Genomic DNA, 54,040 nt, shown 5'->3' with positions numbered 1-54,040 from the left:
ACCCGGTTAATGTCCGGCAGTCAGAGAAATGTAACGGAAGTTTCAGGAAAAGCGCACGACGTCGGCCCTCACCGCCTGCGCAAGGCCGCCAGGCCGGCCCTTAGCTCCGGGAGGCCGGAACACCGATCCAGTAGCGGCGAAAGAGGCGTCCCTTCTCGTCCGTTCGTTTATCTTCGAGCACACCGCCCGCACGCTCGATGGTCCGGGCCGAGGCCACGTTCGCGTCGTCGCACGTCAGCAGGACACGGTCCGGTTCTTCCCGGCCCTCCAATTGTGAACACAGTTCCTGCAGAGCCCACGATGCAGCGCCGCGGCCACGATCCGAGGGCCGTACTCCGTAACCGATGTGGCCTCCCGAATTCAGCAGCGCCGGGGTGAGGTGGTGACGAAATGCGATTGCACCCACGTAGCGCGGCCCCTCAGCGATCCAAAGGTAGGTGCAAGGCACGATGCCCTGGTCCTCTTCCACATGCTCCGCATCCCTCAGCTGCCTGACCCACGCCGCGAACCCTTCAGCGGTGGTGACGTTCTCGGCCACGAAAACTCCTGCGCCATCCTGGTGGGCTCCTTCCCACTCAGCGTGGGACTCAAGGAACGACTCGTGGAAGGAGACATCGGGAGCAACGAGGGTAAACATGCACCGAGCCTAGCCGGACTTACACCACCGGTGAGTTCATCAGGGCTACCGTGATGAGCAGGGCAATACCGAACATCGGCAGGCAGAGGACAACATTGGTCCGACGGTTGTCCCGCATCACGGCGACGAATTCGCGAAGGAATGCGCTGGGGACAAAGTACCTTGCCGTTGGAGCACCGACCACTTCAGCACTGATCTTCTGCCTGCGCGACAGGAGCGCGGCGCGGAGGACGTGGTAGTTGTTGGTGCACACCAGCAACGGACCCTGGATTCCTCTCTCTGCCAGCAGCGCCACGGAATAGACCAGGTTCTCGCGGGTGGTGGTGGCTTTGTTCTCCTCCAAGATGTCAGCGGCCGCTGCTCCCTTCGCCACCAAGTACTCCTTCATCGCAGTGGACTCGGGCCTGGGTTCGTCCGGGCCTTGACCCCCGGAAGGTACCAAAACGGGCCTGACCGGGGCGACGCCGTCGTAAATTTCCAAGGCCTTGTTCAGGCGCGCGGCGAGCAACGGCGGCACGTTGCCGTCGATCAGGCCCGACCCCAAGACGACGACGGCGGCAGGGTTCGGGCTGTGTCGCATCCTGGAATACACCAGCGCGTAGCCGAGGAAGACGACGAAAGCGCACCCCAAGTAGGCGCAGAGGAAGAAGGCCAAGGCAGCGATTCCGGCCAGGACGGGCTGCCCACTCAGCACGAAAAGGAAAGCGACCACAGGGGCCAGGAACACGGTCAACCCCACGGCGAACGGCAGGAAGCTGGTGATCCCGGGGCCTTCGCGTCGGACCATCGTGACGCCGTTCGCGATGAGGAAGGCGGCGAAGACGAAGATGCTCACCACTGGAACAACGACGATAACCAGGTTCAGCCACTCGAACCACGGATTCAGGTCAATCAGGAAGTCCAGGAGCGCCTGCAGCAGGAACCAGGCCGCTACCAAGAGGAAGACGCCGTTGCGGAGCCGTCGCCGGTCCGACTGGTAGGAGGCCAGGAAAAACCCCGCAAAGATAAGGCCAAGGACCAGGTTCAGCATGGTCCAAGCCTATTCGGTGTGGCCGGGCGGCGAGGGCAGAGCTGTGGCCCCTGGCACGCTCGATTCTGGCCGGGACCGGCAAAAGCAGCCGTTACGCTGGTTCCATCAGGCAAGAGCCTGCTGTGCCGTTAAGAACAATGGACCCGACTGCAATCGGGTCCTTGTTCAGCGCGGTGCGCTCATTTGGTGCGGTAAGAGGGACATAGCCTCCAACTTCACACTTTGAGTCTATGGCCCCGTTGGACCCTGAGGAACTACCAGCCCTCTGCAACCTGCCGGGCGAAGTCATTCAGGGCTCCGGCAACAGCCTTCGGGTGGCTCAACGGAGCATAGTGACCGCCCGGGATCTCAACCGGTTCGGCTCCCAGCCGGTCGCGGATTTGGCGCCTCATGAACGACGGCGGGAAGAACAGATCGTCGCGGCACAGAATCCCCGAAGTTGGCACGCCCGGACGCTTTCCCGGCCATGGCGCTGCCATCCAGGCACCCTGCTGGTCGCGCTCCTTTTCCATAGCGTGGCGGGCCAAATCATCAGGGACCAAGTTGAAGTATGGCTCTTCGGGAATGGTTTCACGGTCATGCCCCGTGTTGGCCCACCAGTCACCGAAGGTCTCGCCGGGCATGGGGATCATCGCGGAGAGATACACCAAACCATCCGAGTGGAGTGCCTCGCAAACCAAGGGCGCGGTGAAGCCGCCCAGCGAGTGCCCCACCACGATGGTGTGCCTGGCATCGCCAACTGCTTCCGTTACTGTCCGGGTGTAGTCCCCAAGCCCGGCATCAACCTCTTCGATGGGCAAGTCGACGGCCACCACCTGATGCCCGGAGGCTTCAAGGAGCGGGCTGACCAGATGCCAGTCCCAGGCGGTGGAACCGCCTCCGTGAATCAGTACGAAAACCGCCATGACGCTCCCCTCACATCAGGCCTTGTGCGCCGTCACCAACGCATCCGGCTCATGCTGGACCACACCAGCGGAAGTTTCCACCGGCAACCCGTTCCTGATCCAATACTCGATGCCGCCGATCATTTCCTTAACGGAATATCCCAGTATCGCGAAGGCAAGCGCAGCGAACGTACTGCCATTGCAGCCCGGACCCCAGGAGTACACCACCACCTGCGACCCAGCCGGGACCAGCCCGGGAGCGAGCTCCGGTATCTGCGCCGTCGGGATATGTACCGCGCCAGGAATATGTCCGTGCTCCCACGACGATCGCCGTCGGGTATCCACGACCACCAGGGAACCCGGTTCCGACTCAGCTACTTCCATCACGTCGATCTCACATTGGAGCTTGGCGCGGAAGAACTCTGCAGCGCCCATGCTCATGCGAGTTTCGCCAGCTTCGCAGACGCCCGGCGCGAACCGAGCTTGGCGGAAATCCGGAGGCTGGTCTCCGCCGCCATCGGCCCCACTTCCCGAACCCGTTTGGCGGTCATCCGGGAAGACAGCGAAGATACCGACAGCGCAGCCACCACGTGATCGTCATGCCCGAAGATGGGCGCCGCAACGCAGCGCACTTCCGGCTCGTTCTCCCGATCGTCGATGGAGTAGCCCCGCCGTCGTATGGCTTCGAAGTCGGCGCGCAACAGTGCCGGGTCAGTGATGGTCTTGTCAGTGAGCGGCACCAAGTTGCCCGCGAGGATCGGTCCCACCACTTCTTCCGGGCTGAACGCCAACATGGCCTTGCCGACCGCCGTGCAGTAAGCGGGCATGGTGGCGCCAACCCGCGACGCCATGCGCACCGTGGCCTCGTCTTCCACCTTGTCCAGATAGACGACGTCCTGCCCGGAAAGCACCACCAGGTGGCAGGTACTCTCTGTAGCTCGCATGAGGCTCCGGAGCTCTCCGTTGGCCACGCTGCGCAGATCCACACGGTCCAGGTAGGACTGCCCCAATCTCAGGCAGCCATGTCCAAGGCGGAACTTGCCGGTCTCGTGATCACGCTCCAGCAGATTCTCTTCGAGCAATGGCGCAGCCAACCGCAACAAGGTGCTCTTGTTCAATCCGGAGAGCCGGCTGAGCTCCACGAGCGCCAGCCCATCTCCGTTGCCCGGTTCCTCGGCCACCACCGTCAATAGAGCCAGTGCTTTGCGAAGTGACGCCGAGGAATTGCGGGCGTCCTTGCCTTCAGTAGTCACTCAGTTCCTCACGAGCTGCTCGGCGTCGTAATCACGTTTCCAACCCTCGACGCCCGGCCGCTGCTGCCACGGAGCGGGACCGGACAACGGCCGGTACTCCACGCCCATGGCCTCGAGCCGTGCCAGATGTGCACCTGTGAGCCGGGTCAGGAACCCATCGTAGTCCCGGCCCTCGGGGTTGGACCAGAACACTTCCGAGATGGCGCTGAGGCGCGGGAAGGCCGCGAACTGCACCCGGCGGGGCGAGTCGAGGTGCTCGGTCCAGATATTCGCCTGGGCACCCAGCAACCGTCCCGGCAACCCGTCAGCAGAAACGCCTGGCAGGGGATCGAATTCGTAGACGGCCTGCAGGGTGGTCACGAACCCGACGGGTACCGGCTCGTCGTCGCCATCGGCTTGCCGGTGGTCGAGGTAGAGCTTGTGTTCGGGGCACATGACCACGTCATAGCCCTTGCGGAGGGCATCAATGCCTCCTTCGTACCCACGCCACGAGGCCACGAGCGCTCCGTCCGGAAGTCCGCCGTCGCCGATTTCGTCCCATACGGAGGTGGCGCGGCCGTGCCGCTGGAGGTGCGCCGCCAGTTGCCCGACGAACCAGCTGTGCAGGCCCGAGACATCGTCCAGGCCAAGCGACTCCGCCTTCCCACGAGCGGCAGCACTGGACTGCCACTGGGTGAGCGGAACTTCGTCGCCGCCCAGGCTTATCCATGGGGAGGGGAAGATCTCCACGACTTCGTCCAGGACGTTTCGATAGAAGTCCAGGGAGGTTTCCGAGACCGCAAGGACCGTGTCATTGATACCCCAGCGCGTCCACACCTCCACAGGTTCCGCACCCTCGGCTTGTGCCTCGCCCAGCTCCGGGTACGCCGCGATGGCGGCCTGGCTGTGGCCGGGAACGTCAATCTCCGGGATGACGGTGATGTGCCGCTCAGCGGCGAACGCCACGATCTCCCGGAGGTCGTCCTGCGTGTAGAAGCCACCGTGCGGACGACCGTCGAAGACGCCGGCACGCCAGGAACCAAGCGATGATTCGCGGCGCCAGGCACCGATTTCAGTCAGCTTGGGATAGCGGTTGATCTGGATTCTCCACCCCTGATCGTCCGTCAGGTGCAGGTGGAGGACATTGAGCTTGTGCATCGCCATGACTTCGATGAAGCGGAGCAGGTTGTCCTTCGGCATGAAGTGGCGCGCGACGTCCAACATCGTCCCGCGATAGCCGAACCGTGGCTTGTCCTCCACAGAAACCCGCGGAACCGACCATGCCGAAGCAACCGCTGACTGCCGGAAAGCCCTCGGTCCCAGCAACTGCAACAGCGTCTGCGCAGCGTAGAACGCGCCGGCGGGACCACCAGCAGAGATGACGACGGCGTCACTCACCTTCAGGCGGTACGCCTCGGAGTCGAGGTCCGGGTCCAGCAGGAAGCGGATGTGCGCGTCGTCGCTGGCTGCGGCAGTCAGATCCCAGCCCGTTGCCGCACCCAAAGAACGGGCCAACCAACGGCGGGGACCGCTCAGTTCAGGGTCGGCACCCAAAGTAGTACCGGCGTCGAGCGTCAACTCGCCGTTCCCGGCCGAAAGGGTCCACGGCGCGGGGACCAACTGGTGAAGCGGGCTCATCCCTTCACCGCCCCGGCGAGTCCGGATACGAGCTTGCGCTGTACTGAGACGAAGAAGATCAGCACAGGAATGGTCATGATGACCGAGCCGGCCATGATGGCTCCCCAATCGTTTTGGTCGGGCTTGAAGAACGTCAGCAATGCCATGGGCAGCGTCTGGTTCTCCTGGGCGGAAATGATAAAGGTCTTGGCAAACAGGAAGTCGTTCCACGTGGAGATGAACGAGAAAACCGAACATGCCACCACACCGGGTGCCACCAACGGAAACAAGATGGAACGGACAAAGCGGAAGCTGCCGGCACCATCAAGGCGTGCCGCTTCCTCCACCTCAACCGGCACGGCCGCCACGAAGCCGCGCAACATCCAGATGGCGAACGGAATGCTGAAGCCCACATGGACCAAAACCAATGAGCCCAGTTGGTTCAGGCCGACCAGCGGGATGGCTTCGCCCGCGTTGCGGAGCAGGAAGAACAGCGGGATCGTCAGGGCTTCAACAGGCACCATCTGCGAGACCAGGATGATGATCAGCAGCTTGGTCCGCATCTTGAAGTTGTACCGGGTCAGCGCCACAGCCGCGAGGAACGCCAGGATCGTGGACAGCACCACAACCACCAGTGCCACAATCACGCTGTTGAGGAAGTATTGACCAAAATTGTTGACCCCCAGAACGCGCCCGAACGAGTCCAGCGACGGTTCCAGCGTGAACGGGGTCGCGTCACCGGCGTCGAGCGCTGTTTTGGGCTTCAGTGCGGACAGCACCATCCAGAACAGCGGGAAGGCAACAATCAGCGCGATGACGATCCCGGCGGCGTCGGCCCCGAAGCGCCGCTTGCCGTTCTTGCGGAACTTCTGCGGGTCTTCTGCCGCTGCTTGCGGCGCAAGCGGTGAAACGTCGACGGCGGTCACAGGGCTTCTCCTGTTCGCTTGAGGATACGGAGGTAGACGAGAGTAATGACCATCAGCAGAGCAGTCATGATGACGCCAAGGGCCGAACCCAGCCCGTACAGGCTCGCGGCGAAGGCCTGCTGGTAGCCGTACACGTTCAGGACCAGGTTCTGGCCCGCGATGCCGCCTCCGTTGGTCATGATGTAGATCTGCGAGAAGATCTTGAAGTTCCAGATGATCGACTGGATGGTCACTACGATCACGATTGGGCGGAGCATCGGCAACATGATGCTGCGGGCGATGCGGGGCATGGACGCGCCGTCGATCCTTGCGGCTTCGATGACCTCCGTCGGGATCGCCTGGATGCCCGCGTAGACCGTGACCAGGACGAACGGGAACGAGCACCACACCACTTCGCTGGCTACCAGCCCGAAGGCCGACCATTTGTCGTAGGTCCAGGAGTAGCCTTGGAACTGCGTCAATCCGATGGCGACCAACGTCTTGTTGACCAGTCCCAAGGTGGGTTCGAACAGGAACAACCACACCGCACTGCCCGTGACCGCAGGCGTAGCCCAGGCGCCCAGCGACACCACAAACAACACCGATCGGACCCAGGGTCGAAGCCTGGTGGCCAGCACTGCAAGTGAACTGCCCACCAGCAACGTGAAGACCACACAGGCGGTGGCGAAGACCACGGTGTTGCCCAGGACGGTCCAGAACTGCGGATCGGCGAAGAGCTTCTGGTAGTTCTCCAATCCCACGAATTTCAGGGGCGCTTTCCCACTGACCTGGGCCTGGCGGTAGTCGTACAGGGAGACGTTGATCAGCTGGAAGATCGGGTAGCCGAGCAAGGCAATCAGGACAATGAAGGCCGGTGCCAGATAGAGCCAAGGCTCCAGACGCCCCCGACGGCGGGAGGCGCGTGCCGCCGTCGTCGTGCCTTTGCGTGGGGTGCCGTCTTGGGGTGCTTCAGGCAGAACCGGGGTGAGGGCTGTCATGATGCGCCTTCGGTGGGTGATGGGGTGCAGCGCATTACTTGGCCCCGAACGCAGCGTTCATGGCGGCAGCGGCTTCGCTGGTTGCTGCGTTCACATCGGCCTTGCCCGTGACCACCTTCTGGTACATGCCCGTGAAGACGCCCTGGGCATCGATGGTGGACCAGTTTTCGGTGACCGGGACGAACTTGGTGCCGGCGCCCAAAGTGTTGATGAAGGGCTCAACCTGCTTGTTGTTTTCGGCCACCGACTTCTGGACATCGCTGAACGTGGGGAGGTTGCCCATGGAGTCGAACATCTTCTGCTGGTACTTCTTGCTGGCCAGCAGCTTCACGAAGTCCGCGGCGAGGGTACGGCGTTCGCTGCTGTTGAAGACGCCCAGGTTGTTGCCTCCGGCGAACGCGGGCGCAATGGAACCTGCAGTCTTGCCCGGGACCGGAACCACAGCGAACTTGTCCTTGATGGCACTGGCAGCAACGGCCTTGTAGTTGAAGTCGCCGCCGATGGTCATGGCCGACTTGCCTGCAATGAACTGCTGAACACTGGCGTTTCCGCCGAATTCCGCGCAGGTCTGGGCGGGGCAGATATCGTCCTTGAGGAGGCGGGAGTAGGCTGCCACGCCTTCACGGGACTGGGTGGAGTCGAGGCCGGCAACGAACTTGTCGCCTTCCTTTGTGGCGATTTCCCCGCCGTTGGCCCACAGGTACGGCATGGCGGAGAACTGTGCAGCACCGCCCACGGAGATGCCCAGCATGTCCGGGGTGGCTGCGCGTACAGCGCGGGCAACCGTCTCCACCTCGTCCAGGGTCTTGGGGACCTCAAGCCCGAGCTGCTGCAGGAGATCAGTGCGGTAGTAGAGGGCGCGAACGCCGACGAACCACGGCACACCGTAGTTCTTGCCGTCGATCTCCGTGGTGGCCAGGATCTTCTGGTCAAGGTCCTTGGCTTCATCCCAGGACTTGATGTCACCGGTAACGTCGGCCAGGCCACCGGACGCCACATAGCTGGCCAGGTCCGTGTTGCCGAACTCGGCTACATCCGGGGCGCTTGAAGGATCGTTGAACGCTGCCTTGAATCGTTCTGCCCGGCTGTCTACGGGGATGTACTGGACGTCGATCTTGGCACCACTGTGTGCCGCTTCGAATTCAGTAACAGCTTCCTTTACCACTGCGGACTTGGGGTCTTGGTTGACCTCGGAGAAGAGCCACACGCGGACAGTGCCCGTCTGCTCGTCCGAGCTGGAGGCTGCGTTGTTCGAGGTAGGTGGAGCGCAGGCGGTCAAGGCGAGCGCTGCGATGGCGATTGCCGCGGCGGAGCGTGCGAGTTTCAAGTGTCCTCCATGGAGAAAAGTTGGATTCCGCGGGATTCCCCCTCCGCGGCTATGTGACCAAACACTATGAACGCCGGAGTGTGGGCGGAAGCACATTCGGCCAAAGGTTTGCAATGCAAAACAAGAATCCGGTTTTTTGCTGTTTTGGTCTATACCAAGTTGTGCCGTGGATACCCCCAGGGGGTACTTGACGCCATACCCCCTTGGGGTATAGCTTGAGGCCATGAACACGCCAGACCTGAGCATGAGCCGTCAGGATGCACCTGTCATCGAGGTGGACCTGGAGCCCTCTGCATCCCATGGGTACACCAGCAACAAGGACGCGTACCTCAAACGGCTGAAACGCATTGAAGGGCAGGTTCGCGGTATTGCCCGCATGGTGGAGGAAGACAAATACTGCATCGACATCCTCACGCAGGTCGCGGCAGCAACGAAGGCCCTCCACGCTGTCAGCCTGGGACTCGTTGAGGAGCACATTGGCCATTGCGTCGTGGGTGCTGCCTCCGAGCCCGATCCCGAAACACGCGCCGAACACATCGACGCCAAAGTCAAGGAGGCCACCGATGCCATCGGGCGCCTGCTGCGGTAGCGGTAACTCCGCCACCACTCGCCACACCATCCAACGCACCACCAAGGAGCACTCCATGAGCCAGACCATCCAGACCAACGTCAACGTATCCGGCATGACCTGCGGCCACTGTGTTTCCAGCGTGAGCGAAGAACTTGAAGCGCTCAGCGGCGTTCAGGACGTCGCAGTGGACCTCAACCCCGGCGGTTTGTCCACCGTCACCATCACATCCACCCAGGAGCTCTCACCATCGGAAATTGGCGAGGCCGTGGCAGAAGCCGGCTACGTGGTGGTAGCCAACGAAGCCTAGGGGGTTCGCTTGAGTAACCAGGAGACCTTCAACCAACCCGCACAAAGGGTGATCGAGCTCGACATCGAGGGCATGACCTGCGCCTCATGCGTCAATCGAGTCGAACGGAAACTGGGCAAACTCGAAGGCGTCGAGGCAAGCGTCAACCTGCCGCTCGAATCGGCGCACGTTACGGTCCCCGCAAACGTGACAGACCAGCAAATCGTGGACACCGTGAACGCAACGGGATACAAGGCAACGCTGAGGCAAGCCCCTGCACGCCATTCCCGGCCGGCCGTCGATGACCACGGGCATGGGCATGAGCATCACGAGGCCGAGTCCTCTCACGAGGAACACGCCAGCCACGAAAACCACATGGATCACGGGCCCTCGGCTTCCACGCTCCGGCCCCGGTTGATCCTGGCCGCCGTCCTGACTGTTCCCGTTTTTGCGATCTCCATGATCCCAGCCCTCCAGTTCGCCAACTGGGGATGGGTTGTCGGCGCACTGGCACTTCCGGTGGTGAGCTGGGCCGCCTGGCCGTTCCACCGGGCCGCTGCCATCAACGCCCGGCATTTCGCCTCCACCATGGACACCCTGGTTTCCATCGGTGTCATCGCGGCCTACGTGTACTCGGCATGGCAGTTGTTCGCGGATCCACGCATGACAGAGCACCCCGGTATGGAAAGCATGGCGGGCGGCGGGCTGTACTTCGAAGTCGCAGCCGTGGTCACCACCTTCCTGCTGCTGGGCCGCTATCTTGAAGCGAACGCCAAAGCCAAGGCAGGCAACGCCCTCAAAGCCCTGCTCAATCTGGGCGCCAAGGATGCAACCATCCTGCTGGATGGCGTGGAGAAGAAGGTCCCCGCCGACCAGCTCCTGGTGGACGATGTGTTCGTTGTTCGTCCCGGTGAGAAGATCGCCACCGATGGCGTGGTGCTCGATGGCGCATCAGCTGTCGACGCATCCCTGGTGACTGGAGAATCCGTCCCTGTCGACGTGGGAACAGGCAGCACCGTAACGGGTGCCACCATCAACACCTCCGGGCGATTGCTGGTCCGGGCCACTCGTGTCGGTTCCGACACCACCCTGGCCCAGATGGGACGCCTGGTCAGCGAAGCCCAGACCGGCAAAGCTCCCATCGCCCGGCTCGCGGACAGGATCAGTTCGGTCTTCGTTCCCATCGTGCTGGTCCTCGCCGTTGTCACTTTCCTGCTTTGGCTGTTCTTTTCCGGGGATCTCAACGCTGCCTTCACGGCGGCCGTTGCAGTCCTGGTGATCGCCTGCCCCTGCGCCTTGGGCCTGGCGACCCCGGTTGGCCTGCTGACAGGAACTGGCCGTGGTGCCCAGCTGGGTATCCTCATCAAGGGTCCGCAAGTACTCGAAGACACCCGGCACGTGGACACCATCCTGCTGGACAAGACGGGCACGGTGACCAGCGGCAAGCTTGCCGTAGCTCACACGGCCGCCCTCAACGGGCACTCCCCCGCCACCGTCCTGACCTTGGCCGGCGCCGTCGAGTCCGCATCGGAACACCCGATCGCCCACGCCATAGCGGCAGCGGCGAAAGAAGCAACGCCCGACGCCGGCACACTGCCTGCCGTTGAAGGCTTCAGTTCAGCGCCGGGCGGCGGAGTTCGGGGCAGCGTCACGTTGGACGGCAGCCCGAAGACCGTCGTCGTGGGCCGTTCGGGGTGGTTGGAGGAAAACGGAATCTCCCTCGAAAGCGAACACCGCGATGTCCTCGCTGCCCGGGAGAATGGGGGTGCCACCGCTATCTGGGTGGCTGTCGATGGCGCACCAGCGGGCATTGTGAGCCTTCGGGACACCATCAAACCCGGCTCCGCGGCGGCGATCGCAAAACTGAAGGACCTCGGGATCCGTCCCATCCTGCTGACCGGAGACAATGCCGCTGTAGCTGCCCAAGTGGCTGCCGCCGTCGGGATTGCCCCGGAAGATGTGTTCGCCGGGGTGCTGCCGGAAGGCAAAGTTGACGCCGTCCGGAAGCTTCAGGAATCAGGATCCACGGTGGCCATGGCCGGTGACGGCGTCAATGACGCCGCGGCCTTGGCGCAGTCGGATCTGGGAATCGCGATGGGTTCGGGTACAGACGTTGCCATCGAGGCGTCCGACCTCACTGTGATGGGCAGCGACCTGGGTCAGCTGGTGCAGGCGATCGAACTGTCCCGGAAGACGCTCTCCACCATCAAAACCAACCTGTTCTGGGCGTTCTTCTACAACGCGATCGGTATTCCCGTAGCTGCCCTTGGGCTGCTGAACCCGATGATCGCGGGCGCGGCGATGGCGGCCAGCTCAGTGCTGGTGGTGGCCAACTCGCTGAGGCTGCGCTCGTTCGGTAAGTAGCAGCGCAGGGAGAAGGCCCGGGCTACGCGGTTCCGAAGCGGACTGCGGCCCGGGCCCTCGCCTTGGCTGCTTCCTCGTCACGGTTCTTCGCAGGGCCGTGGCTCACCAACGAGTCCAGGAGATGCTGCGTAATGTGCGCGATCTCGTGGACGGCCTCGGCGAAAGCTTCCTCGTTGGCCTTCGAGGGCTTGGTGGATCCGCTGATCTTGCGCACATATTGGAGGGCTGCGGCCTCCACTTCCTCGCTGGTCGCATGCGGTTCGAAGTTATGCAAAGTCCTGATATTCCGGCACATAGGCCCATGCTAACCATGGGCAGTGCTGCATGGGGAGGGGTGCCCATCGACGCGTTTGCGATTCCCGGGATAGGTTTTAGCTATTGGATCTTCCGGATGAGCCGGAGGCCGCTGGGGATGCCGAAGAGCTCGGGTCCGAACAAATGAAGGAGAATCTCATGGCTATTTGGGGTGCAGATGTTGATCAGCTTCGTCAGCTCGGTAACAAGCTGAAGGCAGGTGCCGAGCACATCGAGCAGCAGCGTTCGCAGCTGAAGGGTGCCCTTGACGGCACCGACTGGAAGGGCCCGGACGCTGACAAGTTCCGCGGCGAGTGGGACAGCCAGCACGCTTCCAACCTGAAGAAGGTTGCCGATGCTCTTCGTGAAGCCGGCGACCGCGCTCAGAAGAACGCTGAGCAGCAGCAGCAGGCTTCCAACTAGGACAGTTGGGAAAATGCCCGGACGCACATGCGTCCGGGCATTTTTGCGTTCACTTCGAAACCTCGATTATCGGCCTTCGGCGACCGGCCCTGAAGGGACAGGTTCGACGTCGTTCGGATGATCCAAAGCCCGGGCCCCAGCGGCCCGGCGGTCTCCGCGCAGTTCATCCACCCGGACCAGGACCACGCCGCCCACAATCAGAAGACCGCCCAGAAGCTGGATCGGACCAGGGAGTTCGCCCAGCAGCAGCCAAGCCCAGATCACAGCGAACAGCACTTCGGTCAAGGAGACGAACGAGGCCACCTTCGAGCCCAGGCTACGTGCGGCCATGATTCCGGAGACGTATGCGAGCACAGTTGCGAGGATGATCAGGCCGACGGCGGACACCCACCATGGCACGGTCCACGGACCCAGCGTTGTGTCTGCGGTACTGAACGTCATGGGAAGCAAGCCCAACCCGCCCACGAGCCACATCACCACGGCACCCACCAGCAAGCCACCCGAGGCCAGCACCAACGGAGGAAGCGTGTCGTTCTCCTTGGCCGTGATGAAGAAGTAGATCACCAGGCACACCGCGGCCGCCATACCCCAAAGGACGCCCACAAAGTCCACCTTCACGGCACCGGTCAAATCGAGCACCAGCACCAGACCGCCGAGAGAAAGCAGCGCACCGGCGGCGGTCAGGGCGCGCGGTTTCCGGCGGGTGGAGATCCACAGCCACAGGACGATCATCACCGGAGCCAGGTACTCGAGCAGCAGGGCGACGCCGACGGACAAGCGGGCTACCGCGTTGAAATAGAAAAGCTGGCAGCCGGCCACTCCGATGAGGCCGAAAAGCAGGATGGTGAGCCAGTTTTCCTTGAGTTGGTGCCAGCGTCCGCGTAGAACCACGACGGCGGGAACCGCCAGGATCAGCGCGGCACCTGTGAGGCGCACGGTGACTGCGGCGCCGGGTGACCAGCCGGTTTCCAGCATTGATTTGGCGAAGGAGCCTGAGGTGCCGAACACGGCTGAAGAAAAGAGTGCGATGCCGAGTCCTGATGCCAGGAAATTCTTTGCATCAGCCTTCGTCATTGGAGCTGACACAGCAGCCTCCTGTCAGGAGTAAAGTGGGCTTATGGTCATGACAGTACTCCCCGAACATGTAAGGAGTCAAAGTGCTTTTTGCGCCTGACACCGTGGTTGCCCTCCGCAGCGTGGTCAACCTGATCAATACGGCCGCCAATGGGCAGGAACTGCTGACCTCCCTTGATGACCTCAACGCGTTTCTGGACGCCGAGGAATTCACTGGTTCACGCGTCAATTCTTCGGATGAGCTGAACAGCATCAAGCGTCTTCGTGGCCAGCTCGCAACACTCTGGAGCTCCGACGAAGACACGGCAGCCAAGTCCGTCAACAAACTGCTCGTCGACGCAAAGGCGCTCCCGCAGCTGGTAAAACACGACCACTGGGACTGGCACCTTCACGCAACTACCCCTGAGGCGCCGCTGGCAGACCGCATGGGCACCGAAGCTGCGATGGCGATCATCGACGTGATCCGCAGCAAAGAGATGGAACGCATGCGGGTATGTGCCGCGGATGACTGTGACGCTGTGGTCCTGGACCTCAGCCGGAACCGCTCAAAGCTGTACTGCGACACCGGCAACTGCGCGAACCGAACCCACGTCGCGGCTTACCGGGCGAGGAAGGCCGCGGAAGGCGAGTAAGCGGGGCAGCGCCCACCAAAAAGCGCTCCCCCAACCAAAGTGGGGAAGCGCTGGAAGGTTAGCGGCCGGCGTCGGGCGTTTCAGTCCCGTCAGGCGACTCCGGAGCCGCCGATCCGCCGTGCGGACGCTTGGAGCTGAGGTTGACCCCCGAACCCTTGCCGAGGTGGTCGGCGTTTTCTTTGTAGCTCATGGACAGCATGGCTGCCACGACGAGGCTCACGATGAAGGCGATGCCTGCGCCGGTGAAGGCGAGGTCGAACCGGGGAGTCCGCGCGCTGCCGCCTGAAGCGAAGATCAGCACGGCAAAGAAAGCCAGCACTGCGAAGAACGCGGAGAACATGAGCGGTCCCTTGACCGAGGTCCGCATCTTGCGCGGTTCTCCTGGTGTCTGGTCTGCCACGGTCATTCCTCCAATGATGGCGGAACGCGTCCGCCGGTCTGCAAAAGTTCTACAACGAGTAGAACGTCCAACTACTAGTTTACGGCCTCCGGAGAAGCGCCGGGCGCAGAGGTCCTGGCATCGGTTCGGGCATCATGCCGGAGCGACAAGCCGGAGAGCATCCACAGAACCCCGGAGAGAATCGCGCCACCGCCGGAAACACCCAAAAGGGCGTGCGCGCCCAGCGAAGTGAAGAATGGCAACGCGATGGCCGTACCCACCGAGATGATCCCCGAGATAAGCCAGTCGCGGGCCAGGGAATCGCGCTTTTTGAGGCCTTTCATGAACTCCAGGAGCCCGAGCACCAGCAGCGCGAGCATGGCGGAAAGGGCCACCCCTTCATCGGACTGCGTGACCAAAGCGGCCACGCCGCCCGAGGCCACCACCACGGCCACGGCCGTAGGCAGCGCACGGGACATCCACACTGCCGCCGCTGTTCCCAGCAGATACAGGCCGACGGCCCACGCAAGCACGTGCACCGACGGCGAACTCCAGAAGATCGTCACCAGGCCGAACACCACCGCAACCGTCGCGCGGATGAGCACTGGTTTCCACGGCCCCGCCGGAAGGGCAGACGGGGTTTGGGCAGGAGTCGCTGGAAGAGTCACCCGTCCAGTTTAGTGCGAACCCAGCACCATCCACCGATCGGTCCGCGCCCGCAGCCCCAGCGTCACCGCCCGCGCCAGCATGTAGCCCAACGCGAACGCGGCCCACAGCCACAGGAGCCCCGCTTCGCCGTCGGGCCTTAATTGGTGGACAGCCACCAGCAGCGGCAAGTAGACCGCCAGATTGACGACGCCGGCAATCGCCAGATAGCGCGCGTCGCCAGCGCCGATGAGGACACCGTCCAGGACGAAGACGTACCCGGCAATGGGCTGCCCCACCGCAAGTACCCAAAGCGCCACAGTCAGGGCCGAGCGGACACCGGAGTCGGAGGTGAAGATATACCCGGCCCAGGGAGCCGCGACGGCCAGCACCGCTCCCGTGATCACGCCGAATCCCAGACCCCATCGGATCATGGTGCGCGTCAGTTCGCGGGCCTTGGCGGCGTGGCGGGCCCCCAGCTCCTTGCCGATCAACGCCTGCGCCGCGATGGCCAAGGCATCCAAGGCAAAGGCAAGGAAGGAGAAAATGGTCATGGCCAACTGATGCGCCGCGAGGTTGACCGCGCCTTGTGCCGTCACCACCAGTACCGTTGCCAGGATTGCCAGGCGGAGGCTCAGCGTGCGGAGCATGAGCCAGGAACCGACCTTGGTCATGGCCCGGATGCCATGCCAGTCGGGCTTCAGGGAAACGCCGTGCTGCCGCGCGTTGCGGCCCACCATCACCAGATACACCGCCGCCATGGCCCACTGGGCGATGCTCGTGCCGATGGCGGAGCCCGCTACGGACAGGTTCATGCCGTACACCAGGAACCAGTTGAGGGCTATGTTGAGCGCGAAACCGGCCGTCGCCACTAGTAGGGGGGTGCGTGTGTCCTGCAATCCGCGGAGGACACCAGTGCCCGCGAAGACCAGGAGCATCGCCGCCAGACCGGGCATGGACCAGCGGAGGTAGTCGACGGCAAAGCCCTGCACATCACCGGTCGCGCCCATGAGGCCAACAAGGGGTTCAGCTGCAACAAAGCCGACCACAGCGAGCAGCAGCCCCAACAACAATGCCAGCCACACGCCGTCGCGCCCTGCCGCCAAAGCCTTGCCCAGCTTCCCGTCGCCGATCGCGCGGGCGACTGCCGGCGTCGTCGAATATGCAAGGAAGACCATAAGTCCGACGGCTGTGTGCAGGATGGTGGACGCCAGGCCGACACCGGCCAAATGGTCCACCCCCAAATGCCCCACGATCGCGGAGTCGGCCAGGAGGAAGAGCGGCTCGGCAATCAGCGCGCCGAAAGCAGGTACGGCGAGGCGAAGGATTTCGCGCGCGTTCGAGCGGGCGGGAGCGATTGTGGTTTGAGGCACTAAACAAGCCTAGTCTGCCGGGGGCCGGGTACATTTGGGCCGTGTCATATGAGCATCCCGTCACTGTTTCCGTCGCCCGAACCATCCTCCCGGGCTACACCCGCCAAGCCAACGCGTGGGCCCACGCCGGGCAGGAACTCGCACGCGAGTGGCCCGGCTACCTGGGATCGGGCTGGGTCCGCAACGGCGTCGACTCCACCGAATGGCACATGCTCTACCGCTTCGCCGACGCTGAGTCGCTGCAGGCATGGGAGGACTCCGAGGAGAGGCGCTGGTGGATCGACAGTGCCAGGGACATGATGGAGACAACCCGCGTGGAACGACACACGGGCATCGAAGGATGGTTTTCGCAGCCCGGGGACGTCTCGGTCGTGGTCCCTGAGACCGTGGTCCCGCCGCGCTGGAAGCAGGCCATCAGCATCTTCCTGCCGTTCTTCCCGCTTAGCCTGTTGGCCAATTTCCTCCTGCACCCGGTGACGCAGAACTGGCCGCTGGTGTTTGCGGTGCTGCTCAACATCGTCATCCTGACTCCCCTGATGACGTACATTTTCCTTCCGGTGACAACCCGGCTGCTTCAGCCGTGGCTCCAGGCGAAACCTCGTAAGTAGCTGGGAATTACTTGGATGCGCGCTGTGATTAGTTGACACTTCAACTAATCACCTGCAAGGGTTGAAGCATGAACAAGTCCAGCTTGACCACCACAGCCCTGACCATCCTGCGCGTCATTGCAGGATTTCTCTTCGCCGCGCACGGTTGGCAGAAGTTCAACGAATTCACCATCGCCGGAACCCAGGCGTCCTTCACGCAAATGGGCGTTCCGGGCGCTTCCGTCGTAGCCCCGATCGTCGCAACCCTGGAACTTGTGGGCGGCATCGCCCTGATCCTCGGACTCCTGACCCGCGTTTTCGCAGCACTCCTTGCCGTTGACATGCTGGGGGCCCTGTTCCTGGTGCACGCCCCGGCCGGCATCTTTGTAGGTAACGGCGGATACGAGCTGGTGCTGCTCTTCGCCGGTGCGGCCCTTGCCCTGGCATTGGCTGGCGCGGGTCGCCTCTCCGCGGATGCAGCGCTCTTTGGTCGATCCGGTTCGAAGCTCCGCGTCCTGGCGTAGGCCCCTCTGGCCCTCTCTCACATCCCACCCCCTTCACCCGGACGCTCTATCACTCCCCTGGCGGAAGTGATAGAGCGTCGGCGTTTAAAGGGTGGGATGTGAGAGAGGGCCCAGGGCGTGCAGGCGCACCCGAAGGCTGCCGTCCGTCCCCACGATAACGGCGACGTCGGCCAGTGAGGTGACGACGGCGTCGGCATGGGGTTGGAGCTCCGCCGTCGTCGCAGTACCCGGAAGGCCGACCGTCAGGCAGCCTGCACTGCGGGCTGAACGCAAGCCGGCGACGGTGTCTTCAAAAGCAACAGGCGGCACGCCGTCCCGCGCCCAACGCGTACCGGCACGGTAAGGCTCGGGGTCGGGCTTGCCGCGCGTAACGTCGTCACCCGTTATCAGCAGTGCGGGGGCCGTAATCCCCCCGGCAGCCAACCGTGCTTGGGCTACCAGGCGTGCGGCAGAGGTCACCACCGCACACCGGTCGCCGGGAACTGCAGCCAACAACTCAAGCGCCCCAGGCAGCGGTGTTACCGGGGCCCGGGGGTTCTGCTCAATTTCGCTGAGCCGGAGGAGGGCAGCAGCTATCCGTTCTTCAGGTACGAATGACGCAGCCAAGTCCCGCGACGTGCGTCCGTGAAACGACTCCCCGTCAGGAATGGTCACCCCTTCCTCTACCGCCCATTCGTGCCACGCCTGCTCCACCGCCGCGATGGAGTCCAGGAGCGTTCCATCCATATCGAAGAGAAACTCGCTGACTTCCCATTCGATGGCCCTTTTGTTGTCAATCCGGTTCAAAGCGATCGTCCTGCTACCGCTTTGTCTGCGGGACGGGGATGACCATGGTTTTGATCGCCATAGGGTCCTTCTTTGCCTTCATCAGGGACTCTTCAACGTCCTCCAACCCATAGCGCCCCGTGACGATGCCTTCCACATCCACAGCTCCCGAGGCCAACAGCGCAATTGCCGTGGGCCACGTATTCACATACCGAAACGTCCCGGTCAAAGTGATCTCGCGGTGCTGGATCATGGCGATGGGAACATTCAGTTCATCCCCTCCCATCCCCACCAGACATGCGGTCCCACCCCGTTTGACGGCGGGGAAGGCGGGCAAGATCGCCCGAGCGTTGCCGGAAGCATCAATGTAAACGTCAAAATACTCTGCATAGTCGTCCAAACCGCTCGTGGTGGGGTCAAGTGCCAAGTCCGCCCCGTGGGCCACGGCAAAGTCCCGACGGTGCGCGATCGGGTCGCTGATGACTACCTCACTGGCACCCAACGCCTTGGCGACCTGGACATTCATGACCCCAATCGGCCCCGCACCAGTGATGAGAACTTTGTCTCCGGCCTTCACACCTGCCCGCCGGCCTGCGTGGACGGCCACGGACAGTGGTTCGAGAAGGGCTGCTTGCTCGTCGGAGATTTCCTCAGGAACGGCATGCGCAAAGTCGTCGTCGACAATTACGTACTCCGCGAAGGAGCCGTCAACGGGCCAAGCCCCGTAAAACAAGATGTCCCGGCACAGGTGATAGCGGCCCGTCTTGCAGTAATCGCACTTCCGGCAAGGAGTCTGCGGTTCAACCGCCACCCGTGTTCCTACACGGCTGCTGTCGACGCCAGGCCCGACGGCGACAATCTCACCGGCCGTTTCGTGCCCCAGCACGATGGGACCTTCGACGACTATGTCGCCGATTGAACCAGTTTCGTAAAAATGGGTATCCGAACCGCAGACCCCCACCGCCGTCACGCGGACAAGCACCTGGCCCGGTTGCGGCTCCGGAACTGCGACTTCCTGAAGTTCTATGGTCTTGGGCGAGGTCAGGACGCTGGCGCGCATGGTTGCAGGGATTGACATGTTTATGTCCTTTCGAGGTGGGGTGTGGTCAGCCCTTGACCGTGCCGGCAGTGAGACCACCGACGATCCAGCGCAAGGAGAAGAGAGCAAAGAGGATTCCAGGGACCATGGAGACGACTGTGGCCGCCGCCATCGGACCCCAGTCAATGGACTGGTAGGCGATGTACTGCTGAATGCCCGTGGTGACTACCTGGGTGTTTTTGCCGCTCAGAACAAGTGGCAAGGTGTAGCTGTTCCACGCCCAGATGAAGGAAAGCATCAAGCTGGCACCCAGACCCGGTGCGATCAACCGGAACAACACGTGCCGGAACGCCGTCCAGCGGCTTCCCCCGTCCATGGCAACCGCTTCTTCCAGTTCGACAGGGAGATCTTCGATGAAGGAGCGCAGCATCCACACGAGCATCGGCAGCGTCACCAGCTGGTAAGCCAGGATCAGGCCCAGATAGTTGTCGTACAAACCGATCTTCTGGAAGATCAGGTACAGCGGAAGGATGATCAGCAGCTCCGGAGCAAAGCGGAGGGACAGGATGCTGAACGCGATGTTCTCCCGGCCCCGGAACTTGAAGCGCGCCAGGGCGTAGGCAGTCGGCAGGCCAATGAGCAGGGTCAGCACCAGCGAGCCCAGCGTCACTATCAGGGAGTTCACGAACGGCGTCATGAACGCGCTGCCACTGAGCACCTTCACGTAGTTGTCCAAAGTTGGAGAGAACAGGAACTTCGGCGGATAGACCACGATGTCGCCCGGCATTTTGAAGGACATCATCAAAATCCAGGCAATCGGCGCCAATGCGAACACGGTCCAGAGTGTCAGGACGGCGATGGCCGCTGCGCGTCGGAGCTTCCTTGACCTTTCCCGGCGGGAGGTGGCAGGCGCCGGCGGAGTCCTTCGGGTGCTTACCGCAGGCTCGACAACTGTGCTGCTCATGAAAATGCCTCCTTACGACGGGCCTTGAGCAGGAAAAAGGAGATGAGGTAGCAAAGAAGCCAGAGGACAATCAAAGCTGCCATCGCTGCACCGAAGTTCAGGTTGCGAATGCCATCCAGGTAGGCCATGACATGCAGATTGGTGGTCGCATCCACAGGTCCGCCCTTGGTGGTGGTGTAGATAATGTCGAACATCTTCAGCGAGTCGATGCCCCTGAATGTGATGATGACTACCAGGACGGGCATGAGCATCGGCAACGTCACCGACAAGAAGTTTCGAACCGGCCCCGCGCCATCCATGGCGGCAGCCTCACTGAGTTCCTTGGGGACGCTCTTGAGACCTGCTTGCGCCAATAGCACCACGAACGGCGTGAAGATCCAGACGTCGATGAGGACAACAGACCAGAGGGCGCTGTCCGGTCCGTTCAGCCAGAGCAACTTCTGGGACCCCACTGCCTCCAGCAACCAGTTCACAACACCGTTTTCGGTCAGCATGACCTTCCACATGAGAGCCGCGACCACCGGAGGCAGCAGCAACGGGAGGACTATCAGCAGCCGAAAAGAGTTTCCAATCCGGCCCACGTAGTTAAGGAGCATCGCCAGGCCTATCCCGAACAAGCATTCAAGCACCACGACGACGACCGCGTAGCCGAGTGTGATGCCGATTGCATGCAGGCCCTCCCCGCTTGAGAAGAGATTGAGGAAGTTCTCTCCCCAGTTGGGCACGGGCGCGCCCCGGTTGAGCCGGTACGAGGTGAACGACCACCACGCCCCGGTGAGGAACGGGTAGAGAATCGCCACCAGCAGCGCCAGGGCGGGTAAGAGTAATAGGTAGGGAAGAGAAGGTTTGTGTTTCATGGGTTCCCTTGGTTGATGCAACTCTGCCCTGCGGCCGGCGCGGCAGTACGCCTCCAAGGACCGCGGGAAGTGTCGGCAGGGTTACTTGATAACGGCGTCGATCTTCTTTGCGGCGTCATTGAGGGCGTCCTCGACGGACGCCTGGCCCAAGATGGCGGACTGGATTGCGGTGGCCCAGATGTCGCCTGCGTTCGTCCAACTGGCCGACGGCGAATACGGCCAGGACGCGTACTTCGAGAGGATTTCAGTCCACGTCTTGTTGTAGTCGCCCCAGCCGGCGGTGGCTTGGACCATCTCCGGGCTGTTGGCCACCGACATACGGGTTGGATTCATGTTTCCTGCTGCGATGGCGGAGGTCAGGAGTTCCTTGGAGGTAGCCCATTGCATGAACTGCCAGGCTGCCCCTTTGTTTTTCGACGACGAGTTCATTCCCAGCGACCAGAGCCACATGCTGGAGGAGCGGCCTTTGGGACCCTCGGGCGGCAGGGCGTAGCCCACCTTGCCGGCGATCGCGCTTCCCTTTTTCTCAAAATCCGGAGCCATGTGGTCGGCGTCGATGTAGAACGCCGAAGTACCCGCCAGGAAGTCCTGCTGTGCCTCGTACCAGGTGTAGGTGCTGGCCGCCTTGGGCGCCGTCTTCATCAGCTCCACCCACTTGCTGGTCGCTTCAATGCCCTCGGGAGAGTTGACGGTGGCTTTTCCATCGGTGATGTCCTTGACGCCGTAGGCTCCGGCGAAGGTGGAGAAGGGGTTCAGCGTGGGGTAGGTCTTGTCGCCGCGGCTGACGAAGCCGGAGATCTTCTTCCCACCGAAGTCGATCCCGTTGAGCTTCTGCGCTGCGGCGATGAGCTGGTCGATGGTTTGCGGTACTTCGACGTTGTTGGCTTCAAGAATGTCCTTGCGATAGAAGAGCGCGTAGCCTTCCTCGTTCGCCGGGATCGCCCACAGACCGCCTTTGCCTGCACCTCCGAAGTTGGTCTTATCCCAACGCTCAGCGCTCAACAAAGCTGGAAAGAAGTCGTTGATGTCGTAGTCAGGAGCAGTGTGCTTGGAGTTGTCCACCCAGGGCTGCAGGTCCTCGATCCAACCGGCGGCTGCGTACTGGTAGTTCATGGGCTGGGACGTCATGAAGACGTCGTAGGCACCGGAGCCCGACTGGAGTTCAGTCAGGATCTTCACCATGTAGTCGGATTCACTGAGGGTTTCAAGGTTCACCTTGATTCCGGTCTTCGTCTCAAAGTCACTCAGCTGCGGCTTGATCGCTGCAGAGAGCGGGTGCTCGCTCATCAAGAGATTGAGGCTTTTTCCTTCGAAGTTCCGCCAGCCGAATGAATCGACATCGGCTGTGGAATCCGCTCCGCCTCCAGGCGAGCAGGCGGCGAGAGTAGCCGTAGCGGCTACTGCAGTCACTGCCATTTGCATCACGGTGCGACGGCTTGGGCGGAAACGCTGAACTTCCATCATCTACTCCTTGGACTCGCGGCAACCCTGCGGCGTCGGTGCCACTGGGTGTAGATGAAAGACTAATGAGAGCGCTCACAACCTGGTCTATGATGCTCAGGTGAGCAAGGAATTGAGCATGGAAGAGCAGCTGCGCCACGTTTACGCGGCCATGCAGCACCTGAAATTCGGCCGGCCAACAGTGGACATAGCCGAGGAATTGGGGATTTCCCGTTTTGCCGTTGGTCGGATGGTGAAGTACGCCCGGGAGCAGGGGCTGGTGGAAGTCACCCCACGACTCCCCGACCCCATTGACGCCACCCTTTCCAAGGCGCTGGCCTCTTCCTATGGCTTGGAATCGGCCATTGTCTGCATCCCGGCAGCTGAGGGTGACAAGGCCGCCCGCGCCGCTATCGCCGCCGTCGCGTCGAAGCTCCTCTCTGACCTCATCGAAGAAGATGACATCTTGGGGCTCGGGCCGGGCCGGACCATCCTGGAGACCTGCGCGCGGATACAAACCGCACCAAATTGCGACTTGGTGCAGCTAACGGGCGTCGCATCGACGGACGATGACAATCTGGAGGTCATCATGGAGTTGCGCCGAGTGGCCCAAGGACGGATGTTTCCGCTTCATTCGCCCGTCATAGCGACTGATCCCGTCGCGGCGCAGGTCATCCGGAGCCAGCCCGGGGTTCGTCAGGCTTTGAAACGGATGGACTTACTGGATAAAGCCGTTTTCACCGTGGGTGGGTGGCCCCACAGTTCGCTCCTGGCCAGCCTTCTGGACGAGACGGGCGAGCTCGGCCCACTGATCGAACAGGGCGTCGCGGCAGAAATCGGAACCACCCTCCTGGACACCCATGGCAAGGAGCTTCACCTTCTTGACGGCCGCATGATCGGCATCACCACACAGCAACTGGCTTCCGTACCGCTCAAAGTGGCCCTAGGAGGCGGGCCCGGCAAGAAACGAGCTGTGATCGCGGCCCTGAAATCAGGACTGGTGGATACCCTGGTCACCGACGTGGACACCGCCAAGGCTGCACTGGCGGCCGTCAAGAAGTGAGGCAGGAACTAACCAGTCACACCGGTGAGTTCGTTCGGGGTGTGCTCAAGCTTCGCCGACTTGGCCACTTTGCCCGCTTTCAGGTCCACAGCGTGAAGTGACTGCGTCGCGGGTTCGGTGACATACGCCGTCGAGCCCTGGACGAAAAGGGTGGGCCGAGGGTCCTGCCACGTGGCCGATTCCTCCCAGGGCGCCACTACCGGAATGGTTGCCGTGACCGCGCCGGAGAGTGGATCGATCACCCGGAGGCCGCCATCGGTGCCGAGTACCAGTGCTTCGCCTGCGGGGCCGCGGCCCAGCGAGCGGAACGAATAGCTGGTGCCGATGTCCACGAGCTGCAGGGCGGCCGTTTCGGTGTTGACCAACGAGATCCGCGTGGGCCGTTCAGGCTTGGCGGCCTTGTCCACCTTGTAGTCGCCCAGGATTACGGGCGATTTTTCCGACCCGGCCTGGTTACCCAGGCGGCCGTAGGCGTCGGGGCTGGCTACCTTGGTGATGGCGCCGTCCTTGTAGATAAGCATGCCGTTCTCGCAGCCGACCACCACGGCTTCACCGGCAGCGACCGCCTCACCGTGGACACCAGGGCAGTCCTCGTTGCGGAGGATTTCCTGGCGGTCCTGGCCCTTCCCCGCAGAGAGCACGGCGATCCCCGACCGGCTTTCCTCGTTGCCGAGCGTCACCAGCAGCTTGCCGTCTTCCAGTTCCACCGCCACGCCGTGATGTGCTTCGGGTGTGGTGTAGACATCGGTGGCGGGCAACTTTCCGTCTTCCACGGCGGCACCCAGAGCGGAACTTTTGAAGCTCTCCACCTTGCCGGATCCGTCGCTGAACAGCACGGTCTTGCCGGCGTGCAGCACCACGTGGCCAGCCTTGTCGGCTTCGAAGGCAAAATCGGTCAGCGCGGGCTCGGCGACGTAGTGGTGGCTGTGGTCCCCGTGCGGTTCCGACCAGGCTCCTGCGTCGAAGAGGCGGAAGGCGTCGCCGGTGGAGACGAATACATGCCGACCATCGCCAGCGGGGTTGAGGCGGTTGAAGCCCGGCAGTCCGGCGCCCCCCACTTCGGCGAGGGAGGCGGCGTCGAGGACTCCTATGCCGCCGTCGTGCGTGTAAACCAAGCGGGGCGTCGGCGCGCCAGCCTCTTTAGGGCTGGGCTTCGAAGCGGACGACGGCGACGCGTCGCTCGCGCTGCCGGCAGAACCGCCGGGTGCGGCGCAGGCGGTAAGGAGAAGGGCGGAAAGCCCGACGGCGGCAAGCGGCGTTGCGCGAAGGCGACGCTTTCGGGCGGGCAAGGTGACAGGGATTGTGTGATGATGCATGCGTTAAATGATATTGATTCTCATTTAGAGAGCAAATGCCGCTGTTCGGGTACTCAGCGGCGCAGTCTTAGTCACGTAACAGAAACACGGCGCCAGTAAACTTCGAGCATGAGCGAGTCCCCCTCGAATTCCGTGACCCTCCGCTTCCTTGCAGCCCCCATGGACGTGGGCCACAGCGGATCCGTTGACGCCGGCACCGTCCTGGAGTGGGTCGACAAAGCCGCCTATGCAGCGGCCGTGGGATGGGCCAAGTCCTATTGCGTCACGGCCTACGTGGGCAACATCCACTTCACTGATCCCGTGAACAGCGGCGACATGGTGGAGGTAACATCCACCATCGTCTATACCGGCCGCTCCTCCATGCACATCCACACAGTGGTCAGCTCCCACGACCCCAAGGGCGGCCCCGAGACGATGCACAGCCAGTGCATGGTGATCTTTGTTGCCGTCGGGCCCGACGGGAAGCCGATCCCTGTCCCCCAGTTCGAGCCCTCCACGCCTGCTGAGATCGAGGCCCGCGATCACGCCCTGGCACGCATCGAAGTCCGTGAGCAGATCGTCAATGCGATGAACGCGCAGGAATATACCGACGCCGGGACCGCCGAGCGCGTCACACTGCGGTTCATGGCGTCCCCCACTGATGTGAACTGGGGCGGCAAAGTCCACGGTGGCATCGTGATGAAGTGGATCGACGAGGCCGCGTACGTTTGCGCCTCGCGCTACTGCGGCAAGGACACCGTCGCGGTGTTTTCCGGGGGCGTTCGTTTTTACCGGCCGCTGTTGATCGGTCATGTGGTGGAAGTCGAAGCCCGGCTGGTGTACACCGGCGCGAAGGGCATGCACATCGCGGTCCACGTTCGCTCAGGCGATCCCAAGACCCGCGAGATGAACCTGACCACGTACTGCCTCACTGTGATGGTGGCGCGCGACGAAACCGGTACGGCCGTGCCGATTCCGGAGTGGGTTCCCGTGTCTGATGAAGACAAGAAGCTGCACGCACATGCCCGCGAACTACTTGAAATCCGGGGACGGGCGCCCGGCAACCGACTGCCGGATCACTTGCTGAAGGCGGCCGGGCGGTAGTCGCCTTGGGCCGCGCTGGCTAGCGGGGCGCCAGCACGCAGAAGTCATTTCCCTCAGGGTCCCTAAGACATTTCCACGGGACATCCCCTTGGCCAACGTCGGCGTCATGGGCCCCAAGGGAGTGCAGCCGGGACACCTCGGCGGCTTGATCGTCGCCGGGGTAGGGCATCACGTCGAGGTGGATACGGCTCTGTAGAGCGTCCGGGTCCGAGGTTTTGAGGAGCTCGAGGTAGGGGCCCACGCCTTTGGACGACCTCAACCTCGCATGCTCATCGTTGACCTCGTGCAAGGTCCAGTCCATGGCCTCACTCCAGAAATCGGCCATGGCCCTGGGATTGTCGCAGTTGACTACCACCGTGGCGATGGGACCCGCGTCCTGGTAGATCGGCCGTGGCTCGAGGACACAGAACAAGTTGCCTTCAGGATCAGCCATCACCACCCACGGCACGTCTCCCTGGCCGATGTCGGCGAGCGTCGCTCCGAGTCCCTTCAGACGCTCGACAAGCTCGCGCTGGTGGGCGGCAGAGGTGGTGGCAAGGTCCAGGTGGACACGGTACTTCACCGTCTCAGGGTCCGGAACAGTGACCACGTCCACGCACACGGCCGTGGGGTCGGGCCACGTGAAACCAAGTGGTTCCACATTGGTGACGCCGGGTCCCTCGCTGGAAACACCCCAGCCGAGGGCGTCAGCCCAGAATTGCCCGAGGGCCGAATCATCCCGGGCCTTGAAATTCACTTGAACCAAACGCAGTGCCATGGTTCACACCCCCAATATGCTGGCAGATTCTTGATCTGTGGCTTCAGAGACAACGCTTCTGAAGTCGAGCATAGGGCATGCGAGAGCGACATCCGGATGACGGCCCGGGAGACCCTCAGGAAACGTGCCACCAGACCTTTCTACAAACCTTCGGCGCGGTGCCGTACTCAGTCGCGCTTACCAGACCCGGTCACAGTTCCCTGCTCAAGTGCGGCGGTAATTGCTTCTGGAGATGGCAGAGCTGCCCTCTCTTCCGGCGGAAGAGAATCGTACGTGTAGGAGCTCACGGCGACCGGCTGGGATGAACCGTCGAGCGCGTACCTCACTGTCGGCTCATGCTTGGAGCCGCAAACCAGAATTCCGACTGTGGGGGCCATGCCCGGGAACTTCACTAAGTCGTTGACAGCAGCCACGTAAAAATTCAGCTGCCCGAGGTGTTCGGGTCTGAACCTGCCGGACTTCAGCTCCACGACCACAAAGCGGTTGGTCGGCACGTGAACCAGGAGAAGGTCGATGTAAAAGTCCTCACCGTGGGCATCGAGATGGAATTGCCGGCCATAAAAGGCAAATCCCAGGCCAAACTCGGCGAGCGTCTGAGACATCCGCTGGGTCATCGCCTCCTCCATGGCCAACTCCTCGACCTCCTTCGTCAGCCCCAGGAAGTCGAAAACCAAAGGATCCTTGGCCACACTTCGCGCCAATGCTGCTCCATCTTCGGAAAGACGTTCTTTGAGGTTGTTTGGCGCTGCACCCGCTCTGCGGTGCAGTCCAGTCGTTATCTGGTGCTCGAGGACTTCAAGCTTCCAATTGAGCTCGCGTGCGTGTTCCGCATACCAGTTGCGGATCTCAGGGTCCTTCAGCTTAAGCAGTTCAATGATGTGTCCCCACGGCAGCCCGCCGACCCGCGCCCGGTCGCCAGGGTCGGACAGATCCCAGGCCGCTGCGAACCCTCGCATGTAAAAGAGATTGGAGCGCGAGAAGCCGCGCATGTGCGGAAATGCTGCTTTAAGATCCACTGCCAGCCGCTGGAGAATCTTGGCACCCCACGGCTGAGCTGCCTGCCGTTCCAGGATTGCGGAACCGATCTCCCAATACATCTGGACCATGGCATTGCTCGCGGCCTGCTGCGCGCGAACTTGTGCCGAGCTGACGAGCTCCTTCAGGGACACGAGCATACTGGCGTAGCCATTGGGTAGTTCAGGACTATTATGAGGCACGCCTCCAACATAGAGTCTGGGTCTGACAGTATAATCCGGATCGATTGCCCGGGATTAGTCCAAAGAACTTTGGACTAATCCCGTTCCCGACCCGAATGCGCGAGCCTACGTTCGTTCCTGGATTCGGTCCGGCACCTTGCCAGTTGTCCGCAAAGCCTCACATATGGAACAGGCTGGACCTCAGCATCCCTTCAGTTCGGGAGCCCCGACAAAAAGCGGTTCGAACGGAACTACCCCACCAAATTCTCGGCAGCGCCATTCATGTGCTCGATGATCGTTTCCCGTGCCTTCGCAGCATTCCCGGTCTCGATCGCTGCAACAATGTCATGATGCCGCCCGACACTCATGTTGCGCGTCGCGCGTTCCAACCCGGCGAACATGATGGACATCCGGATGGAGCCTTCCAGAGATTCCCACGAATGCAGCAACGTCTCGTTTCCGGACAGCCGGCACAGCGTGCGGTGAAATTCGAGGTCCGATTCGATGCGCTCCTCAAGTGAGGATTTCGCGGCTTTGTCCATATTTTCGACGGCGGCACGCAATTCTGCGAGGGCGGGCTCCTTGTCCGGCATGTCGCTCAGGGTCCGGGCGGCAAGGGATTCCAGCACCCCACGGACAGCGAAGATGTCCCGGATTTCCTTGACGTCCAAGTGCCGTACGGACATGCGGCCACGCGGTCCGGCGGAGATCAACCCTTCCTGTTCCAGCTGACGGAGGGCTTCTCGCAGGGTGCCCCGGCTGATCTGGAGCATTTCGGAAAGCTCGGTCTCCACCAGGTGCCGCCCCGGCTCGAGCTCGCCGCTGGTGATCGCGGTGCGTAGGGCTGCGAGCGCTTGTTCGCGAAGGCTCTTTTTCTCCAGTCCCAGCAGGGAGGCTGTGGCGGCCATGGTGTGTCCTCGGTTCTATTGGCAACTGCTGACAGTCCGTTGTTAACTGTCGATACTACGGGCGCACGGGTTTTTGTACAGCTAATGACCCTTAGAGGCGGTTTTAAGGGCATTAGCTGTACAAAAACTCCAAGGGGTTAGGCGAGTTCAGCCAGCACCCTTGCCACGATCCGGTCGACGGACAGTCCGTATCGTTCGTGCAGTGTCGGCAGCGCGCCGGCGTCGAGGAACTGGTCTGGAAGCGCGATGGGAACCACGCGCTTGCCCAGGCCGGCACTTACGACGGCGGAGGCAACAGTTTCGAACAAACCGCCAACAACGGTGTGGTTCTCCAGCGTCACGGCGAGGCGGTCCGTGTTCAGTTCAGCCAGCACAGTTGCCGAGTCGAAGGGCTTGATCGTCGGAGTGTGAACCACTGCCACGTCAACGTTGTGGGCAGCCAGGGCGTCCGCGGCCTGCAGGGCGCGCATGGTCATCAGGCCTGAGGAAACGAATACGACGTCGTTGCCGCCGCGCAGGATCTTGGCTTTGCCGAGCTCGAATGTGTAGTCGTACTCATCCAGGACGGTCGGCACGTTGCCGCGGAGAAGGCGCAGGTACGTAGGGCCGTCCGAGGCGGCGAGCTGCGGCACGGCCTGCTCGATGTCCACGGAGTCGCAAGGGTCCACGATGGTCAGGTTGGGCATGCCGCGGAAGATCGCCATGTCTTCGGTTGCCTGGTGGCTGGGCCCGTAGCCCGTGGTCAGGCCAGGCAGGCCGCCGACGATGTTGACGTTCAGGTTGGGCTCGGCGATGTCCAGGCACAGGAAATCGTAGGCACGCCGGGCTGCGAACACGGAGTAGGTGGACGCGAACGGAACCAGCCCGGTCTCAGCCATGCCGGCGGCTGCACCGAACAGGAGCTGCTCGGCCATGCCCATTTGGAAGAATCTCTCCGGGAAGGCCTTCGCGAAGATGTGCATGTCCGTGTACTTGCCCAGATCCGCGGTCAACCCGACAATCGCAGGGTTGGCTTCCGCGGCTGCCACCAGAGCGTGCCCGAACGGGGCGGACGTGGTCTTCTGGCCCGGGTCGGCGAACGAGGCGATCATGGCCGAGGTCTTCAGCTTCGGCTTTGCCGTGGTGGTGCTCATGCTGAGACCGTCCCTTCGTATCCTGCAGTCAGCTGTTCGCGGCAGATCTGCCATTCGTTTTCTTCGATGCGCATGAAGTGCGCCTTCTCGCGGGTCTCCAGCAGTGGCACGCCACGGCCCACCTTGGTGTCGCACAGGATCACGGACGGCCTCCCGACCGGACCGGAAACCGAGGCGACGTTGTCGAATGCAGCCAGCAGCGCACCGACGTCGTTCCCGTCCACCCGCTGCGTGTACCAACCGAACGATTCCCACTTCTCCGTCACCGGCTCGGTGCGCAGCACCGTGTTGGTGGCGCCGTCGGCCTGGAGGGCGTTGATGTCCACCATGGCGATGAGGTTGCCCAGCTGGTGGTGGTGCGCTCCCATGGCCGCCTCCCACGTCGAACCTTCATCCAACTCACCGTCGGAAAGGAAGTTGATTACCCGCGAAGCCGAACCCTGCGCCCTCAGTCCGAGGGCCATACCCACTGCGATCGTTAGGCCGTGGCCCAGGGAACCGCCGGAGATTTCCATGCCCGGCGTGTAGGTGGACATGCCCGACATCGGTAGGCGGGAATCATCCGAACCGTAGGTTTCCAGCTCGGCAACCGGGACGATTCCGGCTTCAGCCAGCGCCGCGTAGTGTCCGATCGCGTAATGGCCCGTGGAGAGCAGGAAGCGATCCCGGTCCTCCCAGTGAGGGTTTTCGGCCTGGTAGCTGAGCTGGTCGGCGTATACGGCGGCGAACATGTCCGCGGCACCCAGCGCCTGACCGACGTAGCCTTGGCCTTGGACCTCACCCATGTTCAGGGCGTGGTGGCGGATGCGATAGGCAGCAGCGCGGATACGCTCGACGCGCTCGGCGGCCGGCAAAGCGGGCGCTGCTTCTACTGATGAGAGAGACACTGGATTCCTTCCGGAGTCGGGCGCGTACCGATGGGGAGAACGCGCCCGACGTCGAGTGGTTGCTTAGGCGTTTACCGTCTGGGGAGTTTTGCTGGCGGCTTCTTCGGCGAGCTGGCGCTCACGCTTACCCCAGGTTTCCTTGGTGACCAGTGCGGCCCACAGACCGATGGCGCCATAGATGCTGAAGAGGGCGGCAGGGCCAACCCAACCAAAGCTCACAAACAGCAGCGTGGTGATGAAGGGCGTAAAGCCGGAGACCATGGCGGAGATCTGGTAGGCCAGCGAGGCACCGGAGGAGCGGGTCTTGGCCTGGAAGAGTTCCGGGAACCAAGCGCCCTGGGCACCGGCGAGGGAGTTCTGGCACACGGCGTAGGCGATCACGATGGTGGCGATGATGAAGATGAAGAGACCGGTGTTGACCAGGAGGAACATCGGGATGCCGAAGACAACAGCGAACGCGGTGGACCAGATGTAGACGGGCCGGCGGCCTACCTTGTCGGTCAACTTGCCCCAGGCGTAGGTGGCGAAGATGCCGATGGCGGCCGCGATGCACAGGGCAACGAGGGTCTGGGTCTTGTCTGCGAGTTTGGTGCTGTGCAGGTACGAAATCATGTAGGTCACGGAGACGGCGTAGCCTGCGGTTTCGGCGATGCGGAGGCCGATGCCGCGGACGATGTTGCGCCAGTCGGTCTTGATGACCTCCACGATGGGGGACTTCACAATGTCACCCTTGTTCTTGACGTCCTCAAAGACCGGGGACTCGGGAACCTTGGAACGGATGATCAAACCGACGGCCACCAGCAGGATGCTCGCCAGGAACGGTACACGCCACGCCCATTCGTTGCCGAGGCCAACACTGAAGAGGAACACGAGGTTGGCCAGGAGCAACCCGACGGGGAAGCCGGCCTGCACGATTCCCGTGAACTGGCCCTTCTTCCGCCACGGTGCGTGCTCGTAGCTCATCAAAATGGCGCCGCCCCATTCAGCACCGAAAGCGAGGCCCTGGATGATGCGGACAAGGACCAGGAGCGCGGGAGCCAGAAGGCCAACCTGCTGGTAGGTGGGTAGCAAGCCGATAGCAAAAGTTGCCAGGCCCATGAGAATCAGCGAAGCCACCAGCACCGGCTTGCGACCGAGTTTGTCGCCAAGGTGGCCGCCGATAATGCCGCCCAGCGGACGGGCAGCGAAGCCGACGCCGAGGGTCGCGAAGGAGGCCAGGGTGCCAGTTACCGGGTCGGCGCCCGGGAAGAAGGCCGTACCGAAGTACAGCGCAGCGGCGGTTCCGAAACCGATGAAGTCATAGGTTTCGATGACTGCGCCTACGCCTGAGCCGACGGCGACGCGCTTTGCTTCCTTGGTTCCATGAACCGGACCACGCATGGTCAGAGCTTCATTGCTCATGAGTGTCTTTCCCTTTCAAAAGTGCGGTGCTTCTTCGGCAACCCCACTGTCGACAGTCAACATAATACGTCAACTGTGACCGAGACCACCAGCAATGTCAACAGTCAACTTGGGAGGTTGACTGTTGACAGTTAACGGAGCTAACGTGGTGTCCATCACTAAGGCCCTTCTCCGTCGAGGGGCTCAACTTGAGGATCAACGACGATGTTTCATCACCGACTGGGCTGTTCTTCCATCAGCTTTCGACACCAGGATCTCGCCGCCGCCCTGCACACCATGCGCGGGCTCGGCTTCGAGGAAATTGACCTGGGCGCCCTCCCCGGCGTCTGCGACCACGTGCCCTACGTACTTGACGCCAAGGCAGTCGAGGCGGTTGCCGCCGTCGTGCGTGATTCGGGCCTCCGCGTCCGCTCGGTAAACGGCGACGTCGGCGACCTGAACGCAACGCTCGACGCCGGTGCCGCGGAAGCGCGGGAACGGCACCTTGGGATGCTGCTCAGCTTGGCGGAGAAGACCGGCGCGAAGGCGCTTGTCCTCCCGTGCGGAGCGATCGACCACGATCCTCTGCGCAGTTTGGAAGAAGACATAGACGCTGTTGCTTCGCAGCTGATCCACGCTTCGGAGCGGGCCAAGGAGTTCGGCGTCGAGCTGTGGACCGAGTCCCTCCACTACTTCCGGCTTTGCTGGAACATCGAACGCGCGCAGCTGCTCGCAGACCGCCTGGCCGGTTCCGACGTCGGAATCGTCATGGACTTCAGCCACATCGTTGCCTCCGGTGGCGACCCCGCGGACTTCGTTTCGCGTTTCGGCGAGCGCATCACCCACGTGCACCTCCGCGATGCGGCGGCTGCCACTGACACGCAGCCCGGGAACATCAATCTCAGCATCGGCAACGGCCAGGCGGACTTTGCCGCGGGGCTTTCAACGCTGAGGGCCGTTGGCTACACCGGCCACTTCTCGCTGGAACTCGAAACGCGCGACGTCACCCACGACGAGCGACCGGCTGCCGCCGCCAAAGCCGGCAGCTACATCTCAGACCTCATCTAACAACCACCAATTTTCAAGGAGCACCATGACCACCATCCAGCGCACCGCCGTCCTCACCGGAGCCACCTCAGAGCGTGGCATCGGCCTCACCACCGCGCGCCGCTACGCCGCCCAGGGATGGGGCGTCGCCATCCTGGACCTCGACGGCGAGAAGTCCGCCAAGGTTGCCGCCGAAATCGGCAATGAGTTCAACGTCCCCGCCTTCGGTTACGAGATCGACGTCGCCAACGAAGCTTCCGTCGCAGCCGCCCAGGCAGCCGTTGCCGCGGAGGTTTCCAGCGGTCACCTTCCTCCGGTCGGCGCCTTGGCAAACATCGCCGGAATCACCTCCCCCATCCCCTTCCTGGAGACCACCCTGGAGCTGTGGCACAAAGTGATGGACGTTAATGCCACCGGCACCTACCTGGTGACCAAGGCATTCCTGCCGGACATGATCGCCAACGGCTGGGGCCGCATCGTCAACATGTCATCTGTCTCGGCACAGCGCGGTGGTGGCGTGTTCGGCAAGGTTCCCTACTCGGCAGCCAAGGCAGCCATCCTCGGATTCACCAAGGCCTTGGCCCGTGAAATCGGAGAAACCGGCGTGACCGTCAACGCCATCACGCCCGGCGCGGTGGACACCAACATCCGCGTGGGCAGCACTGAAGAGCAGGAAGCCGCCATCAACGCCGGCATTCCCTTGGGCCGCAATGCCACTACGGAGGAAGTGGCCGCCGTCATCACGTTCCTCTCCTCCGAGGATTCCGCGTACCTCACTGGCACCACGATCGACATCAACGGCGGCAGCCACATCCACTAGTCCCGTTCTTCGAGGAAAACCAGGACCCACCATGACCAAAATCTTCAACGATCCCGCCGACTTCGCAGATGAAGCGCTTGCCGGCTTCTGCGATGCCCACTCGGACCTCGTTCGCCAGGTTGAGGGCGGAGCGGTACGACGCAACCGGCCGACTACGCCAAAGGTCGCCGTGATCACCGGCGGTGGCTCGGGCCACTATCCCGCATTCGCCGGCATCATCGGCCCGGGTTTCGCTGACGGTGCCGTGGTGGGCAATATCTTCACCTCGCCCTCCACCCAGCAGGCCTACTCCGTGGCGAAGGCTGCCAGCTCCGGAGCCGGGGTGGTGTTCACCTACGGCAACTATGCCGGGGACGTCATGAATTTCGGAATGGCCAGCGAGCGCTTGAACGCTGAAGGCATCCGGGCGGAAAACGTGCTGGTCACGGACGACATCGCCAGCGCTCCCCTTTCCGAGATCGAAAAGCGCCGCGGAATTGCCGGCGACTTCGTGGTCTTCAAGGTCATGGGTGCTGCCGCCGAGGCCGGACTGGATCTTGACTCCGTGGTCCGGTTGGGCCGCAAGGCAAACGAGCTCACTCGCACCATCGGAACAGCCTTCGGTGGCTGCACGTTCCCGGGTGCTGATGCCCCGCTCTTCCGCCTTCCCGAGGGACAGATGGGCCTGGGCCTTGGCATCCACGGCGAACCCGGCCTGTTCGATACCGAGCTGCCCACCGCCGTCGAGCTTGGCCGGGAACTGGTGCGACGCGTTCTGGAAGAGGCTCCTGCGGGCGGTTCGAGGCGGCTCGCGGTGATCCTGAACGGCCTGGGTTCAACCAAGCACGAGGAGCTCTTTGTCCTCTGGCGCACCGCGGCTCCCCTGCTTCGTGACGCCGGCTACACGCTGGTGATGCCGGAGGTTGGCGAACTGGTGACGTCCTTGGACATGGCCGGCGCATCGCTGACGCTCACGTGGCTCGATGACGAACTGGAGCAGTACTGGACTGCCCCGGCGCTGACGCCAGCGTACCGTCGGGGTGCTGTGGGCTTCGACGTTGCTGTCTCCGAGGACGCCTCCGAGGATTTCGTCACGGAAGCGGCCCACTACTCCTCCACAGAGGCTTCCCGCGCCTACGCGGGTCAGTGCATTGGTGCTTTGGAGACCGCGGCCGCCCTGCTGCGTTCTTCCGAAACCATGCTGGGCGACATGGATGCCATAGCCGGCGACGGCGACCATGGACGGGGTATGGTCCGCGGCTCGGCGGCATCCCTCGAGGCTGCTGCGGCCGCCTTTTCCGCGGGCGCCGGCGCTGGTTCGGTCCTGATTGCCGCTGGAGACGCCTGGGCCGATAAAGCCGGCGGCACGTCGGGCGTCCTGTGGGGTGCCGGGCTGCGCGCTTTCGGTGAACGCTTGGGAGATGCGGAATTCCCGACGCCGGAGGTCCTCACCGAGTCTGTCCGTGCCTTCGCTGACCGCATGGCGAGCCTTGGAAAGGCGGAGATCGGCGACAAGACCATGATGGATGCGCTGCTGCCGTTTGCCTCCTCGCTGGAGGAGGGTGTGGCTGCCGGTAGGTCCTTGGAACACGCGTGGGCAGCGGCCGCGGCTGATGCAACAACCGCCGCTGCGTCCACCGCGGACCTTCGACCCCTCAAGGGCCGGGCCAGGCCACTGGCCGAGAAAAGCATCGGCACGCCGGATCCCGGGGCGACGTCGCTCGCCATGGTGTTTGCCGCCGTCGGACCCCATTTCACTGCAGTTCCCGTAGCTGCCGCCAACCACTAGGAGAACCACCACCATGCGCATCATCGTGGGCGCCGACGAAGCCGGCGTTGACTACAAGGACCGAATCCTGGCCGACCTCCAGGCCGACTCACGGATCACCGAAGTGATCGATATCGGAGTCCATCGTGACGATGCGGACTTCTCACGCCCGTATCCCTATGTGGGTATCGCGGCCGGTGAGATGATCCGCGACGGCAAAGCCGACCGGGCCATCCTGTTCTGCGGTACGGGAATCGGTGTGGCCATTGCTGCGAACAAGGTGCCGGGAATCCGGGCAACGGCGGCGCACGATTCGTTCTCCGTGGAACGCTCCATTCTGTCCAACGACTGCCAAGTCCTCACCATGGGCCAGCGCGTTGTGGGCGTGGAGCTTGCCCGTCGGCTGGCGAAGGAGTGGATCGGCTACGCGTTCGATCCGTCCTCGGGGTCGGCAGCAAAGGTCAAGGTGCTGAGCGACTTCGAGGGCTGCTAGGGGCCGTATGGTTACTCGGCCCTTCCCGTCCTCGACCTCCGGGAAGGAAACCATGGTTTAGACGGCATGAAGAACCAAAACAGGAAAATCAGGGCCAGCATGAATAAGGCAAACACTGTCGGCTTAGGTATGAGGCCCCCCGTTGCCCAGTTCAAGAGCCAGTGACCGGACCAAAACCCGCCCGTGAACGCTAGATACACATACGCCCTTCCTGCGAAGGTGCGCGGAGTCATGAGTCGCGATCCGTCAGGCATCATCCCAACTCCCATCATTATCCACAAGCATTGTTCCAATTAATGCCCACGCCGAATGCCCAAAAACCGGCGCCACAGGCCGCTCCCCCGATACCTGCACTCATCGCACCCACAGCGCCACATATGGCGCCGGTAGCCGCTGCGTAGCCACCTGCGGCCAGCCAGCCTTGCCAACAGGACGGACCTGACCAACCTGCCGTTGTCACGGTCGGGGAGCTTGTCATTGCCAGTGCCGGCTTGGCCGTCCCGGGCTGATTCTTCGTATTTATCTCAACAGCCTGCTTGCCTTGGTCGTCGACTACGACATTTAGCGATTTGCCCCGGATATTGACAACAAACTCGTCGACCTGCGCTTGGGTGAGGACAGCCGCGAGCCCATCAATGCCGCCAGCCTCGACGGAGCCGGCTTGAGAAACCAAAAAACCGGAAAACTCGGGACTTGCCTTCAACGTCTCGAGTCTTGTTGCAAAGCCTACTGCGTCCTTCTTCTTGGCCTGCTTAACCAACGTCGCTACCGGTATGCCCTTGGGGTCATTTACCCTATCGGCATTCACGCCCTGATCGCTCCTGTTTCTCGAGTCATGGCCTGTCAGCGTCACGCTGACAACATCCCCCCGATCAGAGTTTGCCGGCAAACCGGACATTCCAACCCCTACGGAATATGACGACGCAGCAATCAACGCAGCGATGCCAACTCGGAGGCCCAACTTAGACACTGTGCTGTTGCCACCAAACATTCCCAACCAATCGTTCACAAAGCACCTCTCTCCATAGGAGTCCCCCAACGAGGACCGTCACCCGAACTGGGTAGACAGTTGTTAAGTGACTGACGCGGGCGAATATGACGCCGCTTACTCACTCAACTCACTGTCGCGGTGGTGCTGTGCTCCACGACTAACCGCGTCTAGCGTCGGTCACGGCCTGGCAACGCGTCGTTCGATTGGTCCGGGCCACCCCATCAGTAGCATTGGTGCAAACACGCCGGACCAGGAGAGCTGATGCCTTATACCGTTGACTTCAAGACCGTATCCACAGTTGGACTTGAGTCCTCACCCGTCGCCGAGGCCGCTGCCGGGCTGCGTGCCAACGAAGCCCGCTATTACAAGAACAAGTACGACCACGACTTCACGGTGAGCCCCGCCGAGGAGCTCCCCGAGGTAGTGGACAGGGTGAGCCGGATCCTTAAGGAAGAACGCGACATCGTGATCAAGTCCAAGCCGCTGGAAGCCACGGCTTTCCAGGTGGAGGACCTGCAGATGGCATACGTGTTCTACGAGTCCGGCTTGTCGATCAATGTCATGTACAGCACGGGCGAAGGAAAGCGGGCGGTGGGCTTCAAGCTCGCCGACGGAATGGACGTCCCCGAGGAGCTGGACTCGAAGTTCAGGTTCGCCCGCCAAAAGTCGAAGCTGGCCGGAACGATCCGTGGCTCCTACTTCGTGATCAAGGGCGAGTACTGAGCCTGCATCCAGCAGCTTGAAGCGGGCCTAGAAGCCCCCACCACCGGTTTCGCCAGCCATGTTGGCGAATCGTGAGTAGTGACCCTGGAAAGCCACAACGATGTCCTTGGTGGGACCGTTACGGTGCTTTGCAATGAGGATGTCGGCCTCGCCCGCACGCGGGGATTCCTTGTCATAGACATCTTCACGGTGAAGCAGGATGACCATGTCGGCGTCCTGCTCGATGGAGCCGGATTCACGAAGGTCGGAGACCATGGGCCGCTTGTCCTGGCGCTGCTCAGAACCACGGTTCAGCTGTGACAGGGCGATCACGGGTACCTGCAACTCCTTGGCCAGCAGCTTGAGAGCACGCGAGAACTCGGAAACTTCCTGCTGGCGGGATTCCACTTTTTTGCCGGAGCTCATGAGCTGGAGGTAGTCAAGGATGACCAGCTTGAGGTCGTGCTGCTGCTTCAAGCGGCGGCATTTGGCCCGGATCTCCATGAGCGACATGTTGGGGCTGTCATCAATGAAGAGGGGAGCATCGTTCATGCGGCCCATGGTGGTGGCAATCTTGGACCACTGTTCGTCCTTGATGGTGCCCTTGCGGAGGTCCTGAAGGCCGATGGTGGCTTCTGCGGAGAGAAGACGCATCGCAATCTCGTTCCGGCCCATTTCCAATGAGAACATGACCGTGGCCAGGTTGTTCTTGATGGCAGCGGAACGGGCAAAGTCCAACGCGAATGTGGACTTACCCACAGCAGGACGGGCTGCGATAACGATCATCTGACCCGGGTGGAGGCCGTGCGTCAGTTCGTCGAGTTCGTAGAACCCGGTGGGGACGCCCGTCATGCCTTCGCCGCGGTGCCCCGAAGCTTCGATTTCGTCCACGGTGGACTCCATGACGTCCTTCAACGCCACGTAGTCCTCGGCCGTACGCTTTTCAGCAACTGCGTAGACCTCGGCCTGTGCCTGGTTGACGAGATCTTCCACCTCGCCGTCCTGGCCGTAGCCCATCTGGACGATCTTGGTTCCAGCATTCACCAGACGGCGAAGCACGGCACGCTCGGCCACGATTTCCGCATAGTATCCGGCGTTCGCCGCGGTGGGGACGGTCTGGATGAGCTCGTGAAGGTAGGCCGGCCCACCGATCCGGTTGATCTCGCCGCGCTTGGTCAGTTCGTCGGAGACCGTGACGGCGTCAGCGGGTTCGCCCCGGCCATAGAGGTCGATAATGGACTCGTAGATGGTCTCGTGGGCCGGACGGTAGAAGTCGTGCCCACGGACGATCTCCACGACGTCCGCGATTGCGTCCTTGGACAGCATCATGCCGCCGAGTACGGATTGTTCAGCAGGGATGTCCTGGGGAGGCTTCCGGCTCGAGTCCGAAGCGCGAGTGCCCTCGATTGAGTCCAAGTGCGTAACTGACAAAGCCGTCCTCCAAATATGTACCGCTGCAGAGATGTACTCCCTGGCGGTCGCAAAGCGCGGTGTGTGGCTACGTCCGCCGGGTTTCCTCTGACAGTGCCAGCCAGCCCCGACAAAATAGCGGTATCCACAAGTTATCCACAGTGCCTTCCTTGAGCCCGTCACGGGTTGTGACTTTTTGGCGGGCCTGGAAACTCAATGCGGGTAAATGAGTGCCCAAAATGGACACTTCAGACACGTTACAGCAGGTGGCAGATCGCCCTTGTGGATAACTTGTGGAATACCACCCCAACGTTGTGCACAGACTGTGGGCTACTCTGTGGATAGAGAAATTCTTTTGGCAGCATTAAGGCTCTGACCTGCGAAAACGCTCCTCACATGCTGTGGACTGAAGAAAGTTTTTCCCACAAATCATCCACAGCCGTGTCGATTCCCAGGTCCGTCGAGACGTCCAAAAGCGGTATAAACATGCCGCAAATGTGATGGAACTTACATTCAACGCTCCAATTTGACACTCCGCTCTCAGAAGTCTATGCCGGCCGTGGAATGTGCTGTGGATAACGCACTTCTGGCATAAGCTCTAAGCATGGGGATGAACTTTGGTGACGTGCTGACGATTGCCCTTCCGTTGCTCGTCCTCCTGGGCCTGCTGTGGGCACTCTCCGCGGCCTTCAGACCGCGGGATACGGGCATGTCGGACGCCGAAAGATACCAACGCGAACTCGCGGCCCGTTCCGCCGCGCACCAGGCCTCCCAAGTACAGCAGGCGTTGGCCCTTCGAGCCCGCATCGAAGCCACTACCAAACCGAGCCAGAACGCAGCCCAACACAGCCAGCATGCGCAGCCGAACAACGCGGCAGTCCAGGCACAGACCGGACGGCCACCGGTTGCCAATCAGCCAGGCCAGCAGCCCGCGGTCCTCCCCAGCGGCCAGCTCAACCCCCAGCTCGCCCTTGAGCTGCAGAACCTGGTCCGCAGCGGGAAAAAGATCGAGGCCATCAAAGTTCTTCGCCAAGCCACCCATTCAGATTTGCTTACCGCCAAGAACTACGTAGATCGGCTCTGACAACGCCATGGATTCCATCCTTATCCCGCTCCTGATCCTCATTGCGGTCGTCGCGGGAGTGCTCCTGCTTATTCATTCATTCACCAAGCGCTCCGCGGAAACGAAGGAAATCGCCCAGGCAACGCGTGTCCCCAAGGATCCGGTGGAACTAGCCAGGGAGTCAGCAGCCAAACTCAACCAGGAGCAGCACCGCCAGCTGTATTCGTTGATAGCCCAGGGCCAGGGCATGGCCGCCATCAAGCTCTATCTGCAAGCCACGGGAGAAGGACTTCGTGCCTCGCGCAACGCCGTGGGTGCCTTGGCAGCGCACCCCCAGCCGTTCACCCCGGAAACTCCGGCCAAGGATCTGCTCGCCGATGATGATGACGAGCCCGAGCGCTTCCCCTACCGGTACAGGGCGATCGTGAGCAAGGGCGACGTGACCCGTGAAGTCAGCAGCAATATGCTCAACGACGAAATCTACGGCCGGATCCGTACGCTGGCAAAGAGCGGCGATGTGGAGGGCGCGGCACTGGCTTTGACCCGCCACTCGGATATCAACATCAAACAGGCCCGCGAATTCATCGAGCTTCTGGACGAGTGACTAAAAGTCGAAGAGGTCGCCCAGGAAGCCTTCCTTCTTCTTCCGCTTACGGCCGTATTGGTCCCGGTCACCCCGCCGCTCATACTCGCGCCGATCGTAGTCCCGGTTGTAATCGCGCCGCCCCCTGTCTTCATACCGCGATTCTTGGGGGCGGGACTCGAAGGGGTTATAGAGGGGCGGCGGGGCGATCGGAGGCTGGGGCGCCGGCGGGACAGTGCGCGATGCCGAAGGGCCGGTCTCAGCCGCTACGCGGTCGATGATCTTGTCGAGCTCGCCGCGATCCAACCACACGCCCCTGCATTTCGGGCAGTAATCGATCTCCACGCCGCTTCGTTCGCTCATCACCAGGTCAATGGAATCCACAGGACACTTCATGCTTGCCCCAACGACCCAACCTGGGTAAAAGTTCGGACTACCTGCCTGCCGAGATCCCGGCGAGCAGCTGCTCAAACGGCAGCGACTCAAGAACCGGAGCCTTGCGGCCGGGCTGGGGGCCGCTCAGCAGTTGCACGAGTTCACCGGCTGCCCGGTCCACCCGCGACGACAGTGGCGAGCCGCCGTCGTCGTTTCCCCAGTCCTGTGGTCCCGCGAAAACGGCGGTAGCGGCAATCCGCGTCCGGAGATACGTGAACAGCGGGCGCATGGCGTAGTCCAGGACCATCTGGTGGCGGTCGGTGCCGCCGGTAGCACCGAGCAGAACCGCCTTGCCATCCAGCGACTTGGGATCGAGGACGTCAATAAACGATTTGAACAGGCCACTGTAGGAAGCGCTGAACACCGGGCTGACAGCGATGATGGCGTCGGAATCCTCGACGCCGGCAATCACCTCCGCGAGGCGAGGAGCCGCATAGCCGGTGACGAAGTTGTTCGCGATGTCCACGGCGAGGTCGCGAAGTTCGACGACGTCGATCCTCGCCTCATAGCCTGCCGCACGCAGTTGCCGCTCGGCGGAGGCGGCCAGCTGGTCGGCCAGCAGACGGCTCGACGACGGCACGCCCAGTCCGGCGGAAAGTACGGTGATGCGGCGGGTTTCCATGGCGTTTCTCCTGTTGCTCGTTCATTCAGTTTACATGCGTTTGCATCTAAATCAATGAACAGGGGCAGCAGGGAAAGTATTCCCGGCGTACCGCAGGAGGATTAAGGACGCCGCGCGGCGTGCGCAGACAGGAAATCGAAAGTCTTGTCCCTCGCCTCGCGGGCTTCGGCGAAGTTCAGATGGAACTGGTACTCGTGCGGCAACTCAGGTTGGTGGGTTGCCGGCCAAAACAGCTCAGTCACGGGCACTCCGGCATCTTTGAGCCGGTTGCTGTAGGGCACCGATTGCAGCCAGGTGAGGCCGTCACCGTTGCCGCCGCTGATAAAGGTCGGCGGGAAGTCGGGGGTGACAAAGTCGATGGTGGACATCGTGGCCCCGGCATAGGTTGCGGACCAATCCTTGGTGCCGGTGTAAGCCCACAAGGCAGTCTTGAAACCCCACGCCACAATGCCGTTCAGGTCCGCCATGGCCCGCAGGTCGTAGACGCCGCAGTGCAGGATGGTTGCAGCCAGTTCGGACTTCTGAAGCGCGGGCTGAATTCCCATGAGGTTGGCGTACTCGGGGTTGACGGTGAGCGTTGTCATCTGGCTGGCCAGCTGGGCTCCGGCGGAATCACCGGCAAGGACGATGCGGCTGGGGTCCACAGTGAGCTCGGCAGCATGCGCCTTGATATAGGCCAGGGCTTCGTTGATGTCCCGGACAGCGGTGGGGTATGTGGCCTCGGGCGCGATCGGATAGCTCATGCCGATGGTGGTGTAGCCCTGGTCGGCAATGATCTGGAGGTACGGATTGACGTCGCGCTGTGCTCCGGAAATCCAAGCGCCTCCGTGAATCCACACCACAGTAGGTAGCGGCGCCGTCGTCCCCTGGGGACTGAAGACGTCAAAGGTGGACCCCGGCTTGTACTCCACCCCCATCCGCGTATCCAGGGGAGTAGCGGGAACGTAGGGCGTCATTTCATCGATGGTCGCCTGGGCTCCCCGTTCAAAAACACTGCGGATCAGCAGTGCCGACGGCCAAGGAGTGGCGGAAAGGGCCAACGCCACAACCAGCACCACCAAGATCGCCAGCTCCAGCTTGCGCAGCCGCGAGGAGCGCTTTCGCCGGGCCTTGGCCGGCACTTCCACCCGTGTCGGCGCGGAATTCCTTGCACTGGTTTCGATCGAATCCAACGGCCCCATCACACACTCACTCCCCCGGTCGGCGCATCCCTGGACCCATGCTACGGCCGAGGGCCGCCGCCTGAGGTCAGGACGGTGACCGCGCCGCCGCGAGCAAGACTCCCTTGCCGCCGTCGAATGTTACGCCGTGAAAAGCCGATCCCCGCGCGACCTCATGGAATCCCCACTGACGATGCAACGCCAGTGAAGCCTCATTGCGCGCGTTCACGACGCACCACGCAGTGTCGGCCCGCCGCCAGATCCACTCAAGTCGCGCAGAGGTCAGTGCAGCCGCGAGTCCGTGCCGTCGCAGATCAGGCACCACCGTGACGCCGCCCAAGTACTGCCCCGCCGGCGCTGGACCGTCGCCGACCCCATATTGGTGCGTTTTCGCCCAGCCGACGACGGCGGACCCCGATCCCGAGGTCATGTCCGGTTGCGCCTCGGCCACCAAAACCAGGCGCCCGTCGTCTGTTATCGCAGCACCTAATTTTGCTGCGAAAGACTCCGCCCCGGCCTCTGACAACCGTCCGGACATGATCTCCACGGTCACAATGCCGGGAACATCCGTTTCAACCGCGGGACGGATGGCGAATCTCATGGGCCTAGTCTAGGTTTGCAAAAGGGGGCATCCGCACGGAAGAGGACCATGACACAGCAAACCATCGCTCCGCTGGACGGCGTCCGCGTCCTGGAACTCGGCAACTACATCGCCGCGCCCACCGCAGGACGGCTGTTGGCAGATTTCGGCGCCGAGGTCATCAAGGTCGAACGGCCCGGAACCGGCGATGAACTGCGCAACTGGCGTCTGCACAAGGGCACAACCTCCATGCTGTACCGCACGCTGAACCGCAACAAGAAGTCCGTGGTCCTGGACCTCCGCACGGAGGCCGGCAAGCGGGCCGTCCTGGATCTGGCGGCAAAATCAGACATTCTGCTGGAGAATTTCCGCCCCGGCACGCTCGAAAAGTGGGGCCTGGGTCCCGAGGTTCTCAACCAGGCCAACCCGGACCTCGTGGTGACCCGCATCTCCGCCTTCGGGCAGACCGGGCCACTGTCCGAGCGTCCCGGTTTTGCCGCCGTCGCCGAAGCCTACGGAGGATTCCGCAACCTGGTGGGCGACCCCGACCGCGCACCGGTGCGGGTCGGCGTCTCCATCGGAGACTCGATCGCGGGACTCTACGCCGCCTTCGGTTCCGTAATGAGCCTGTACCAGCGTGAAGCACGACGCCGGGACTCGGCTGGCGCTGTCCCCCTCACCGAACGCGTCATTGACGTTGCCCTGCACGAGGCTATGTTTTCCATGATGGAGTCGCTCATTCCCGACTACCAGGCCTACGGCGTGGACCGCCAGCGGGTCGGGGGCCGGATGGAGGGCATCGCCCCCTCGAATGCTTACGTCTGCAAGGACGGCGCGAGCATTGTGGTGGCAGGTAACGGCGATTCGATTTTCCAGCGGTACATGCAGACCATCGGCCGTCCGGACCTTGCGGCTCGCCCTGATTTGCAGAGCAACGCGGGTCGCTGGGCCGCGCGTGAGGAACTGGACCACGCGATCGGCGAATGGACTGCCACGCTCCCGCCGGCTGAGGCACTGGCCGCCTTGGAAGCTGCCGGTGTTCCCGCGGGACCCATCTATACCGCCGCGGACATCAGCAGCGACAGCCAATACGCCGCCAGGAACATGATCCAAAAATTCGACGTGTCCACAGGCGAAGAAACCCTCACCGGCGTTGGCTTTCCCGGCGTGGTTCCCGTTATCGGTGGCGAGTCCTTGCCGATTCGCAACCTCGGGCCTGACCTGGGCGAAAACACCCAGGAGGTTCTCGGCGGGCTGCTTGGCATGAGCGAGAGCGAGATCAACGATGCTTCCGGCCGCGAGGGAGCTGTTCAGTCATGATCCGTCCTGAAGGGCCCGTGGCCGCAACCCTGGGCAACGCCATTCTGCGGGACGTCACCCTTCGCGACGGCCTCCAACTGACGGGCAAGCTCCTTTCGGCGGAACAGAAGGTCCAGATTGTTCGCGAGTTGCTGCGGCTCGGTGTGCCGGCGATCGAACTTGGCTCCATGGCCCGCCCGGACCTGGTCCCGACGATGGCCAACACCTTGGAAGTGGTGCACGCCCTGACCCCGGCGGAACTCGAAAAGTGCTGGATCTGGGTAGCAACCCCGGGCCATGTTGCGAAGGCCGCAGCCGCCGGGGCGCGCAATTTCCAGTACTGCCTGTCTGCTTCCGACTCCCACAACAAGGCGAACATCGGCCGCACAACCGATCAAAGCCTCGCAGCCCTGCCCGAGGCCATCGAGTACGCGCGCGCAGTAGACGGCCATATCCAGCTCTGCATTGCAACGTCCTTCACCTGCCCGTTCGAGGGCCAGGTCCCCGAAGAACGCATCCTGGCCATCGCCAACGACCCCCGCGCCGAGGGCACCACCGACATCGTCATCTGCGACACCTTGGGACAGGCGGTCCCGGCGCAGGTCTCACAGCTGATCACCCGCGTGCGTACCGAGTCGCCTTCCCGTCGCATCGTCTATCACGGTCATGACACGTGGGGATTGGGCGTGGCGAACACCCTCGCGGCCATCCAAGCCGGGGCTGAAATGGTGGACGGAGCGCTTGGCGGCCTCGGCGGATGCCCCTTCGCCCCCGGCGCCAGCGGAAACACGTCCAGCGAAGACATCCTGTTCGCAACGCGTCCTCACTGGCTGACGCCTGAAATCTTTGGCGAACTGGTGGTGCTTTCGGAACATTTACTGCAGGAGCTCGACGAGCCCAACCGCTCCAAGTCGGCCCAAGGCGCACGGTCCAAAGCAGAGGCCTTTGACTGGGTACTGCGGCCCTAAGCCCCGCCCTGGCGATACGACCTGCCCGCGCCGCCCACTGCCATTAGTTCCAAGCGCCTGAGGGTTTCGCGGTTCCGGACAGCGATAACGGGATCACGCAATTTCTTGGGCACCAATTTGCCGGGGCCCCGCACGGCATCCTCAGCGATGGAAACCCGGCTTTGGGAGCCACCGAGGTCTTCCAGTGTGATGAGCACCTTAGCTTCGCCCAACGGCCAACCCCTCGCCAGGAGTTCAAGCTTGCGTTCCGGTTCGACCGCGATGACGCGGCTGCTGTCGTCGATGAGGAATGGCCAGGATCCCACGGAATGGTGAAGGCGGGAGCCTTCGGCCGGCCATTGCTCATCAACGGAGCGGATCCTTGAGGCGCCCACTACCCAGCCTGAGTACAGCCACCCCTCCTGGATGACTTTCCAAACATCTGCGGCAGGGGCCTTGAACAACTGGGTCACGGTGGCCATGTGGAACCTTTCTGCGCAGGTGGAGGATTGGGGCGCCTCCTTAAGCTAAGCATGCTTATGGTTTAGTTGCCAGAGTCTCCCGCCATCATGAAGCCGGCTTGCTGGCCTTTCGTGGCCAAACTCCATGGGCGGAGTTGGCAGGTCTGCGTGAGCGACATCGTACCCGCGCACCGGGGGCGCCTACACTGATCGCATGGTGTGCCGCAGAAGGCGCGTCCTTGCGTCTTGCATGGTCCTGGCCACGATGCTGCCTGCCCTGTCCGCCTGCAGCTCAAGCGCCCCGGCCAACCCGCCATCGTCCGGCAGCAGCACTGCGCCCATTACGGTGGAAATCAACCAATCCCGTGACCAGTACGGGAAGCAAGCCATCCAGATCCAGTTCACCAACACCACTGACGATGCCCTGACGGTGACCGGAGCACGGGTCCGTTCACCACTTTTCGACGGCGACATACTCTGGCAGCGCTCCGGGAACGGCCTTGAACTGCCGCCCCGGCAACCTAAAAGCGTTCCTGCGGCACTGCCGGCCGCGTCATGTGGAGCCGCACAGAACGGTTCCAGCCAGGCAACCCTTGAGTTCGCCGCACCCGGTAAGGAAGCCAGCGAAGAGGTGACGGGCGCAGCCGATCCCTTCGGCATACTGGCCAGAAACTCAGCCGAGCTGTGCATCGCGGCCCAAGCCGCCGCCGTCGCCACGATGGCGCTGGACCCCGAACTGAAGGTGGCCGCGGACGGTCGGACCGCCGTCGTGCGTCTTTTGATCTCGCCGGCCACGCAGGCCGGGGAGGTACGCAGCTTCACCCTTGAATCGATCGACGAGACCACGTTGCTTGCCCAGTCCCCCACGGATCCATGGCCAAGGAACGTCATCGTGGGCGCGACCCAGCAGGAACTGGCCCTGACCATCCGGCCAGCACGATGTGATCCGCATGCCGTCGCCGAAGACAAGGTGGGTACGCTCCTCCCGCTGCGGGTGAGCGTGGGAGAGCGCCAAGGCTTGATAAAAGTGGCCGCCTCAACTGACCTGCGTGGACGTATCTACGACTTTGTCACCGCCGCTTGCGCAAACCGTTGAACCCAGGCGGTCCGGGTAGCCTAGCCGAGCGTCGCCAAGGCTCCTTCGGCGCACTCCACCTTGACCTTGACGTTCGCATCCACGCTCTTCACCTCGCCGTCCATCTGATACGGCAGTGGCTTGAGGGTGGTGAATTCATAGCTGCTGACGCTCGGTTGGTCGCCGAGTCCCTGGGTGGTGGCCTTGAGCGCCTTCAAAAGGACCCGCCACTTGGGCATATGCGGGAAAATGATGACCTCGAACTTGCCATCGGACGGGTGCTCATCGGCGTCGCTGAGGGTGGCGTACTTGGCCATCTCACGGATATTGGCGAACACCAGGCTGTCGAACTTGTGACGCTTCCCGTCCGGCAAACGAACTCCGAAAGGCTCAAATTTGGAAAAGGTCTGAATCACAGTGACCATTTCCTTGAGGGCTCCTTTGCTGCCCTTTTCCAGTTCGGTGGCAACCACAGGGGTCAAGCCGAAGCCTATGTAGGAATGCGCGTACTCAAGCGGTTCGTCCTCCTTTTGGCCAGTATGGATCCTGAGAAGGTCGATGTTGTGGACCCGACCTTCGGCAATGGCTTCTTCCAAGGGCTTGGTGGCGATGATCCTGCTGTGGTCGTTGGCGTTGCCGGCAGCCCGCACAGCGCACACCGCCCGGGGATTTCCGGCCTGCATCACGCCGTTGACAACCTCGTTGTAGCCGCCGTCGCCACTGACGGAAACCACCAGGACATCGCCGCCCTTAGCGGCGGCCTCCCGCGCCAGGTCCACGGCGTGTCCGGCATGCTCGGTGGGTTGGAGGATGAGCTCAGGTTCGTAACTGAGAATTTCCTTCAGCCGCTGGTGCAATTGCTGCGCAAGCTCCGGCGCATCCCCTGTGCTGTTGGGATTAAAGATGATCACGATCGACTCAAAGGTCCGGGCAGAATCCACGATGTACTCCTGATTCATTGCGAGGTCCCTTATTCAGGCGGCTGTTTCCCTCGGAAGTTCCCATAGTATTCGCAACCCAGAGGGGTTTCGGATAAACGGCGAACGTGGAACGATGAAATCGGGTTCCCATTTGGGAATCTGCCTCAACCAGCTGGGTGCGGCGTGATGCTGCGGCAGCAGTGTGGAAATCCCATGGACTCACGCCAGACAGCACGAATACTCGTCCTCGAGCATGAGATCACCCTTGACGATTTATGGGCGTGGTACTGGGCCAACGGCGGCAACGCCGGGCTGTGGGACTTCGACGCTTATCTCTTCGGGATTCTGGAACGCGACCCCTTCGATCTGAGAATCCTTGGCTGGGCGATGGAGGACCTCGAGGCCCACTCACTTCTCTGAGTGCCGTAGGCGCGCCGGTAGGGTTGCATCATGGGGACTGTACTGGAAGCCGAAAACCTGCTGGTGGGATATGCCGGATCTCCGGTGTGCGGCGAGGTGTCGGCAAGCGTGCGGGCCGGTGAGATTCTGGGAATTGTCGGCGTCAACGGTGCCGGGAAGTCAACAGTAGCCCGGACCATAGCGGGTCGTCAGGCCGCCCTTGCCGGCGACGTGAAGGTCCATGGCCTTCTCATCGATCCCGACGCCGTACCGTTCCGACGGGAGGTCTCCGCTGTCTTCGACGACGATCTTTTCTTCCCTTCGCTGACTGTCCGGGAACACTTGCTTCTCGTCGCCCGCGGACACTCCGTGGCGGATCCCGAAACGCGGGTCGAGGAAGAACTGGAGTTCTTCGGCTTGCAGGGACGAGCCCACGCGATTCCCGACGCCCTCTCGTCCGGGCAACGGCGCAGGCTGCTGCTTGCGGCGGGGCTGATCCGTCCTTCGTCACTCCTGATTCTTGACGAGCCGGAGCAGCGGCTTGATCCCAAGATGCGCGTGGCCCTTGGTGAACGGATCGCTGAGCACGGCGGCGCAGTGGTCCTGGTGACGCACGATCCGGACCTGTTGCTCGCCACCGCTTCTTCGTGTTTGGTGATTGACGACGACGTCCGCGAATTCGATCCGCAGCAGGGAGCCTCGATCATTGCCGGGTCCTGACATGCTGCTGAGTGAAAGCACGACGCCGGGCCGTCACCTCTCGCGGGAGATCGTTCGTTTCACGCGACGATCGGTCCGCCGCTACAAGCGGAGCAGGGGCTCATGGAGCGAACGCTTTGTCGATGCGTACAGTTGGGGACTCGGTATTGCCGTTTCGCTGACCATCGCAGCCTCCTTCGTCCTTGCTCTGCGTAACGAGATCGCGGACCGCGCCTCCACCGGGAGCAGCATTATCAAGGCGCAATGGCTCGTCCTTCCAGCGCCCGTGCTGTGGACACTAGCGACGTACGCGGTCCTGTTGGTGGTGGCCAACCTTGCCCGCAGGCTCGGACCGATCACGGTCGGTGGACCCGAGAGCACCTGGTGGCTGTCCCTCCCCGTCGACCGCCGCCCCATGGTTCTGCCGCCTTTCCTCCGCAAGGCTGTACTAACGGGGGTGGGCCTTGCCGACGTATACCTGCCATTCAGCATCGTTACGGCCGTGGACCGTACCGGACCGGAGCACCTTCTTGCATCAGCGGCCGTTGGCGTCTCCGGGGTCATCGCGGTGGCCTTGGCGGCTTTCCGGCAGCTCGGTTTGCTTGGGCCAAGGCTTGGCCGGGTGGTGAGCGTTGCTGTGCTCCTCGCGTGCGCCGTCCTTCCCACGATCCCAGGGGCCCCATGGCCGGAAGCTTTGGTGGCGGTGGCCGCCGTCGTGCTCCTGGCCGTCGCGGGCCGACGCGCTGGTAGGGTGCGGGGTGAAGAGCTCATTCGTGGCGGGGCTGTGGCCGGCCACACCGGTGCTTCCCTGTTCATGATGGATTCCAACGAGGTACTTCGCGCGCTGGGTTCCGGGCGCAAAACGGTCGACGGCGGCAGGGCGGCAGGCTTCTTCGCCAGACCGGCGGGCGGCCCGCTTCGGGCGTTGATCCGGGCCGATACCGTGGCGTTTCTCCGGCTGAATCCGCCCTTGTTGGCTTCGTTGCTGTGGCTGGTCGCCTGCGTTGCCGTGCTGGTGGAAGGAGGACTCCCGGAGGTCGCGCAGCTGGCCATTATTGTCATAGCCGGGTGCGCGACAGCGTCGGGGATGGGGACCGTGGCCCGCAAGACAGCCCTCATTCCCGAACTCGATGCGCTGCTCCCCCTCCATCCGGCGCTGGTCCGCACCAGCCGGACCTTGATGCCCTGTCTGGCCATGGCCGCCTGGATGACAGTCCTAAGTGGGCTTCTGGTTTTCCTTGGTGCGTCCGATCCTGCCCTGATTGGCGTGGGTGCGCTGGCTGGTGTCGGGATGGGCGCCGGAACGCTCCGATCTGCCACCAAAGCCGTGCCGGATTGGTCGGCTCCCCCGGTGGACACGCCCTTCGGTCCCGTGCCCCGCGCGCAGATCGGCTCCCTGATGCACGGGCTGGACGTGACGATCCTGGCGATGGTTCCGCTGCTGGTTGGGCTCTACCTTGGCTACACTCCGTGGGCTGTGGCGCTGGCTCAGGCCCTGTTCAGTTCGGGCATCATACTTGTTGCAGTGCTGTCCAAGCCCAAGCGGGCGTGAAGGCCGGCCCTACAGGAGCACACGGCCTTCAATACAGGTCGCCGACGCTCCACCGATCCAGATATCACCATCCTTGGCCATGACGTGGATGCGCCCGGCCCTGCCCAGCACGGTCCCTTGTGCGGCAACATACTCCTCGGGCGCCCTACCGGATCCAATCAGCCACTGGGCTGCTCCGGCGTTGAAACTCCCCGTCACAGGGTCCTCAACCATGGCATCACCAGGAATGAAGGTGCGGACTTCAAAGTCGACGGCGGAACCTGGCTCGTGGGGGCCAATCACCCCGACCTTGAGGTCACCCATTGCGACGAAATCGGGATCCAAGGCCAGCACCTGTTCCGCAGACTCAAGGAGGACGCCGATCCACTGCGGGCCATTGACGAGCCACGATGCGTCGACAATAGCCGCCCCCGGGATACCCAGCCCCGCCGCGAGCTGGGCATGTTCAGCGTCGCTCACCGGGCCAAAGCGCGTCAGTGGCGGGGCAGCGAAAGCCAACCGACCGGCGTCGTGCTTCACCCGAACCAGGCCCGCACCGCACTCCTGAACCAGGACGCCCTCGGTCTTTGGCACTCCCCCGGACTGCAGCCACGTGTGCGCCGATCCGAGCGTCGGGTGCCCAGCGAAGGGGAACTCCTCGCTGGCGGTAAAAATCCTCACTTTGTAGTCGGCCGCCGGGTCGGTGGGAGGGAGGAGGAACGTGGTCTCCGAAAGATTGGTCCAATTGGCAAAGTGCTGCATGGCCTCGGTGCTAAGACCCTCGGCCTCCACCACCACGGCCAAGGGGTTCCCTCGATACGGCTGGTCGGAAAAGACGTCGACTTGGTGGAACGGGCGGAGGCGGAGGGCTTCTGGAGTCACCGGTGAAGGCTACCATCCGGTGCTGGCAGGCGAGGTGCCGGTCTGCGAGACTACGTGTATGGCAGAGAACAAAACCCAACCGACGGAGGCATCCGTCGACGAGTTTCTCAAGGCCGTGGAGCACCCTGTCCGGCGGGCTGACGGCTTGGAGCTGCTGGACATGATGCGGGATGTCACCGGTCAGGAGCCTGTCATGTGGGGCCCGACCATTGTTGGCTTTGGCAGCTACCACTACAAGTACGCCAGCGGGCGGGAGGGCGATGCTGCAGCCGTCGGATTCTCCCCGCGGAAGGCCAACCTGGCCCTTTACGGGCTCACTTACGGCCCCGATGCAGACCGGCTCCTCCCCGAACTGGGTAAACACAAAACCGGCGCGGCCTGCCTGTACATCAACAAGTTGGACGACGTGGATCGGGACGTGCTGGCGGAGATGATCCGCTCCGGCTACAACCACGTGCTGTCGGAGCTCCACACCCCCTGATCCCCCGCCCGCCGCGACTTGGCATTTAATGACAATGTTGGTGCCTGGGATTGTCATTAACTGCCAACTCGGCGCGCACAAAAAGAACCCCGCTACCGGGATCCGGCGGCGGGGTTCTTTGGATGCAGTCAGAGACTACTTGCTGGCAACGACCTCGAGGTCGATAACAGCGGAAACATCCTCGTGCAGGCGAACGTTGGCCTGGTACGAACCGACAGACTTGATGTGGTTCGGCAGTTCAACGTTGCGCTTGTCGATGGCGCCAAGGCCAGCGGCCTCAACAGCAGCAGCGACATCGGCCGGCTTGACGGTACCGAAGAGACGACCGGACTCGCCGGCCTTCACCTCGAGCTTGACCTTCTTGGAGGACAGAGCCTGGGCCTGTGCCTGTGCAGCTTCAACAGAAGCGTGGGCACGAGCAGCGCGGGCAGCCTTGATGGACTCAACCTGCTTCTCGCCACCCTTCGACCAGGTCAGGGCGAAGCCGCGGGGCAGCAGGAAGTTACGTGCGTAACCGTCCTTGACCTCGACAACGTCGCCAGCAGCACCGAGACCGGTTACTTCGTGGGTCAGAATGAGCTTTGCCATGTTAGTTAATCCCTTCCTTAGCCGCGGCCAGCGCCGGAGTAAGGCAGCAGAGCAACTTCGCGGGCGTTCTTGATTGCCTGGGCGATCTTGCGCTGTTCCTGAACGGTAACGCCAGTAACGCGACGAGCACGGATCTTTCCGCGGTCGGAGATGAACTTGCGCAGCAATGCTACGTCCTTGTAGTCGATGACAGTGATGTCAGCGGCCTTCAAGGGGTTGGACTTTGGTTTGGGCTTACGGAGTTCAGCCTTAGCCATCGTGGAGCTCCTTTTCTATGGAGCCCGTGGATATTGATCCACGGGATGGTGGTGTTCGACGGCGGTGATCGCCAGGGTGCCTTCAGGCAGTCCCGGCGAGCGTCCGGCGTCGGACTTTTGTTTGGTGTTTAGAAGGGAGGTTCGGAATCAGGGCCGTTGCCCCAGCCGCCAGCGTTGCTGACACCGGGCGTTGCCCAAGGGTCATCCTGCTGTTGTGCGGGCTGGTTGCCGCCCCATCCTCCACCGGAGTTGCCGCCACCCTGGTTTCCACCAGGAGT

The 54,040-nt window shown here is 62.5% G+C and carries 61 protein-coding genes (1 of these 61 running past the window's edge); 23 read left to right on the top strand and 38 right to left on the bottom strand.

The window, feature by feature from the left end:
• Positions 1-100: 100 nt before the first annotated feature.
• The 9 genes from ACFVSI_RS04440 to ACFVSI_RS04400 all read right to left on the bottom strand — a co-directional run bounded on the left by ACFVSI_RS04440 (position 101) and on the right by ACFVSI_RS04400 (position 8,630).
• Complete coding sequence (locus tag ACFVSI_RS04440) at positions 101-637, bottom strand: GNAT family N-acetyltransferase (protein WP_387820117.1); 537 nt, start codon at positions 635-637, stop codon at positions 101-103.
• A 19-nt stretch (positions 638-656) separates the two neighbouring features.
• The gene (locus tag ACFVSI_RS04435; protein ID WP_387820115.1) at positions 657-1,667 is read right to left on the bottom strand and encodes a YdcF family protein; all 1,011 of its coding nucleotides are present in this window, start codon (positions 1,665-1,667) and stop codon (positions 657-659) included.
• 254 nt (positions 1,668-1,921) lie between these two features.
• Positions 1,922-2,572, bottom strand: coding sequence for an alpha/beta fold hydrolase (locus ACFVSI_RS04430; protein WP_387820113.1), 651 nt, complete (start codon positions 2,570-2,572; stop codon positions 1,922-1,924).
• Positions 2,573-2,587: 15 nt separating this feature from the next.
• Positions 2,588-2,992, bottom strand: coding sequence for a rhodanese-like domain-containing protein (locus ACFVSI_RS04425; RefSeq protein WP_387820112.1), 405 nt, complete (start codon positions 2,990-2,992; stop codon positions 2,588-2,590).
• Positions 2,989-3,804, bottom strand: a complete 816-nt coding sequence (locus ACFVSI_RS04420; RefSeq protein WP_387820110.1) for an IclR family transcriptional regulator — start codon at positions 3,802-3,804, stop codon at positions 2,989-2,991. The genes ACFVSI_RS04425 and ACFVSI_RS04420 overlap by 4 nt, the downstream gene beginning before the upstream one ends.
• Positions 3,805-5,421 (bottom strand): beta-N-acetylhexosaminidase, encoded by a 1,617-nt coding sequence (locus ACFVSI_RS04415; protein ID WP_387820108.1) that lies wholly within the window; start codon positions 5,419-5,421, stop codon positions 3,805-3,807. It abuts the gene before it with no gap.
• Entirely contained in the window at positions 5,418-6,326 is a 909-nt protein-coding gene (locus ACFVSI_RS04410) for a carbohydrate ABC transporter permease (RefSeq protein ID WP_387820106.1), read from the bottom strand. Before ACFVSI_RS04410 ends, ACFVSI_RS04415 begins: the two co-directional genes overlap by 4 nt.
• Positions 6,323-7,303: a carbohydrate ABC transporter permease gene (locus ACFVSI_RS04405; RefSeq protein WP_387820104.1), complete on the bottom strand. Its 981-nt coding sequence runs from the start codon at positions 7,301-7,303 to the stop codon at positions 6,323-6,325. Before ACFVSI_RS04405 ends, ACFVSI_RS04410 begins: the two co-directional genes overlap by 4 nt.
• 34 nt (positions 7,304-7,337) lie before the next feature.
• Positions 7,338-8,630 carry an extracellular solute-binding protein gene (locus ACFVSI_RS04400; RefSeq protein WP_387820102.1) on the bottom strand — a complete coding sequence of 431 codons (1,293 nt, stop codon included), beginning with the start codon at positions 8,628-8,630 and terminating at the stop codon, positions 7,338-7,340.
• A 223-nt stretch (positions 8,631-8,853) separates the two neighbouring features.
• Here ACFVSI_RS04400 and ACFVSI_RS04395 point away from each other — a divergent pair, with 223 nt between their 5' ends.
• The 3 genes from ACFVSI_RS04395 to ACFVSI_RS04385 are packed head-to-tail and all read left to right on the top strand — an operon-like array spanning position 8,854 to position 11,851.
• Positions 8,854-9,219, top strand: a complete 366-nt coding sequence (locus tag ACFVSI_RS04395) for a metal-sensitive transcriptional regulator (protein ID WP_387820100.1) — start codon at positions 8,854-8,856, stop codon at positions 9,217-9,219.
• 55 nt (positions 9,220-9,274) lie between these two features.
• Positions 9,275-9,508, top strand: a complete 234-nt coding sequence (locus ACFVSI_RS04390) for a heavy-metal-associated domain-containing protein (RefSeq protein WP_387820098.1) — start codon at positions 9,275-9,277, stop codon at positions 9,506-9,508.
• Between the two features lie 9 nt (positions 9,509-9,517).
• Positions 9,518-11,851, top strand: coding sequence for a heavy metal translocating P-type ATPase (locus tag ACFVSI_RS04385; RefSeq protein ID WP_387820097.1), 2,334 nt, complete (start codon positions 9,518-9,520; stop codon positions 11,849-11,851).
• A 22-nt stretch (positions 11,852-11,873) separates the two neighbouring features.
• Here the strand turns inward: ACFVSI_RS04385 and ACFVSI_RS04380 are convergent, their stop codons facing one another.
• Entirely contained in the window at positions 11,874-12,146 is a 273-nt protein-coding gene (locus tag ACFVSI_RS04380) for a DUF2277 domain-containing protein (RefSeq protein WP_363932229.1), read from the bottom strand.
• 158 nt (positions 12,147-12,304) lie between these two features.
• On the opposite strand from ACFVSI_RS04380, the gene ACFVSI_RS04375 reads away from it, so the two are divergent.
• On the top strand, positions 12,305-12,568 hold the full coding sequence (locus tag ACFVSI_RS04375; RefSeq protein ID WP_018779397.1) for a WXG100 family type VII secretion target: 264 nt from the start codon (positions 12,305-12,307) through the stop codon (positions 12,566-12,568).
• 66 nt (positions 12,569-12,634) lie between these two features.
• On the opposite strand, the gene ACFVSI_RS04370 is transcribed toward ACFVSI_RS04375, so the two are convergent.
• On the bottom strand, positions 12,635-13,654 hold the full coding sequence (locus ACFVSI_RS04370; RefSeq protein ID WP_387820094.1) for a DMT family transporter: 1,020 nt from the start codon (positions 13,652-13,654) through the stop codon (positions 12,635-12,637).
• Between the two features lie 71 nt (positions 13,655-13,725).
• Between ACFVSI_RS04370 and ACFVSI_RS04365 the strand changes: the two genes are divergently transcribed.
• Positions 13,726-14,274 (top strand): CGNR zinc finger domain-containing protein, encoded by a 549-nt coding sequence (locus ACFVSI_RS04365; protein WP_387820092.1) that lies wholly within the window; start codon positions 13,726-13,728, stop codon positions 14,272-14,274.
• Between the two features lie 58 nt (positions 14,275-14,332).
• Here the strand turns inward: ACFVSI_RS04365 and ACFVSI_RS04360 are convergent, their stop codons facing one another.
• From ACFVSI_RS04360 to ACFVSI_RS04350, 3 genes are all read right to left on the bottom strand, one after another.
• Positions 14,333-14,680 carry a hypothetical protein gene (locus ACFVSI_RS04360; RefSeq protein WP_144660441.1) on the bottom strand — a complete coding sequence of 116 codons (348 nt, stop codon included), beginning with the start codon at positions 14,678-14,680 and terminating at the stop codon, positions 14,333-14,335.
• A 68-nt stretch (positions 14,681-14,748) separates the two neighbouring features.
• Entirely contained in the window at positions 14,749-15,321 is a 573-nt protein-coding gene (locus ACFVSI_RS04355) for a hypothetical protein (RefSeq protein ID WP_387820091.1), read from the bottom strand.
• A gap of 9 nt (positions 15,322-15,330) precedes the next feature.
• Positions 15,331-16,671, bottom strand: coding sequence for an MATE family efflux transporter (locus ACFVSI_RS04350; RefSeq protein ID WP_387820089.1), 1,341 nt, complete (start codon positions 16,669-16,671; stop codon positions 15,331-15,333).
• A 41-nt stretch (positions 16,672-16,712) separates the two neighbouring features.
• Between ACFVSI_RS04350 and ACFVSI_RS04345 the strand changes: the two genes are divergently transcribed.
• Both ACFVSI_RS04345 and ACFVSI_RS04340 read left to right on the top strand, forming a co-directional pair.
• Positions 16,713-17,279 carry an antibiotic biosynthesis monooxygenase gene (locus ACFVSI_RS04345; RefSeq protein WP_274258593.1) on the top strand — a complete coding sequence of 189 codons (567 nt, stop codon included), beginning with the start codon at positions 16,713-16,715 and terminating at the stop codon, positions 17,277-17,279.
• A gap of 68 nt (positions 17,280-17,347) precedes the next feature.
• Complete coding sequence (locus tag ACFVSI_RS04340; protein ID WP_387820087.1) at positions 17,348-17,782, top strand: DoxX family protein; 435 nt, start codon at positions 17,348-17,350, stop codon at positions 17,780-17,782.
• A gap of 84 nt (positions 17,783-17,866) precedes the next feature.
• On the opposite strand, the gene ACFVSI_RS04335 is transcribed toward ACFVSI_RS04340, so the two are convergent.
• From ACFVSI_RS04335 to ACFVSI_RS04315, 5 genes are all read right to left on the bottom strand, one after another.
• Positions 17,867-18,568 carry an HAD-IA family hydrolase gene (locus ACFVSI_RS04335; protein WP_387820085.1) on the bottom strand — a complete coding sequence of 234 codons (702 nt, stop codon included), beginning with the start codon at positions 18,566-18,568 and terminating at the stop codon, positions 17,867-17,869.
• Between the two features lie 13 nt (positions 18,569-18,581).
• Positions 18,582-19,625: an NAD(P)-dependent alcohol dehydrogenase gene (locus ACFVSI_RS04330; RefSeq protein WP_387820083.1), complete on the bottom strand. Its 1,044-nt coding sequence runs from the start codon at positions 19,623-19,625 to the stop codon at positions 18,582-18,584.
• A 28-nt stretch (positions 19,626-19,653) separates the two neighbouring features.
• The gene (locus tag ACFVSI_RS04325; RefSeq protein WP_387820081.1) at positions 19,654-20,550 is read right to left on the bottom strand and encodes a carbohydrate ABC transporter permease; all 897 of its coding nucleotides are present in this window, start codon (positions 20,548-20,550) and stop codon (positions 19,654-19,656) included.
• A complete protein-coding gene (locus ACFVSI_RS04320) occupies positions 20,547-21,407 on the bottom strand; it encodes a carbohydrate ABC transporter permease (RefSeq protein WP_387820080.1) in 861 nt (286 codons plus the stop codon). The genes ACFVSI_RS04325 and ACFVSI_RS04320 overlap by 4 nt, the downstream gene beginning before the upstream one ends.
• Positions 21,408-21,488: 81 nt before the next feature.
• Positions 21,489-22,823: an ABC transporter substrate-binding protein gene (locus ACFVSI_RS04315; protein ID WP_387820078.1), complete on the bottom strand. Its 1,335-nt coding sequence runs from the start codon at positions 22,821-22,823 to the stop codon at positions 21,489-21,491.
• A gap of 145 nt (positions 22,824-22,968) precedes the next feature.
• On the opposite strand from ACFVSI_RS04315, the gene ACFVSI_RS04310 reads away from it, so the two are divergent.
• Complete coding sequence (locus tag ACFVSI_RS04310; protein ID WP_387820076.1) at positions 22,969-23,910, top strand: sugar-binding transcriptional regulator; 942 nt, start codon at positions 22,969-22,971, stop codon at positions 23,908-23,910.
• An 8-nt stretch (positions 23,911-23,918) separates the two neighbouring features.
• Here ACFVSI_RS04310 and aztD read toward each other — a convergent pair whose 3' ends face one another.
• Positions 23,919-25,226: a zinc metallochaperone AztD gene (aztD, locus tag ACFVSI_RS04305; protein WP_387820074.1), complete on the bottom strand. Its 1,308-nt coding sequence runs from the start codon at positions 25,224-25,226 to the stop codon at positions 23,919-23,921.
• A gap of 108 nt (positions 25,227-25,334) precedes the next feature.
• Here aztD and ACFVSI_RS04300 point away from each other — a divergent pair, with 108 nt between their 5' ends.
• Entirely contained in the window at positions 25,335-26,309 is a 975-nt protein-coding gene (locus ACFVSI_RS04300; protein WP_387820072.1) for an acyl-CoA thioesterase, read from the top strand.
• A 19-nt stretch (positions 26,310-26,328) separates the two neighbouring features.
• Here ACFVSI_RS04300 and ACFVSI_RS04295 read toward each other — a convergent pair whose 3' ends face one another.
• The 6 genes from ACFVSI_RS04295 to ACFVSI_RS04270 all read right to left on the bottom strand — a co-directional run bounded on the left by ACFVSI_RS04295 (position 26,329) and on the right by ACFVSI_RS04270 (position 32,591).
• Entirely contained in the window at positions 26,329-27,066 is a 738-nt protein-coding gene (locus tag ACFVSI_RS04295) for a VOC family protein (protein ID WP_387820071.1), read from the bottom strand.
• 167 nt (positions 27,067-27,233) lie between these two features.
• Positions 27,234-28,241: a YhcG family protein gene (locus ACFVSI_RS04290; protein WP_387820069.1), complete on the bottom strand. Its 1,008-nt coding sequence runs from the start codon at positions 28,239-28,241 to the stop codon at positions 27,234-27,236.
• A 272-nt stretch (positions 28,242-28,513) separates the two neighbouring features.
• Positions 28,514-29,170: a GntR family transcriptional regulator gene (locus tag ACFVSI_RS04285; protein WP_144660418.1), complete on the bottom strand. Its 657-nt coding sequence runs from the start codon at positions 29,168-29,170 to the stop codon at positions 28,514-28,516.
• A gap of 137 nt (positions 29,171-29,307) precedes the next feature.
• On the bottom strand, positions 29,308-30,303 hold the full coding sequence (locus ACFVSI_RS04280) for a transketolase family protein (RefSeq protein WP_387820067.1): 996 nt from the start codon (positions 30,301-30,303) through the stop codon (positions 29,308-29,310).
• Positions 30,300-31,190, bottom strand: coding sequence for a transketolase (locus tag ACFVSI_RS04275; protein ID WP_387820065.1), 891 nt, complete (start codon positions 31,188-31,190; stop codon positions 30,300-30,302). The genes ACFVSI_RS04280 and ACFVSI_RS04275 overlap by 4 nt, the downstream gene beginning before the upstream one ends.
• A 63-nt stretch (positions 31,191-31,253) precedes the next feature.
• Positions 31,254-32,591, bottom strand: a complete 1,338-nt coding sequence (locus ACFVSI_RS04270; protein ID WP_387820063.1) for an MFS transporter — start codon at positions 32,589-32,591, stop codon at positions 31,254-31,256.
• Between the two features lie 204 nt (positions 32,592-32,795).
• On the opposite strand from ACFVSI_RS04270, the gene ACFVSI_RS04265 reads away from it, so the two are divergent.
• Genes ACFVSI_RS04265 through ACFVSI_RS04250 form a run of 4 tightly spaced genes read left to right on the top strand, consistent with a single transcriptional unit; the run spans position 32,796 to position 36,677 of the window.
• Positions 32,796-33,638, top strand: coding sequence for a sugar phosphate isomerase/epimerase family protein (locus ACFVSI_RS04265; RefSeq protein WP_387820061.1), 843 nt, complete (start codon positions 32,796-32,798; stop codon positions 33,636-33,638).
• A gap of 25 nt (positions 33,639-33,663) precedes the next feature.
• Positions 33,664-34,437: an SDR family NAD(P)-dependent oxidoreductase gene (locus ACFVSI_RS04260; RefSeq protein WP_387820060.1), complete on the top strand. Its 774-nt coding sequence runs from the start codon at positions 33,664-33,666 to the stop codon at positions 34,435-34,437.
• 31 nt (positions 34,438-34,468) lie between these two features.
• Complete coding sequence (locus ACFVSI_RS04255; protein WP_387820059.1) at positions 34,469-36,205, top strand: dihydroxyacetone kinase family protein; 1,737 nt, start codon at positions 34,469-34,471, stop codon at positions 36,203-36,205.
• A 13-nt stretch (positions 36,206-36,218) separates the two neighbouring features.
• Positions 36,219-36,677 (top strand): ribose-5-phosphate isomerase, encoded by a 459-nt coding sequence (locus ACFVSI_RS04250; RefSeq protein WP_387820058.1) that lies wholly within the window; start codon positions 36,219-36,221, stop codon positions 36,675-36,677.
• Between the two features lie 271 nt (positions 36,678-36,948).
• Here ACFVSI_RS04250 and ACFVSI_RS04245 read toward each other — a convergent pair whose 3' ends face one another.
• Positions 36,949-37,686: a hypothetical protein gene (locus tag ACFVSI_RS04245; RefSeq protein WP_387820056.1), complete on the bottom strand. Its 738-nt coding sequence runs from the start codon at positions 37,684-37,686 to the stop codon at positions 36,949-36,951.
• 243 nt (positions 37,687-37,929) lie between these two features.
• Here ACFVSI_RS04245 and ACFVSI_RS04240 point away from each other — a divergent pair, with 243 nt between their 5' ends.
• Positions 37,930-38,391 (top strand): phage tail protein, encoded by a 462-nt coding sequence (locus ACFVSI_RS04240; RefSeq protein WP_387820054.1) that lies wholly within the window; start codon positions 37,930-37,932, stop codon positions 38,389-38,391.
• Between the two features lie 27 nt (positions 38,392-38,418).
• Here the strand turns inward: ACFVSI_RS04240 and dnaB are convergent, their stop codons facing one another.
• The gene (gene dnaB, locus ACFVSI_RS04235; RefSeq protein WP_144660393.1) at positions 38,419-39,801 is read right to left on the bottom strand and encodes a replicative DNA helicase; all 1,383 of its coding nucleotides are present in this window, start codon (positions 39,799-39,801) and stop codon (positions 38,419-38,421) included.
• A 589-nt stretch (positions 39,802-40,390) separates the two neighbouring features.
• Here dnaB and ACFVSI_RS04230 point away from each other — a divergent pair.
• Both ACFVSI_RS04230 and ACFVSI_RS04225 read left to right on the top strand, forming a co-directional pair.
• Entirely contained in the window at positions 40,391-40,864 is a 474-nt protein-coding gene (locus tag ACFVSI_RS04230) for a hypothetical protein (RefSeq protein ID WP_387820221.1), read from the top strand.
• Between the two features lie 7 nt (positions 40,865-40,871).
• On the top strand, positions 40,872-41,447 hold the full coding sequence (locus tag ACFVSI_RS04225; RefSeq protein WP_387820053.1) for a hypothetical protein: 576 nt from the start codon (positions 40,872-40,874) through the stop codon (positions 41,445-41,447).
• Here the strand turns inward: ACFVSI_RS04225 and ACFVSI_RS04220 are convergent, their stop codons facing one another.
• From ACFVSI_RS04220 to ACFVSI_RS04205, 4 genes are all read right to left on the bottom strand, one after another.
• On the bottom strand, positions 41,448-41,810 hold the full coding sequence (locus tag ACFVSI_RS04220; RefSeq protein WP_387820051.1) for a zf-TFIIB domain-containing protein: 363 nt from the start codon (positions 41,808-41,810) through the stop codon (positions 41,448-41,450). It abuts the gene before it with no gap.
• A 49-nt stretch (positions 41,811-41,859) separates the two neighbouring features.
• Complete coding sequence (locus ACFVSI_RS04215; protein WP_144660386.1) at positions 41,860-42,483, bottom strand: FMN reductase; 624 nt, start codon at positions 42,481-42,483, stop codon at positions 41,860-41,862.
• A gap of 101 nt (positions 42,484-42,584) precedes the next feature.
• Positions 42,585-43,664: an alpha/beta hydrolase gene (locus ACFVSI_RS04210; protein WP_387820048.1), complete on the bottom strand. Its 1,080-nt coding sequence runs from the start codon at positions 43,662-43,664 to the stop codon at positions 42,585-42,587.
• 67 nt (positions 43,665-43,731) lie between these two features.
• The gene (locus ACFVSI_RS04205; RefSeq protein ID WP_387820046.1) at positions 43,732-44,244 is read right to left on the bottom strand and encodes a GNAT family N-acetyltransferase; all 513 of its coding nucleotides are present in this window, start codon (positions 44,242-44,244) and stop codon (positions 43,732-43,734) included.
• A 48-nt stretch (positions 44,245-44,292) separates the two neighbouring features.
• On the opposite strand from ACFVSI_RS04205, the gene ACFVSI_RS04200 reads away from it, so the two are divergent.
• Complete coding sequence (locus ACFVSI_RS04200) at positions 44,293-45,543, top strand: CaiB/BaiF CoA transferase family protein (RefSeq protein WP_387820045.1); 1,251 nt, start codon at positions 44,293-44,295, stop codon at positions 45,541-45,543.
• The gene (locus ACFVSI_RS04195) at positions 45,540-46,490 is read left to right on the top strand and encodes a hydroxymethylglutaryl-CoA lyase (RefSeq protein ID WP_387820044.1); all 951 of its coding nucleotides are present in this window, start codon (positions 45,540-45,542) and stop codon (positions 46,488-46,490) included. Before ACFVSI_RS04200 ends, ACFVSI_RS04195 begins: the two co-directional genes overlap by 4 nt.
• Here the strand turns inward: ACFVSI_RS04195 and ACFVSI_RS04190 are convergent.
• Positions 46,487-46,951, bottom strand: a complete 465-nt coding sequence (locus ACFVSI_RS04190; RefSeq protein ID WP_387820042.1) for an SRPBCC family protein — start codon at positions 46,949-46,951, stop codon at positions 46,487-46,489. The genes ACFVSI_RS04195 and ACFVSI_RS04190 overlap by 4 nt on opposite strands.
• Positions 46,952-47,144: 193 nt before the next feature.
• Between ACFVSI_RS04190 and ACFVSI_RS04185 the strand changes: the two genes are divergently transcribed.
• Positions 47,145-48,026 (top strand): hypothetical protein, encoded by an 882-nt coding sequence (locus ACFVSI_RS04185; RefSeq protein ID WP_387820040.1) that lies wholly within the window; start codon positions 47,145-47,147, stop codon positions 48,024-48,026.
• 20 nt (positions 48,027-48,046) lie between these two features.
• Here ACFVSI_RS04185 and ACFVSI_RS04180 read toward each other — a convergent pair whose 3' ends face one another.
• Entirely contained in the window at positions 48,047-48,964 is a 918-nt protein-coding gene (locus ACFVSI_RS04180) for a diacylglycerol/lipid kinase family protein (protein WP_387820039.1), read from the bottom strand.
• A 174-nt stretch (positions 48,965-49,138) separates the two neighbouring features.
• Here ACFVSI_RS04180 and ACFVSI_RS04175 point away from each other — a divergent pair, with 174 nt between their 5' ends.
• From ACFVSI_RS04175 to ACFVSI_RS04165, 3 genes are read left to right on the top strand one after another with little or no spacing between them, the layout of a single operon-like run.
• A complete protein-coding gene (locus tag ACFVSI_RS04175) occupies positions 49,139-49,345 on the top strand; it encodes a hypothetical protein (protein ID WP_262276643.1) in 207 nt (68 codons plus the stop codon).
• A gap of 30 nt (positions 49,346-49,375) precedes the next feature.
• Positions 49,376-50,044 carry an ATP-binding cassette domain-containing protein gene (locus tag ACFVSI_RS04170; RefSeq protein ID WP_387820038.1) on the top strand — a complete coding sequence of 223 codons (669 nt, stop codon included), beginning with the start codon at positions 49,376-49,378 and terminating at the stop codon, positions 50,042-50,044.
• Position 50,045: 1 nt separating this feature from the next.
• On the top strand, positions 50,046-51,575 hold the full coding sequence (locus ACFVSI_RS04165) for a DUF6297 family protein (protein ID WP_387820036.1): 1,530 nt from the start codon (positions 50,046-50,048) through the stop codon (positions 51,573-51,575).
• Between the two features lie 9 nt (positions 51,576-51,584).
• On the opposite strand, the gene ACFVSI_RS04160 is transcribed toward ACFVSI_RS04165, so the two are convergent.
• Positions 51,585-52,436, bottom strand: a complete 852-nt coding sequence (locus tag ACFVSI_RS04160) for a PhzF family phenazine biosynthesis protein (RefSeq protein ID WP_387820035.1) — start codon at positions 52,434-52,436, stop codon at positions 51,585-51,587.
• Positions 52,437-52,494: 58 nt separating this feature from the next.
• Between ACFVSI_RS04160 and ACFVSI_RS04155 the strand changes: the two genes are divergently transcribed.
• Positions 52,495-52,917 carry a DUF1801 domain-containing protein gene (locus tag ACFVSI_RS04155; RefSeq protein WP_387820033.1) on the top strand — a complete coding sequence of 141 codons (423 nt, stop codon included), beginning with the start codon at positions 52,495-52,497 and terminating at the stop codon, positions 52,915-52,917.
• 135 nt (positions 52,918-53,052) lie between these two features.
• Here the strand turns inward: ACFVSI_RS04155 and rplI are convergent, their stop codons facing one another.
• From rplI to ACFVSI_RS04140, 3 genes are all read right to left on the bottom strand, one after another.
• Positions 53,053-53,505 carry a 50S ribosomal protein L9 gene (rplI, locus tag ACFVSI_RS04150; RefSeq protein ID WP_018778531.1) on the bottom strand — a complete coding sequence of 151 codons (453 nt, stop codon included), beginning with the start codon at positions 53,503-53,505 and terminating at the stop codon, positions 53,053-53,055.
• A gap of 17 nt (positions 53,506-53,522) precedes the next feature.
• Positions 53,523-53,762 carry a 30S ribosomal protein S18 gene (gene rpsR, locus ACFVSI_RS04145; protein ID WP_003800144.1) on the bottom strand — a complete coding sequence of 80 codons (240 nt, stop codon included), beginning with the start codon at positions 53,760-53,762 and terminating at the stop codon, positions 53,523-53,525.
• 128 nt (positions 53,763-53,890) lie between these two features.
• Positions 53,891-54,040: the 3' end of a single-stranded DNA-binding protein gene (locus tag ACFVSI_RS04140; protein ID WP_387820031.1), read on the bottom strand. Its footprint extends 423 nt past the window's final position; 150 of the gene's 573 nt are visible here — the last part of the coding sequence; its start codon lies beyond the right edge, outside the window — the gene reads right to left on this strand; the stop codon is at positions 53,891-53,893.

This window comes from Paenarthrobacter sp. NPDC057981 (assembly GCF_042886835.1).
In the GTDB taxonomy this organism is placed as follows: domain Bacteria; phylum Actinomycetota; class Actinomycetes; order Actinomycetales; family Micrococcaceae; genus Arthrobacter.
The sequence above is the reverse complement of the archived record's forward strand: the minus strand, read 5'-3'. Positions and strand labels throughout refer to the sequence as shown.

Excerpts from the sequence above, each read along its gene's own strand:
- ACFVSI_RS04250 (WP_387820058.1), top strand. The coding sequence starts at position 36,219 with ATGCGCATCATCGTGGGCGCCGACGAAGCCGGCGTTGACTACAAGGAC.
- ACFVSI_RS04440 (WP_387820117.1), bottom strand. The coding sequence starts at position 637 with ATGTTTACCCTCGTTGCTCCCGATGTCTCCTTCCACGAGTCGTTCCTT.
- ACFVSI_RS04415 (WP_387820108.1), bottom strand. The coding sequence starts at position 5,421 with ATGAGCCCGCTTCACCAGTTGGTCCCCGCGCCGTGGACCCTTTCGGCC.
- ACFVSI_RS04240 (WP_387820054.1), top strand. The coding sequence starts at position 37,930 with ATGCCTTATACCGTTGACTTCAAGACCGTATCCACAGTTGGACTTGAG.
- ACFVSI_RS04425 (WP_387820112.1), bottom strand. The coding sequence starts at position 2,992 with ATGAGCATGGGCGCTGCAGAGTTCTTCCGCGCCAAGCTCCAATGTGAG.
- ACFVSI_RS04285 (WP_144660418.1), bottom strand. The coding sequence starts at position 29,170 with ATGGCCGCCACAGCCTCCCTGCTGGGACTGGAGAAAAAGAGCCTTCGC.
- ACFVSI_RS04215 (WP_144660386.1), bottom strand. The coding sequence starts at position 42,483 with ATGGAAACCCGCCGCATCACCGTACTTTCCGCCGGACTGGGCGTGCCG.
- ACFVSI_RS04175 (WP_262276643.1), top strand. The coding sequence starts at position 49,139 with ATGGACTCACGCCAGACAGCACGAATACTCGTCCTCGAGCATGAGATC.
- ACFVSI_RS04180 (WP_387820039.1), bottom strand. The coding sequence starts at position 48,964 with ATGAATCAGGAGTACATCGTGGATTCTGCCCGGACCTTTGAGTCGATC.
- ACFVSI_RS04185 (WP_387820040.1), top strand. The coding sequence starts at position 47,145 with ATGGTGTGCCGCAGAAGGCGCGTCCTTGCGTCTTGCATGGTCCTGGCC.
- rpsR (WP_003800144.1), bottom strand. The coding sequence starts at position 53,762 with ATGGCTAAGGCTGAACTCCGTAAGCCCAAACCAAAGTCCAACCCCTTG.
- ACFVSI_RS04375 (WP_018779397.1), top strand. The coding sequence starts at position 12,305 with ATGGCTATTTGGGGTGCAGATGTTGATCAGCTTCGTCAGCTCGGTAAC.
- ACFVSI_RS04270 (WP_387820063.1), bottom strand. The coding sequence starts at position 32,591 with ATGAGCAATGAAGCTCTGACCATGCGTGGTCCGGTTCATGGAACCAAG.
- ACFVSI_RS04265 (WP_387820061.1), top strand. The coding sequence starts at position 32,796 with ATGTTTCATCACCGACTGGGCTGTTCTTCCATCAGCTTTCGACACCAG.
- ACFVSI_RS04280 (WP_387820067.1), bottom strand. The coding sequence starts at position 30,303 with ATGAGCACCACCACGGCAAAGCCGAAGCTGAAGACCTCGGCCATGATC.
- ACFVSI_RS04300 (WP_387820072.1), top strand. The coding sequence starts at position 25,335 with ATGAGCGAGTCCCCCTCGAATTCCGTGACCCTCCGCTTCCTTGCAGCC.
- ACFVSI_RS04200 (WP_387820045.1), top strand. The coding sequence starts at position 44,293 with ATGACACAGCAAACCATCGCTCCGCTGGACGGCGTCCGCGTCCTGGAA.
- ACFVSI_RS04205 (WP_387820046.1), bottom strand. The coding sequence starts at position 44,244 with ATGAGATTCGCCATCCGTCCCGCGGTTGAAACGGATGTTCCCGGCATT.
- ACFVSI_RS04225 (WP_387820053.1), top strand. The coding sequence starts at position 40,872 with ATGGATTCCATCCTTATCCCGCTCCTGATCCTCATTGCGGTCGTCGCG.
- ACFVSI_RS04390 (WP_387820098.1), top strand. The coding sequence starts at position 9,275 with ATGAGCCAGACCATCCAGACCAACGTCAACGTATCCGGCATGACCTGC.
- ACFVSI_RS04340 (WP_387820087.1), top strand. The coding sequence starts at position 17,348 with ATGAACAAGTCCAGCTTGACCACCACAGCCCTGACCATCCTGCGCGTC.
- ACFVSI_RS04360 (WP_144660441.1), bottom strand. The coding sequence starts at position 14,680 with ATGACCGTGGCAGACCAGACACCAGGAGAACCGCGCAAGATGCGGACC.
- ACFVSI_RS04330 (WP_387820083.1), bottom strand. The coding sequence starts at position 19,625 with ATGTCAATCCCTGCAACCATGCGCGCCAGCGTCCTGACCTCGCCCAAG.
- ACFVSI_RS04155 (WP_387820033.1), top strand. The coding sequence starts at position 52,495 with ATGGCAGAGAACAAAACCCAACCGACGGAGGCATCCGTCGACGAGTTT.
- ACFVSI_RS04230 (WP_387820221.1), top strand. The coding sequence starts at position 40,391 with ATGAACTTTGGTGACGTGCTGACGATTGCCCTTCCGTTGCTCGTCCTC.
- ACFVSI_RS04255 (WP_387820059.1), top strand. The coding sequence starts at position 34,469 with ATGACCAAAATCTTCAACGATCCCGCCGACTTCGCAGATGAAGCGCTT.
- ACFVSI_RS04435 (WP_387820115.1), bottom strand. The coding sequence starts at position 1,667 with ATGCTGAACCTGGTCCTTGGCCTTATCTTTGCGGGGTTTTTCCTGGCC.
- ACFVSI_RS04165 (WP_387820036.1), top strand. The coding sequence starts at position 50,046 with ATGCTGCTGAGTGAAAGCACGACGCCGGGCCGTCACCTCTCGCGGGAG.
- ACFVSI_RS04320 (WP_387820080.1), bottom strand. The coding sequence starts at position 21,407 with ATGAAACACAAACCTTCTCTTCCCTACCTATTACTCTTACCCGCCCTG.
- ACFVSI_RS04260 (WP_387820060.1), top strand. The coding sequence starts at position 33,664 with ATGACCACCATCCAGCGCACCGCCGTCCTCACCGGAGCCACCTCAGAG.
- ACFVSI_RS04405 (WP_387820104.1), bottom strand. The coding sequence starts at position 7,303 with ATGACAGCCCTCACCCCGGTTCTGCCTGAAGCACCCCAAGACGGCACC.
- ACFVSI_RS04195 (WP_387820044.1), top strand. The coding sequence starts at position 45,540 with ATGATCCGTCCTGAAGGGCCCGTGGCCGCAACCCTGGGCAACGCCATT.
- ACFVSI_RS04325 (WP_387820081.1), bottom strand. The coding sequence starts at position 20,550 with ATGAGCAGCACAGTTGTCGAGCCTGCGGTAAGCACCCGAAGGACTCCG.
- ACFVSI_RS04430 (WP_387820113.1), bottom strand. The coding sequence starts at position 2,572 with ATGGCGGTTTTCGTACTGATTCACGGAGGCGGTTCCACCGCCTGGGAC.
- ACFVSI_RS04210 (WP_387820048.1), bottom strand. The coding sequence starts at position 43,664 with ATGGGGCCGTTGGATTCGATCGAAACCAGTGCAAGGAATTCCGCGCCG.
- ACFVSI_RS04395 (WP_387820100.1), top strand. The coding sequence starts at position 8,854 with ATGAACACGCCAGACCTGAGCATGAGCCGTCAGGATGCACCTGTCATC.
- ACFVSI_RS04290 (WP_387820069.1), bottom strand. The coding sequence starts at position 28,241 with ATGCTCGTGTCCCTGAAGGAGCTCGTCAGCTCGGCACAAGTTCGCGCG.
- ACFVSI_RS04295 (WP_387820071.1), bottom strand. The coding sequence starts at position 27,066 with ATGGCACTGCGTTTGGTTCAAGTGAATTTCAAGGCCCGGGATGATTCG.
- aztD (WP_387820074.1), bottom strand. The coding sequence starts at position 25,226 with ATGCATCATCACACAATCCCTGTCACCTTGCCCGCCCGAAAGCGTCGC.
- rplI (WP_018778531.1), bottom strand. The coding sequence starts at position 53,505 with ATGGCAAAGCTCATTCTGACCCACGAAGTAACCGGTCTCGGTGCTGCT.
- ACFVSI_RS04190 (WP_387820042.1), bottom strand. The coding sequence starts at position 46,951 with ATGGCCACCGTGACCCAGTTGTTCAAGGCCCCTGCCGCAGATGTTTGG.
- ACFVSI_RS04380 (WP_363932229.1), bottom strand. The coding sequence starts at position 12,146 with ATGTGCCGGAATATCAGGACTTTGCATAACTTCGAACCGCATGCGACC.
- ACFVSI_RS04170 (WP_387820038.1), top strand. The coding sequence starts at position 49,376 with ATGGGGACTGTACTGGAAGCCGAAAACCTGCTGGTGGGATATGCCGGA.
- ACFVSI_RS04315 (WP_387820078.1), bottom strand. The coding sequence starts at position 22,823 with ATGGCAGTGACTGCAGTAGCCGCTACGGCTACTCTCGCCGCCTGCTCG.